A 57671-nucleotide genomic window follows, 5' to 3' on the forward strand; every position below is an offset into this window, starting at 1 on the left:
AGGTTTCCGGCAATGCCCACGCGGTCGGTCAGGAAGGCATCGGCCATTACGAAATAGCCGTTGTGGATGATCGAATCGATGAAAGTGACGGCAAAGAGCACGGCCACGAACGGCTGGCGCAGCAGCTTCAGCGCGCTGCGCCAGGCAAGGCTGTCCACCGTCTCCGATTTGCGCGGTGGCGTGTGCGGTAGGGTGAGCGAGAAGGCCGCGAGAGCGAACGAGGCGATTGCCGCCACCAGAAAGATCCAGCGCACCTGATCGGGTGTCGCATGGGCGCCCAGCAGGAAGTAGAACGGCCAGCTCACCAGAATCCAGCCGATCGTGCCGCCCGAGCGGACTTTCCCGAAATCGCGATCCGGTTCCGCAAGGTTGGCAAAGGCCAGCGCGTTGGAGACCGAGATGGTGGGAACATAAATCAGGCTATAGGCCAGATAGAAGCCGAAGAACGCGGTAAAGCTGGTGGACCATGCCACGCCCAGCAGGCACAGGCCGGACAGGGCATGATTGAATGCCAGAAACCGCTCGGCGGCAAAGTTGCGGTCCGCGAACTGGTTGGAAAAGAACAGTCCAACGAGCGCAGCGATGCCCCAGCTGCTGCCCACCAGCGCCTGCTGCCCGGCGGAAAAGCCAAGGCTGGTCATGTAAGGGAAGATCTTCGGCGCCCAGGCACCCCAGATGGCGAGCTGGAGAGCCATCATGATGAACAGCTTCAGTTTCGTATTCACGTTGGAACCTCGCCTCAATCCCAGTGCTTCGAGGTGCTGAAGCTATTGCTTTGGTCCGGCCCTCGTGCCTTCTTTCCGCGCAAAATAGCTTTGAAGCTATGTAATGTAAACCATTACATAACGTGCCTTCAGGCAAGGCTGCTTGCCGGGTGGCACCGTTCGTTCTGGCTTTTTGGCTGATTTGGGGTCAAGGAACTCTGTGTGGCGACGATTATAGACATTGCCAGACGGGCGGGCGTTTCGGTCGCGACGGTTTCGCGCACTTTCAGCCACCCCGATAAGGTCCAGGCCAAGACGCGGGAACGGGTGAACCGCGCCGTGGCGGAGCTTGGATACAGCCCCAATGCCCTTGCGCGCGGCTTGCGCCAGATGCGCAGCCGTACGGTGATCGTGATCGTGCCGTGGATACAAAACCCGTTTTTCGCCGGGATCATTCAGGGCGTGGAGAATGTCGCCCATGACAATGGCTTCAAGGTCCTGCTGGGAGAGACGCAGGAACGGCAGGAGAGGCTGGACTACTATGCAGCGATGGTCTCCAGCAGGATCGCCGATGGATTGATCCTGCTGGGCTCGCTTTTACCGGCGGAGATATCGCAGCGTCTGGAGGGCGGGGGCGGGCAGCCGATGCCGCTGGTTCTTGCCTGTGAGCGGTTTGCGGAACTGACTTGCCCGCATGTCGCGATCGACAACGAAAGGGCTGCTTGCGAAGCGGTGCATCACTTGATCGGGCAGGGCTGCCGCCGGATCGCGACGGTTTCGGGGCCGTCCGGCAACACGCTTAGCGAGGACCGGACCGCTGGCTACCGCCGCGCGCTGGCCGAAGCCGGCTTGCCATGCCCGGACGGCTATATTCTGGAAGGCGATTTTTCGGTGGAATCCGGATACCGCATGATGGAGGCCGTATTGAAACTCGATCCCCGGCCGGACGGGATTTTCTTCGCCAACGATGAAATGGCGATTGGCGGACTGCGGGCGATCGGCAAGGCTGGGTTGTCGGTCCCCGGCGATTTTGCGGTCATCGGTTTCGACGATATCCGCTTCGCCGAATATGTAACGCCGCCGCTGTCGACGATCCGGCAGCCGACAGGCGAGATTGGAGAAACCGCGATGCGCCTGATGCTGGAGCATCTGAATGCAACCCCGGCCGAGGTTTCGCAGGTCATTCTCGACCACCAGCTTGTCGTCCGGGAATCATCATTGCGCGGAGCGCTGCCCAGCCAGGCCGGACAAGCAGATAAACAATAGCCCGCACCGTTTCCGGCGCGGGCTATCGGCTTGGTCAATCCGCAGTCGGCAGAGGTTTACCCTGCTTGGACTTACCCGGCGTAGACGGGGAAGACGCTGGCATCGCCATAGTCCTTGATGCGCTCGACGTTCTTCAGCACTGCCATGTCTTCATCGGAAATTGCGAAGTCCACCGCCGCATTGGCGCGGATGTGATCGAGGTTGCCGGACTTGGGCAGCGGCAGCATGCCAAGCTGCAGGCAATAGCGGATGCAAAGCTGGGCGATCGACACGCCATACTTGGCCGCGAGCGGGGCGATGTCCGCGCTGTCGAGGATCTTGCCGTGCGCGACGGGCGAATAGGCCTCGACGAGGATGCCCTTGCTCTTGGTATAGTCGATCAGATCAAAGGGCGTGTTGCTGACGTGGGCGAGGATCTGGTTGACCATCGGGGCGACCGAGCCGTTGTCGATCAGGTTGTCGAGGTCCGGCTTTTCGAAGTTCGACACGCCGATCGAGCGCAGCTTGCCTGCGCCATAGGCTTCTTCCATTGCGCGCCAGGCTTCCAGGTTGCCTTCGAAGAAGTGCTCGCCCTTGCGGAAATCGGCCCAAGGCTGCGGGCTATGGATCAGCATCAGGTCAATGTGGTCAAGGCCCAGCGTCTGCAGCGAGCCATCGATCGCGGCTTTGGCTTCGGCAAAGCTCTTGATTCCGGCATCAAGCTTGGTCGTCACGAACAGCTCGTCACGGGCCACGCCGCTGGTGCGGACGCCTTGGCCGACGCCGTTCTCGTTGGCATAGGCCTGCGCCGTGTCGATGTGGCGATAGCCCATTTCGATCGCGCCGCGCACGACCTGGGCGACATCGCCGTCTTCGATCATCCAGGTGCCGAGGCCGAGCTTGGGAATGGCAACGCCGTTGGAGAGGGTGTAGGTTTCGCTCAGGATCATTTTTCAGCCTTTCTGTCTTCGTGGACATGCAGATCCGGCGCTTCCGGTGTCCGCAGCGAACTCAAGCGAGTCCGTGTTTCCATGCTCCCAAACTAAGCCTCAGGCACGGTGCGGACTAGATAGGGTGGATGCGATGCAGCGTTGAGTTGTGCTCATCTACGGATACATCCGTGGCAGAACGCAGGAAAATAAAGTCGCACGGGTTTCCTCTCTGAGCATGAGCTGAGCTCATCGCCGCGCGAAACAGAAGAGTGGTTATCCGCAGCCGGGCAGGGCTGTAGAAGCGCCGCTTCAACCCGGCGGTCCCATAAGCGGGCACGGCCATAAGCGCCGTCCGCCGGGACCAACCGTAAAGTGGCTTTCAGACAATGACCGAACAACACACTCCCGGAGCGCGGGGAAGCGCGCTTGCTCTTCTGGCACTGGGCCTTGGCGCCTTTGCCATCTCCACCTCCGAATTCGCCAGCATGGGGCTGATGCCGCTCTTTGCCGGGGATCTCGGGCTGAGTATCCCGGCTGCGGCCAACGGGATCACCGCCTATGCGGTCGGCGTGATGATCGGCGCGCCGGTGCTGACAATCGCGACGGCCCGGCTCAACAAGAAGCGGCTGTTGATTGCCCTGATCGTGCTGGCCTTTCTTGCCAACATATGCACCGCCTTCGCGGGGGATCTCGTCTCGCTGATCGCCGGGCGTTTCCTCAGCGGCCTGCCGCAAGGCGTCTATTTCGGCGCTGCATCGACGGTCGCCACGCGCATCGTCGGGCCGGACCGGGCAGGGCGCGCCGTGTCGCTGGTGTTCTCCGGCATATCCGTGGCGACTATTGCCGGGGCGCCGCTCGGCACTTTCATCGGGCAGCAGTTTGACTGGCGCGCGGCCTATGCCGCGATCGGGCTGCTGGCGCTGGCTGCTGCGCTTGTCCTTGCCTTCGCCGTGCCGCAACGCCGCGATCTTGCCGGAGGGCCGATCCGTCAGGAACTGGCATCGCTCCGCCGCCTCAATGTGTGGATCATGGTGCTGTTCTGCTCTTTTGCCGTGGCCAGCCTCTTTGCGATCTACACTTTCATCGGGCCGCTCGTAACCGGTGTCGCCGGAATGCCCGCATCGATGACGCCGGTTGCGCAGATGCTGATTGGTTTCGGCATAGCGCTGGGCGCGCTGTGGGGCGGCGCCATGGCGGACCGGTACCGTTTCCGGGCAATGATTCTGGCCCTGATGACCGCGATGGCCGCCATGGTGGCGATGTACTTTCTTGCTCCCGTGGCTATCGCGCTGATGGCGATGTTCTTTGTCTGCGCGTTTCTGCTGAATGCCGCCGTGCCTTCGATCACGGTCCAGATGATGCGCATGGCGCCGGAATCACCAACGATGATGGGGGCGCTCAATATGGCTGCCTTCAACATTGCCAATGCCGTGGGAGCCATTGCTGGTGCCGTCACGGTCGATGCGGGATGGGGGCTGCGCTCTCCGATTCTGGCCGGGTTCGGCCTGACCGGTCTTGCGCTGGCTGTTTTTGGCTTGGCCTGGCCATGCCTTCGATCGCATCGCGGTGCCTGAATCGCAGGTATAAGCATCTGCGCCGGGCAAGGGCAGGCGGGTGGTGTGCCTTTGCCCGGCCGGCTAATGCGGGGCAGGCCGTATGGCAGGTCATGGAGGTAACGATCGCTGCGAAGGGTGACAGGGGGGTGGCGGCCGGGCCGGTTGAGGCCGATGCGATTCCGCCGCTGGATGGCGAAGGCCCGCTGTGGCTGCAGATCCGCCGGTCGATGGCGCTGGCGATCTTCAATGGAGACTGGCCTGCCGGAACCCGGCTTCCCTCCGAACTGGTCCTGACCCATCACTATGCGGCCGCGCGCATGACGGTGAACAAGGCAATCCAGAGCCTTGCCACAGAAGGGCTCGTCGAACGCCGCCCGAAAACCGGCACGATCGTCACGGGCCGCGCGCGCGAACGCCCTGTGCTCGAAATCTGGGACCCGGCCGATGCCGTGCGCCGGGAAGGCGGCCATTATGGCTACCGGCTGATCCGCTGCGGCATGATGGCGGAAGGGGCGCCCAGCCGCACCGGGCATGGGCTTGGGGAGAATGTCCCCGTTATCCAGATCCTGTGCCTGCACCTCGCGGACGGCAAGCCGTTCCAGCTTGAAGAGCGTTTCGTCAATGTCGAGGCTGCGCCCCGCATCACTTGCCAATTGCTGGAGGATGTAAGCCCGGGCCAATGGCTGCTGGCCAATGTGCCCTGGACCGAAGCGAAGCACCGCATCGCCGCGCGGGGCGCCACGCCCATGGTGGCGGAGCAGCTGGCGATTGCCGAAGGCGAAGCGTGCCTTGTCGTCGAGCGGCGCACCTGGAATGGCGATATTCCGGTCACGTTCGGACGGTTCTGGTATCCGGGGGACGACCACAGTCTGGAAGGAGGCTTCCGGCCCTCCTGGTAGGCTGTTTCCTGATGGCTAGACGGCCAGCTTGCCAGCCACGGCGGCAAAGCGGCGCTCGATGGCATCACGCTGGCAATGGCGGCCTTGCGAAACCATCCGGCATCCATTGCGCCAGACGCTGTCGATGCGCCCGTTGCCGAATATCCAGCGGTCCAGCGCATAGTCTCCCGGCCCCACCGGATCGGGGGCAAGGGCAACGATATCGGCAGGGGCACCGGCCTCTAGCGCGGGCGTTGCCCCAAGTGCCTTGCCACCGCCTGCCAACGCGGCATCGAACAGCATGCGCCCGTTGGACCGGTCTGGTTTAGCCAGAACCGTGCGCTGCTGCCGCGAGAGGCGTTGTCCATATTCGAGCCACCGCAATTCCTCGGCGGCATCGATCCGGACATTGGAATCGCTGCCGATGCCGAAAGTGCCTCCTGCCGCCATGAACCCGGCTGCAGGGAATATCCCGTCGCCCAGATTGGCTTCGGTGACCGGGCAAAGGCCCACGACAGCACCGCTGGCGGCGATGTTCGCCAGTTCGGCCTGATCTACATGCGTCGCGTGGATCAGGCACCAGCGCGGACTGGCATCGTGATGATCGAGCAGCCACTCCACCGGTCTCTGGCCTGACCACGACAGGCACTCTTCCACTTCCTTCGCCTGTTCGGCGATGTGGATGTGGATGGGGCCCTCCGGAGCCAGTGTCAGCAGCGCGGGAAGTTCGTCCGGCGTTACGGCGCGCAGCGAATGCGGTGCCATGCCCAGCACGGCGCCGGGGAGGGGAGCGATCACCTCACGGCTCGCTTCGCGCAGCGTGGCGTAACGGTCCAGATTGCAGATGAAACGCTGCTGCCTTTTATCTGGAGCCATGCCTCCAAAGCCCGCATGGGCATAGAACACCGGCAGCAAGGTCAGCGCGATGCCCGTTTCCTGCGCGGCTGCGGCGATCGCTGCGGCCATTTCGGCGGGATTGTCATAAGGCCGCCCGTCCGGCTGATGGTGCAGGTAGTGAAACTCGCCAACGCGGGTGAAACCTGCTTCCAGCATTTCGGCATAGGCCATGGCCGCAATAGCGGCCACGTCTTCGGGCGAGATCTGTCCGGCGATCCGGTACATCAGATCGCGCCAGCTCCAGAAGTCGTCGCTTTCCGGGCCCAGCCGGGTTTCCGCCAGTCCTGCCATCAGGCGCTGAAACGCGTGGCTGTGGAGGTTGGGCAGGCCGGGAAGGCCAGTGGCAAAGCGCTCGTCACCTGCTTCAGGGACTGTATCTGTTTCCACCGTACCGATCCGGCCGCCGTTGATCCGGACGCGGACACCCGATGCCCATCCATCTGGCAGCAGCGCCTGTGCGAACCATATAGCCGTCATCCGCAGTTCCCTTTCAGGGGTGGACAGTACCCGTGACTCATGTATTTGTATATACAAATAGAGGGCGACGCGATGGCAGACCGAATTTGGCGCAATGCGCGTTTGGCGACAATGGCGGATACCGGCCTCGGCGTGATCGAGGATGGCCTTGTTGCGTGCACGGACGGCCTCATCACATATGCCGGAGCCGCGGCGGATGCTCCCCCGTCGGGGAGCGCCGATGTGACCGATTGCGAGGGGCGCTGGATCACGCCGGGCCTGATCGATTGCCACACGCACCTGATCCACGGCGGCAACCGCGCGGCCGAATTCGCCCTGCGGCTGAGCGGTGCGAGCTATGAGGAAATTGCCCGGGCAGGGGGCGGTATCGTTTCAACCATGCGGGCAACGCGCGAGGCCAGTGAAGCCGAGCTGGTGCAACTGGCCTTGCCCCGCCTCGATGCCATGCTGGCCGAGGGCGTTACTACTGTGGAAGTGAAGTCCGGCTACGGCCTCTCTCTTGCCAGCGAGATGAAAATGCTGCGCGCGGCGGCGCGTTTGGAGAAGGAGCGTGACGTGCGCGTCGTGCGGACTTTTCTGGGCGCACATGCTGTGCCGCCCGAATTCGCAGGGAATGCGGACGGCTATATCGATCTCGTCTGCGGCGAAATGATCCCCGCCATCGCGCGCGAAGGGCTGGCCGATGCGGTGGATGCCTTCTGCGAAGGGATCGGCTTCACGCCGGAGCAGACCGCGCGCGTCTTCACCGCCGCCAGGGCGCACGGCCTTCCGGTCAAACTGCATGCCGAACAACTGTCCGCGCTGGGCGGTTCGAGCCTTGCGGCGCGGAATGGAGCCCTGTCCGCCGATCATCTGGAATATGCGAGCGAGGCCGATGTGACCGCGATGGCCGCCGCGGGCACCGTGGCGGTGCTGCTGCCGGGGGCATACTATTTCATGCGCGAGACGAAGCTGCCGCCGGTCGCCGCCATGCGCAAAGCAGGCGTGGTGATCGCGCTCGGCACGGACTGCAATCCCGGCACTTCGCCGCTTACTTCCCCGCTGCTAGTGCTCAACATGGCCGCCACGCTGTTTCGCATGACCGTGGAAGAGGCGCTGCGCGGCATGACGGTGAACGCGGCCCGCGCGCTTGGCCTTTCCAGCCGGATCGGCACGCTGAAAGCGGGCAAGGCTTGCGATCTTGCCATCTGGTCGATCGATGACCCTGCCGAGCTGGTTTACCGCATCGGCTTCAATCCCCTTCACACCCGTATCAGGAACGGACGATGATCCTTACTCCCGGCGCCATCCCCTACGCAGACTGGCGCGCCATCTATGAGGGCGCCGCGCCCACGCTCGATCCCGCGTGCGCCGGGGCTATTGCCGCCAGCGCGGCCGCCGTCGAGCGGATCGTGGCCAAGGGGGCGCCGGTCTATGGCATCAACACTGGCTTCGGAAAGCTGGCGAGCGTGCGGATCGAGGCCGGGGATCTGGCCGCGCTCCAGCGCAATATCGTGTTGAGCCATGCGGCCGGGGTAGGGGAGCCGATGCCGGTGCCGGTCGCGCGGCTGATGATGGCGCTGAAGCTGGCGAGCCTGGCGCAAGGCGCATCGGGCGTCCGCCCCGCTACCACGGCGCTGCTCGAAGCGATGCTGACGAACGGTCTGACGCCCGCCGTTCCCGCGCAAGGTTCGGTGGGGGCGAGCGGCGATCTCGCACCGCTGGCGCATATGACTGCCGCGATGCTCGGTGTGGGGGATATCATCGTGGACGGCCGGCATGTGCCCGCTGCGCAGGCGCTGGCGGGGGCCGGGCTGGCACCGCTGGAACTGGGGCCAAAGGAAGGGCTGGCGCTGCTTAACGGCACCCAGTTCAGCACGGCCTACGCTCTGGCGGGACTGTTCGAGGCGGAGCGCATCTACCGCTCGGCGCTGGTAACGGGCATTCTTTCCACCGAAGCGGCCAAGGGTACCGATGCGCCGTTCGATGCACGCATTCACGCTCTGCGCGGCCATCGCGGCCAGATCGATACGGCGGATGCGCTGCGCCGGATGATGACGAACTCCGCCATCCGCGCCAGTCACCGCGAAAACGATATCCGCGTGCAGGACCCCTATTGCCTGCGCTGTCAGCCGCAAGTGATGGGCGCCGCGCTCGATTTGTTGCGCCAGGCGGCGGCGACGCTGGTGACCGAAGCCAATGGCGTCAGCGATAATCCGCTGATCTTCCCGGACACGGACGAGGCGCTGTCCGGCGGCAATTTTCATGCAGAACCCGTCGCCTTCGCCGCCGACATGATCGCCATGGCCCTGTGCGAGATGGGCAGCCTGGCCGAGCGCCGCATTGCCATGCTGGTCGATCCGGCGCTGTCTGGTCTGCCCGCGTTCCTGACGCCGAAGCCGGGGCTCAATTCGGGCTTCATGATCCCGCAGGTGACGGCGGCCGCGCTTGTCAGCGAGAACAAGCAGCGCGCCTTTCCCGCCTCGGTCGATTCCATTCCGACATCGGCCAATCAGGAAGACCATGTTTCGATGGCGGCCCACGGCGCGCGGCGGCTGCAGGCGATAGCGGGCAATGCCGATGCCGTGCTGGGCATCGAACTGCTTGCTGCGGCGCAGGGCTGCGATTTTCATGCTCCGCTGACGTCCAGTGCCACCGTGGAAGCCGTCCGCGCGGCGCTGCGCGAGAAAGTGCCCACGCTCACCGATGACCGTCACATGGCGCCGGACATAGCCGCTGCCACAGCCATGGTGACGCAGGGCACGCTGGTGAATCTAGCCGGAGAACTGCCGGGAGTGTTCGTGTGATGCCCGGCTGGCTCACGGTGAAGCGGTCCGGCAGTCCGCTGATCCTTGCCATGCCGCATGGCGGAACGGCGATTCCGGCGGACATGCTGGACCGCTTTCAATCGCCCTGGCTGGCCCGGCGCGATGCCGATTGGCATATCGCCGATCTCTACGCCGGGCTGGCCGATGCGACCGTGGTTGCCACCGGCATTTCACGCAGCGTCATCGATGTGAACCGCGATCCCTCGGGCGCTTCGCTCTATCCAGGGCAGGCAACGACCGGCCTGTGTCCTGAAACCACGTTCGATGGCGAGCCGCTCTACATCGGCGATGGTCCCGATTCGGCGGAAATCGCTCGGCGGCGGGAAACATGGTTCGATCCCTATCACGCCGCGCTGGGGCAGGAGATCGCGCGGCTGCGCAAGCTTCATTCCCGCGTGATCGTTTACGATTGCCACTCCATCCGCAGCCGCATCCCGCGTCTCTTCGATGGCGCCTTGCCGGAACTCAACATCGGCACCAACGATGGTGCTGCCTGTGCCCCGGCACTGCGCGAGGCCGTTATGGCGGCTGCCGTGGCTTCCGGCCGCAGCGCCGTGCTGGACGGGCGTTTCAAGGGGGGCTGGACCACGCGCCACTATGGCTGCCCGCAAGACGGTGTGCATGCCGTGCAGATGGAACTGGCGATCCGCGCCTACCTGCCCGAGCCCACCGGCAGCGTGACCTCTGACAACTGGCCGCCCGCTTTCGATCCTGAATACGCCGCGCCGCTGCGCACGGTGCTTTCGCACGTCCTTTCCGCCTGCCTTGAGTTTGCCCGGGAGTTTCCTGCATGAACCGTCTCGATCCGGCTCGCACTATCCGCCCCGCCACCGGCACCACGCTCCATGCCAAGAGCTGGCAGACCGAAGCGGCGATGCGGATGTTGATGAACAACCTGCATCCCGATGTGGCCGAGAACCCGCAGGAACTGGTGGTCTATGGTGGCATCGGCCGCGCCGCACGCGACTGGGCAAGCTATGACCGGATCGTAGAGACGCTGGCGCGGCTGGAGGACGATCACACGCTGCTGATTCAGTCGGGCAAGCCGGTGGGGGTGTTCCGGACCCACCGCGATGCCCCGCGCGTGCTGATCGCCAATTCCAACCTCGTGCCCAAGTGGGCGGACTGGGAGCACTTCGACGAACTCGATCGCAAGGGGCTGGCCATGTACGGCCAGATGACGGCGGGTTCGTGGATCTACATCGGCACGCAAGGCATCGTTCAGGGCACGTACGAGACGTTCGCCGAGATGGGCCGCCAGCACTATGGTGGAGACTTGTCGGGCAAGTGGCTGCTGACCGCAGGCCTCGGCGGCATGGGCGGCGCGCAGCCGCTGGCGGCAGTGATGGCGGGGGCTTCGTGCCTTGCCATCGAATGCCAGCAGAGCCGCATCGCAATGCGCCTGCGCACCGGCTATCTCGACCGGGCGGCGGACAGTCTGGACGAAGCGCTGGAGATCGTCACGAACGCAAAGGAGCCGGTCTCGGTCGGCTTGCTGGGCAATGCGTCGGAATTGCTGCCGGAGATTTACGCGCGCGGCGTGCGGCCGGATCTGCTGACCGACCAGACCAGCGCGCACGACCCGGTCAATGGTTACTTGCCAGCAGGCTGGACCGTCGAACGCTGGATCGCCACGCGCGAGCAGGACCCGGCGGCAGTCGCGGCTGCCGCCAAGGCCTCGATGGCACGTCATGTCGAAACGATGCTGGCATTCCAGGCCGATGGCGTGCCGACGGTCGATTACGGCAACAATATCCGTCAGGTGGCCAAGGATGAGGGCGTGGAGAACGCCTTTGCCTTCCCCGGTTTCGTGCCCGCCTATATCCGCCCGCTGTTCTGCCGCGGTATCGGCCCGTTCCGCTGGGCGGCACTGTCGGGCGATCCCGAGGATATCTACAAGACCGACGCCAAGGTAAAGGAACTGCTGCCTGACGATGGGCACTTGCACCGCTGGCTCGACATGGCGCGCGAGCGCATCCGGTTTCAGGGCCTGCCCGCGCGTATCTGCTGGGTGGGGCTGGGAGACCGGCACCGGCTGGGCCTTGCCTTCAATGAAATGGTGGCGCGCGGTGAACTGAAAGCCCCGGTTGTGATCGGGCGCGACCATCTCGACAGTGGCTCCGTCGCCAGCCCGAACCGCGAGACCGAGGCCATGCGCGATGGGTCCGATGCAGTGTCCGACTGGCCGCTGCTCAATGCTCTGCTCAACACCGCGAGTGGCGCGACCTGGGTTTCGCTGCACCATGGCGGCGGCGTCGGCATGGGCTATTCGCAGCACGCGGGCATGGTCATCGTTGCCGATGGCACGCCCGAGGCGGCGGAGCGGCTGGGCCGGGTGCTGTGGAACGATCCCGCAACCGGCGTCATGCGCCATGCCGACGCGGGTTACGATATCGCTCTCGATTGTGCCCGGGAGAAGGGACTGGACCTGCCCGCTATCCTCTGAATTGCGGCGCGGCGGGTGGGGTTACTCCGCCACGGGGCGGCCTCGCACGACGCAGACTTCGTGGTAAAGCGCCACGTCGGGATCCTGATCCAGCAGGCGCTGCGCGTCGTGGGCCGAAAGCCGCTTCTTGCCGTCTTCATCGGCAAAGAAGTAGCACTTGAATTCCCTTTCCAGGTCCGTCCCGTGCAAGGCGCCTTCAAGAGCCACGAAGAAGGAAATGTCCGTTCCCGCATCCTGCCGCACGATTTGCGACGCGATCTTTTCCGGCTCGAAGCCGTTGGCCCGGAACATCTCGAAAATCAGGCCGGTGCCGATGCGGGCGCCGAAATTCATGACGACCTCAGCGTGAGGCGCATGTTCGCGAATCCGGCGCAGAAGGGCCTCGTTCAATCCCATGCCCACGGCATTGAAGGGATATTCGTCGAACATCGCCCACGGATAGTAATGCGCGATATGATCGTGTGCCTGCTCATCGGCCCCTTCGGGCAGGGAGACGGACTGCTCTTCGCGGAAGGCGGAAAAACGCTCGTCGTTGGGGTCTCCCACCTGGGGCAGACAGGCAATGACGACATCCGTTTTCGCAATCTTCGCGCGGGCTTCATCCGTGTCGATCAGGCTGACCGCGCCTTTGACCGGCTGAAACTGACCGGCATGTTCGGGTGAAAGGCTGGCGAGGTTGCGTTCGGCCAATTCGATCAGGCGTGGATCCAGATCGCTGCCGTAAAAGGCGGAGGCCCCGCAAAAGCGGAGTACGAAAGCGGCGTTGATCCCCGTTCCGATGCCGACTTCGTAAACGGTTTTTCCTTGTAGCTCGGCCCGCTCCAGACCTTTTTGGAAAGTCTGCGTCCACGGGTCGCGCGGATCGAATGCATAATTGGGAGCTTCGGGTTTGGGAGCGGGATTGTCCTGGTCGGGAATTGTCTCTGTGCCAGCGACAATGGTCATCTCGTTTCCTTCTTTTTGATCGCAACACCCCTCAAATGTTGCTTCCCCGACACCGTAATTGTTGCTTCAGCAACAAATTCCGCCGGTTATGTGGCAATATGCCCGGGGTATTTCAGGCAAGGTATCACTTCAAAGCAACAACCGGGCCAGGATCGCGCAAGCGCTCCCGGCCTCAAGGCAATTGCCGTATCGCTCTCATGCCTGGCGGATCACTGCCTTGTGGCGGACATCAGGCGGACGCGGCCCGCGGCAGATCCCAGCGAACCCGTAATGCGTTCAACGTCGCAGTTTTCGCCGACCAGAACGCCGATGCGCGGTTCGCCGTCCTTGCTCCCGACCAGGGCCTGCTTGATGCGCAGGACAGCCGATGCGTTCGAAAGGCCACTACAATCCAGGTTGCGCGTAACGTGCATTCAACTTGCTCCTTGTTGGCGGGCCTGCGCAGTGACAGGGCCACAAAGCCGAGCAAAAACACCCGACGTCAAAACATAGCTCTCGCCCTGTTTCCGCAATACGGACCAGCATCAAAGGGTGGCGCAGTTTCCATTTTAGGCAGGCAAAGAGCAGTAACAGACTGCCCATGAAAATCCCGCAGACGAAATGACCGTCATATGACGGCACCAAGAGCGCTACACCGCCGCACTCTCCCAAGGGCCTGCAAGCCAGAACTTACTCGCAGACAAACTTTAGTTATATTTTCTAAAAGAAAACCAATCTTCGTTGGAATTGGCAACAGGCTATGTAGGCGGGCATGCTATGTCAAGCGCCTTGGGGGCATTGATCGGGCAGGCGGCTCCGCGCCTTCGCTAGTCGCGAAAGCCCGGGTCAAGGCGGTCGAGCAGCCGCATATGCGCATCCCATTCAAGCTGCACGTCGCCATCGTCATAGGCCATCTGGTCGATCTGCCCGGTGGCGCGGCGCATGGTGGCTTCGTCCAGTTCCTGCAGCGGCAGTCCCATGGCCAGGGCCGATTCCTGAATCTCGCAGGCCCGGCACAAGTTGAACATGTTGGAGAACATCTGCGCGGCACTCGGGCCCACAGTCAGCAGACCGTGGTTCCTGAGGACCAGTGCCGGATGCGAGCCGAGGCTGGCCACGATCCGTTCCCGCTCGCCCAGGTTCAGCGCAACGCCTTCGTAGTCGTGATAGCCCAGCCGTCCATGGAACTGCAGGGCGATCTGGTTCGTGGGCAAGAGGCCGTCCGCGAGGCAGGATACCGCAACGCCCGAGCGGGTGTGCGTGTGCATGACCCAATGCGCATCGCTGCGCCCGGTATGGACGGCGCTGTGAATGGTGAAGCCGGCGGGGTTCACGCGATAGGGGCTGGAGGCGGCCTTGTTGCCCTCCACGTCGATTTTCACGAGCGAGCTGGCGGTAATCTCTTCCCACATGAAGCCATAGGGATTGATCAGGAAATGCCCCGGCTCATCCGGAACGCGCGCGGTGATGTGCGTGTAGATGAGGTCGGTCATCTTGTAGTGGGCCGCCAGCCGGTAGCAGGCGGCGAGATCGACGCGCGCCTGATATTCCGCATCGCTGATTGCAGGCGTTTCGCAACTCGTTGCCATGATATCCTCGTTCGTCGCGGACGCGCATGCCGCGCCCTTTATGCAGGAAGCCCGGACACCCGCGTTAGGGACCCGGCGCGAGGCCCTTGGGCCTAAGGCAGAGGGGCTCCCGCTTTGTTGACCGGTGTCAAACTCGCTCCTATACGTTTGTATAATTCTGGCGGCGGCGCAAGGGCGAAGTTGCCGGACGGCACGGACGGCATATTGCCTGCGGCATGCGAAAACGATTTTCAGGAGACCTTGCAAGATGGCGAACCCGGGAACGATCCACGGCGTTCTGTTGAGTGATACGTTCGATCTGAAGTCGTTCTACAATCTCGATCTGGCGGGGCGGGCAGACGATGTGCGCCTGTTCAATCCCGATGAAGTGACCGATCCCGCGGCGATCCGTTTTGCCGTATGCTGGCTGCCCGGCGCGGAGGCGTTCGCGCCTTATCCGAATCTCGAAATGGCCATGTCTGTCGGCGCCGGTGTCGATGATCTTCTGGGCCACCCCGGGCTGGACGGCGGCGTGGCGATTTGCCGCGTCCGCGATCCCTATCAGGCCGATCTGATGGCAGGCTTTGCCGTGCACGAAGTCCTCCATGTGGAGCGGGACTTTCACACTTATCAAGGGCACCAGTCCGCAGCCCGGTGGGATCCGCTGCCGCTGCGTCCGCCCCATCACCGGAAAGTGGCCGTTCTGGGGCATGGTTCGATGGGGGCTGCAGTGACGCAGGCGCTCGCCGCGCTGGGGTTCACCGTGAGCGTAGCCTGCCGCCGCCCGCCGCGTGAGCCGGTCAAGGGCGTGGCTTATTTCACCGGAGAGGACGCGATCGCGCAGGCCGTTACCGGCGTGGATACCGTCGTCAACGTGCTGCCGCTGACCCCGCAGACGCATGGCATTTTGAACCGGAATATGTTCGGCAGACTGGCACCTGGCGCCTGGCTGGTACAGATCGGCCGGGGCGAGCACCTGCATGCGGAGGATTTCGTCGCCGCGCTCGACAGCGGGCAGCTGAGCGGCGCCAGCCTCGATGTGTTCGCGCAGGAGCCGCTGCCGCCCGGTCATGCGTTCTGGCAGGACCCGCGCTTGCGGATCACCCCGCATATCGCCAGCGACACCACGCCCCATGTCGTGTCCGAACAAGCGCTCCAATCGGCGCGCGAATTGCTGGCAGGCAAGCCGCTCAGTCTGGCCGTAGACCGGGCGCAGGGATACTGAGAGGACGGTTCCGGCCTCTTGATGTATTGTTATTCATTTGTATAACAGTGGATGCGGAGGCGGAAGTGCCGCCTCCTTTCAGGACGCCAGCACATGAGCCGGAAAGCGTTTCAGCGCCTCACTCTTGATGACCGCCGCCGCAGCTTGATGGAAGCGACGCTGGCCTGTGTCGCGCGCGATGGCCTGCATGGCGCGACGGTGCGCCGCATTACCGAGGAAGCGGGCGTCACGGTGGGCCTTGTCCGGCACTATTTCGGCAGCAAGGACGAACTGGTCAAGAATGCCTACGCCTATCTGATCGGACAGCTTACATCGCAGGCCAGCGAGAGTTCCAGGCAGTGCGAGGGCGGGCCCGAGGCGCAGCTGGGCCATTTCCTGCGCGCCAACATGACCCGGCCCAACTTGTCCGAGCGCAACGTTTCGCTCTGGGCCACTTTCATCGGCCGGGTCCGGTACGACACCTATTTCGCGGAGATCCACCGGGAAGGATACCGGGAGTTCCTCACCGTGCTCGAAACGCTGATCGAGCCGGTGCTGGCCGCCCATGGCCTGCCGCACGGCGCCGCAGTGTGCAAACGCCATGCAATCGCGCTCAATGGCCTGATCGATGGCCTCTGGATGGAAGGCTCGCTGAATTCGGGCCTCTATAACCAGGCGATGCTGCCGGACCTTGCCATTGAGTCCGGAGAGCGCCTGCTGGGTCTCCCGCCCGGCACCCTTTCGCAAGCCCCGACACTTCAGGAAGAGCAGAGACAGATATCATGCGTTACGCCGGAATAACCGATCGCCTTGCGGGCCTTGGCGGAGAGAAGTGGGCGATCCACAACGCGGGCAGAGTCAAGGCGGCGGCCGGTGAGGAGATCATCGAGCTGACGATCGGCGAACCCGATATCCCGGTCGATCCCGAACTGATCCGGGTCTGCCATGAATCGATGCTGCGCGGGCGCACGCACTATTCCAACGGCCGCGGCGAATCCGGCCTGCTCGATGCCATCGTTGACAAGTACCGGCCGCAATATCCCGGGATCACCACCGGTAACGTTCTGGCTTTTCCCGGCACGCAGACCGCGCTCTATGCCGTGATCAGCGCGCTTGTGGGCGAAGGGGAGGGCGTGCTGATCGGCGATCCTTATTACGCGACTTACGAAGGGGTGGTGCGCGCGCCGGGGGCGGTTGTCGAAGCGGTTCCGCTCAAGATCGAGAATGGCTTCGTCATGCAGCCCGATGACTTGCGCGCGGCGATCACCGAAAAGAGCCGCGTGCTGCTGCTGAATTCGCCGCACAACCCTACAGGGGCGCTGCTGGACCGCGATACGATTGCCGAACTGGGCAAGATCGCGTGCGAGCACGATCTCTGGATCGTTTCGGACGAAGTCTACGAAGATCTGATCTTCGTCGATGAGGATTTCGCCTCTCCGCTGGAAATCGAGGAACTGCGCGAGCGCACCATTGTCGTCTCGTCCATATCCAAGACGTATGCGGCAACCGGTTTCCGCAGCGGCTGGGCGGTCGGCCCCGCGGAGTTCTGCGACAAGCTGCTGCCGATTTCCGAAACGATCCTGTTCGGCAACCAGCCTTTCATCGCCGACATGACCGAAGCGGCACTGCGCGGCACGTTCGATACCGCCGAGCGCATGTGCCGCAGCTATGCGTCCCGCGTCGATCTGATAACCACGGCTCTGGCTTCAAGCCCCAGCCTTACGGCGGGCAAGGTCTCGGGCGGTATGTTCATCATGATCGATGTGGCGCGGACAGGTCTGGACGGTGAGCAGTTCGCCTGGGGGCTGCTGGAGGAGCAGGGCGTGGCGATCATGCCCGGCACGTCCTTCGGCGAGAACGCCAAGACGCTGATCCGTGTGGCTCTGACAGTGCCCGGCGACGTCCTGAGCGAGGCGATGAAGCGCATCAATGCCTTTGCCGCATCGCTTGCGGACGCCCGGCAAACGGCTGCGGCGCAGTGACGTCCCGGGGAATGCCGTTCCGTATTGCCCCGTCTGCGCTGCGGAGTTGATTTCGAGCATGACGGGCGCGGATGGAAAGCGTATAGGCCTTTGGCGATGCTGCGGCTGTTTGCCTTTCTGATTGCGTTTTGCGCGATGTCTGGTCTTCTGGGCCAGGGCGTCGCTGCGGCGCATGGCGTGCCGGCGGCCGCGGCGATGCAGGGCTGCGCCCACATGACCGCCATGAAGCACAGCCGTTCCATGCATCATGACATGGCGGAGGCCCGCTCGATGGAAGGCTGCGATGATTGCCCGATGACGGGGCATCGCGGAAAGCCTTGCCCCGATACCCATCACTGTCTGGCCATGCCAGGGACGGCGCTTGCCCTTCCGGCGGCGGAGACGGTGTCGCCGGCTCCGCGCAAGGCAGCCCAGAGGCATCTGGCTTTGCTGACGGCAGAACTGAGCGGGCTTGCCGCTCCTCCCTTTACCGAACCGCCCATCCTGTCTGCCTGAAACCGCGCCGGACGTGATCCGGCAGCAGGGATGGCATGGCCTGCGTGCGCCTTTCGAAGGCGTGCCGGGCAGGGCCGGTGCCGTTCCCGTGCTGCCGTAACGCCCGCCGCGCATGTCCCATCAGGTGCTCGCGCGGCAGCTAGCGGCTGCCCGTGAGGGAACAGGAATCTTCATGCGACTATTCATGGCCCTGCCGCTTCTGGCAGGATCGGCCTGCCCTGCGATGGCAAGCCCGCTGACGTTCGAACAGGCGCTCGAACGCGCACAGGCCAATGCACCGGCGATCACGGCCAGAACGGCCGAAGTCTCCGCGCGCGAGGCAAGCGCCATAGCCGCCGGGCAATTGCCGGACCCGCGCCTATCGCTCGGTTTCGATAACCTTCCGGTATCCGGACCGCCCGCCTTCACGCTCGACGGTTCGATGATGACGGCACAGCGCGTGGGGCTGCAGCAGGACGTTCCCAATCTTGCCAAGCGTCATGCCCGGGAGGCGGAGGCGGATGCTGCCACCGGGGTGGCGCAGGCCCGGTCTGCCGTCACCCGGCTTGATGTGAAGGTTGCCACGGCGGCGGCCTGGATCGATCTGGCCTATGCAGGCAAGCGGCTGACGGCGATCGAGGATGTGCTGGACCGTCTGGGGCCGCTGATGCCGGTGGCGGAGGCGGGCGTTGCCTCGGGCAGCGCCAGGCCGGGGCAGAGCTTGCGCATCCGCCAGGCCATTGCCGGTCTGGAGGACCGGCGCAGCACTATCCTGGCCGAACGGGAGCAGGCGCGGGCCATGCTGGAGCGATGGACCGGCGATGATGAGCCGCAGGCGCAAGGCTCGATTCCCGGCTTTGCCTTCGACCCTGCCGAACTGCGCTTGCAGATCGAGAGCAATCCCCGCGTGCGGGCGGCCGATGCCGGGATCGGAGCCGCTCAGGCGGGGGCGGACCTTGCGCGGGCGGGCAAGCGGCCGGACTGGGGCGTAAGCCTGTCTTTCGGGCATCGCGATCCTGCCTATGGCAATGTCGTATCGGTAGGGGCCAGCATGACGCTGCCGCTGTTTCCCGGGAAGCGTCAGAATCCCCGGATCGAAGCCGCCGAGGCGGACGTGTCCGCAGCCCGCGCGCGGCGCGAGGACACGCGGCGGGCGCTGGCGGCAGAATTGGAGAGGGGCCTTGCCACCCATGCCATGCAACTTGCGCAATGGCGCCGCGCGCATGACACGCTGCTGCCGCTCGCCAGGCAGGAGGCGGATCTGGAAACCGCCAGCTACGGCGCGGGCCGCGTGGGTCTGATCGACGTGGTCTCGGCCGAAACCGCACTGGCCGAAACCGAACTCGATGTGCTGGACCGCGAAGCGCGCGTCACACGGCAGGCTGCAATCCTTCTTTTGACATTCGGGGGTGACGAACGATGAACCCTGTTTCCTTCCTTTCCGTTCCGCGCGCGCGTCTCTGGGCAGGGGGCGCTGCGATCGCGCTTCTGGCAGGCGCGGCTGGTTTTGGTCTTGCCGCTTTGACCCGTGCTCCTTCCGAACAGGCGGCGCCGGAGAATGCCGGCGGCAAGGTGCTCTACTGGTACGATCCGATGGTTCCCAACCAGCATTTTGACAAACCGGGCAAGTCGCCGTTCATGGACATGCAGCTTGTTCCCAAATACGCAGGCGATGCGGGGAGCGAGGCCGGTGTGCGGATCGATCCCGCGTTGACGCAGAGCCTTGGCATGCGCACGGCAGCCGCCCACCGGGGAACGCTGGGCGGCGCGATCAGCGCGACGGGTGTCATTGCCTTCAACGAACGCGACGTTGCCATCGTCCAGCCCCGGGCGGGCGGATTCGTGCAGCGGACCTACAACCGGGCGCCGGACGATCTGATCCGGGCCGGTGCGCCGATCGCGGACCTGCTGATCCCGGACTGGGGCGGCGCGCAGCAGGAATATCTAGCGGCACTGGGCACTGGCGATGCCGGACTGGCCAGCGCGGCGCGGCAGCGGCTGCTGCTGCTGGGCATGCCGGCATCGACGGTGGCCGATGTGAAAAAGCATCGGCGGACCAGAACGGTTTATACGGTTACGGCCCCGATCGGGGGCACTATCTCCACGCTGGACGTGCGGCCGGGGATGACGGTTGCCCCGGGGCAGACGCTGGCACAGATCAACGGTCTTTCCAGCGTCTGGCTCGATGCGGCGGTTCCCGAAGCGGTGGCGGGGTCGGTCTCGCCGGGCCAGCGGGTGACGGTATCGCTGTCCGCCTTTCCCGGCGAGACGCGGCAGGGACGGGTCAAGAACATCCTGCCTCAGGCGGCGGACAAGAGCCGCACGCTGACAGTGCGCATCGAACTGCCCAATCCCGGTCTCAAACTCAGGCCCGGCATGTTTGCGCAAGTGAACTTCGCAGGCAAGGAACGGCAGGCGCTGCTGGTGCCGTCCGAGGCGGTGATCCAGACCGGCAAGCGCAGCATCGTCATGCTCGCGTCCGGAAAGGGCCGCTACCGTCCGGCGGAAGTGCGAACCGGGCAGACGGCCGGAGGGCAGACCGAGATTCTTGCCGGTCTGTCCGAAGGCGAGAAGGTGGTTACTTCGGGCCAGTTCCTGATCGATTCCGAAGCCAGTCTCGCCGGGATGGAGGTGCGCCCCGTGAGCGGCGAAGCCGGTTCGGGCCAGACGGCCAAGGCCTCTTCCTATGAAGCGCGCGGTGTCATCAAGAAGATCGGCCCGGCCGGGGTCACTCTCAAACACGAGCCGGTCCCGGCGCTTGGCTGGCCGGGCATGACCATGATGTTCCATCTCGCCAAGCCCATGCTGGCACATGGCTTCAAGGCGGGGGACCAGGTGCGCTTCACGTTCACCCAGAAAGAGGCCGGGCCGGAAATCCAGAGCATGAGCAAGGAGCCCGGCACATGATCGAACGGCTGCTCGACTGGTCGATCGCCAACCGGCTGTTCGTGGTGCTTGCCGCTATCGCGCTGTCAGCGGCGGGTATTTGGGCGGTACGCACCACGCCGATCGATGCCTTGCCCGATCTGTCCGATGTGCAGGTGGTGATCCGCACCAGCTATCCGGGGCAGGCGCCCCGGGTCGTCGAGGATCAGGTCACTTATCCGCTTGCAACGGCCATGCTCTCGGTCCCGGGCGCGAAGACGGTGCGCGGGTATTCCTTCTTCGGGGACAGCTATGTCTATTTGATCTTCAAGGATGGCACCGATCTCTACTGGGCGCGCTCACGCGTGCTGGAGTACCTCAATCAGGTGCAGGGCCAGCTGCCCGATGGCGTGAACAGCGCTCTTGGGCCCGATGCCACCGGCGTGGGCTGGATTTACGAATATGCACTGGTGGACCGCACGGGCCAGCATGATCTCAGCCAGTTGCGCAGCATTCAGGACTGGTTCCTGCGCTACGAACTCAAGACCGTCCCCGGCATTGCCGAGGTGGCCAGCATCGGCGGCATGGTGAAGCAATATCAGGTCGTGCTCGATCCGGTGAAGCTCGCCGGATATGGCGTGACCTTTCAGGACGCGGTGGCCGCGATCCGCAGGGCCAATCAGGAAACGGGCGGATCGGTCCTCGAAATGGGCGAGGCCGAATATATGGTCCGCGCCTCGGGCTATCTGCAGTCGCTCGACGACTTCCGCGCTATTCCGCTCAAGACCGTTGCGGGCGGCGTGCCGGTTTCGCTGGGCGATGTCGCAACGATCCGGACTGGCCCGGAAATGCGGCGCGGCATTGCCGATCTGAACGGGGAAGGCGAAGTGGCCGGGGGCGTCGTCATCCTGCGCCAGGGGGCGGATGCGCGCAGCGCCATCGCGGCCGTGAAGACCAGGCTTGCGGACTTGCGCAAAAGCCTGCCGCCCGGTGTGGAGATCGTCCCCACTTACGACCGCTCGCAGCTTATCGATGCCTCGGTCGAGAACCTGACCCACAAGCTGATCGAGGAATTCATCGTCGTTGCGGCCGTGTGCGCGCTGTTCTTGTGGCACGTGCGCTCGGCGCTGGTTGCGATCGTGACGCTGCCGCTGGGCGTGCTTGCTGCCTTTACCGTGATGCGGTTTCAGGGCGTCAGCGCCAACATCATGTCTCTGGGCGGTATTGCCATTGCCGTGGGGGCGATGGTCGATGCTGCGGTGGTCATGATCGAGAATGCGCACAGGCATATCGAGCAGTGGACGCACGCCCATCCCGGCGAGCCTCTGGAAGGAACAACCCGCTGGCGCGTCATTGCGGATGCCGCGCGCGAGGTGGGCCCGGCGCTGTTCTTCAGCCTGCTGATCATCACGCTTTCGTTCCTGCCGGTTTTCACGTTGCAGGCGCAGGAAGGACGGCTGTTCTCGCCGCTGGCGTTCACCAAGACCTATTCGATGGCGGCGGCCGCGATCCTGTCGATCACGCTGGTTCCGGTCCTGATGGGCTGGCTTGTTCGCGGGCGCATACCCTCGGAACAGGATAACCCGATCAATCGCTTTCTCACGCGCATCTATCGCCCCGCGCTCGATTGGGTGATGCAGCGGCCCAAGACCGTTCTTGTGGCTGCGGCGCTGGTCTTCCTCACCACGGCCTGGCCGGTGGCCAAGCTGGGGGGGGAATTCCTGCCGCCGCTGAATGAAGGGGACCTGCTCTACATGCCCTCCGCCCTTCCGGGTATTTCGGCGGCGAAAGCGGGGCAGCTGCTCCAGCAGACCGACCGCCTGATCAAGACCGTGCCCGAAGTGGATAGCGTGTTCGGCAAGGCAGGCCGTGCTGACACGGCAACCGATCCGGCCCCGCTGACGATGTTCGAGACCACTATTCGTTTCAAGCCGCGCGATCAGTGGCGGCCGGGCATGACGCCGGACAAGCTGGTCGACGAACTGGACCGGGTGGTGAAAGTGCCCGGGCTTTCCAACATCTGGGTTCCGCCGATCCGCAACCGGATCGACATGCTGGCCACCGGGATCAAGAGCCCGATCGGCATCAAGGTTTCCGGTGCGGACCTCAATGCGATCGACCGCGTCGCGCACCGGATCGAAACCGTGGCAAAGACCGTCCCCGGCGTCAGCTCTGCCCTGGCCGAACGGCTTGAGGGTGGGCGTTATGTCGATGTCGATATCGATCGGCAGGCGGCGGGGCGCTATGGCCTCAACATCGCAGACGTGCAGCAGATCGTTGCCGGAGCGGTGGGCGGGGCCAATGTCGGCCGCACGGTAGAGGGGCTGGCGCGCTATCCCATCAATGTGCGCTACCCGCGCGAGGTGCGGGGCAATGCCGATGCCTTGCGGGATCTGCCGGTGCTGACGCCGTCCGGCCAGCAAATCACGCTGGGCACGGTGGCTTCGCTGCGCATTGCCGACGGGCCGCCGATGCTCAAGAGTGAGAACGGGCGCCTTGTCAGCTATGTCTATATCGATGTGCGCGGGCGCGATCTCGCCTCGGTCGTCCATGATCTGCAGAGCGCGGTCTCGGCCAAGGTGGAACTGCCGCCGGGGATCAGCATCGCCTATGCAGGGCAGTTCGAATACCTCACCCGTGCGGTTTCGCGGCTGAAGATCGTTGTTCCGGCAACGCTTGCGATCATATTCCTGCTGCTCTTCCTGATTTTCCGCCGGTGGGATGAAGCGGCGCTGATCATGGGCACGCTGCCCTTTGCGCTGACGGGCGGCTTCTGGCTGCTCTACCTGCTCGGTTACAGCCAGTCGGTGGCAACCGGTGTCGGTTTTATTGCGCTGGCAGGCGTTGCCGCCGAATTCGGCGTGGTGATGCTGCTGTACCTCAAGCACGCGCTTGAGAGGCATGGTGACAACCCGGGGCGGGCCACTGTTGAGGCGGCGGTTCGCGAAGGCGCACTGCTGCGGGTGCGGCCCAAGGCGATGACTGTCGCAGTCATCCTTGCCGGGCTTTTGCCCATTCTCGTTAGCACCGGGGCCGGTTCGGAGATCATGAGCCGGATTGCCGCCCCCATGATCGGGGGCATGATAACGGCGCCGCTGCTCTCGATGTTCGTCATCCCCGCCGGTTACCTGCTGATGCGTTCGCCGCGGAAATCGCGCTCCGAACGCAGCCTTTCGAAAGGAGAAGTCTGATGAAGCCCTTTGTTGTTACGATGCTGTTCCCGGCGCTGCTGCTGGCGGCGTGCGGGCAGGAGACGCCCAAGGCGCCTGCAAGCCCCGCCACCATGGGTGAAATGCCCGGTCATGACATGGCCGGAATGGGCGATGCCATGGGCGGCAGCGACGCTACCATGCCGATGTCCGGCACGGAGATGCCCGGTATGGTCAGCGGCATGGGCATGATCACGGCCGTCAATCCCGCAGATGGCACGGTTACGATCAAGCATGGCCCGATTCCGGCTGCGCACTGGCCTGCGATGACCATGATGTTCCATGCCGGTCCCGGGCTGCTTAAAGGTATGAAGGCCGGAGACAAAGTGTCCTTCGATCTCAAGCTGGAAGACGATGGCGGCACAATCACGGCTATGAACAAGCAGTGATTGCGTGCCTTCCGGTGTGGATCGTTCCAGGCCCACCTTTGCACATCGATGCCGGGACAGATCCCCCGCTCGCCCGAACTTAATGTTTCTTAATGCCTTCTTGGGCTTCCCCCTTGCGAAAGCGGGGGATAGTAAAGGCGCGATGCACTGGCGTTGCGGACAGTGATGCTGCCTGCCGGAACTGGGGAAACGCAAATTGGAAGGCAGAAAGTGTCGCATCGTTTGATGGCCGCTGGCTCATTTGGTTTTGCGTGTCCGGCCCGATCGCGGCGGATTTCTGTCCGATCGCTTGTTCTTGGCGTTGCCATGGCGGGGCTGGCGGGATGTACTGCGGCTAATTCTGCGCAACCGGAGCTGCCAGGACGCACGCCCGCGCAATGGTCGGAAGTGAAGGCGCGGCCCGTTTCGCAAGACCTTTCGCAGTATTGGACGCAGCTTGACGATCCGGTGCTGACCAGACTGGTCGAACAGGCCATCGCCAACAATCTGGACATGGCGCAGGCAGCGGCGCGGCTCGATCAGGCGCGGGCCGCGCTAAAGGGCGCGCAGTCGCAGTATTTCCCGCAAGTGTCCGGCAATGCCGGTGCGCAGAAGGACGTTGGCGACCTGGCGCGCAAGGATGTGCAATATTCGCTGGGCGGCAGCGCGAGCTGGGAAATCGATCTGTTCGGGCGGATCGGCGGATCGGTGGCGGCATCGCGGGCCGATCTGGCTGCCGCCGGATATTCGCTGGCGGACATGCAGCGCCTCGTGGCCGGGCAAGTCGCGCAAAACGTGATCTCGGCGCGGGCGACGGCGGCGCAGCTGGCGATTGCCCGCTCCACGCTGGCGAACGACGCGGAGAATTTGCAGATCGCGCGCTGGCGCAACGAGGCGGGGCTCGTGTCCAGCCTCGATGTCGAGCAGGCGCGGGGGCAGCGCGCGCAGAGCGCGGCCGCGATCCCGCAGCTCGAAAGCAACCTTGCCGCAACGGCCAACGCGATCTCTACGCTCATTGGCGAACCGCCCGGCCGGGTGCTGGCGCTGCTTGAGGAACAGCAGCCCGCAACAGTGCCGGTGCCGCCCGTGCTCGCCGGGTTCGCGCCTCCGGCCGAAGTGCTGCGCCGCCGCCCGGACGTGCGCGCCGCAGAGGCCTCGCTGGTGGCGGACAGCGCGCGGGTAGGCGTGGCGAAAGCCCAGCTTTTGCCGCTGCTCCAGCTTAGCGGGCAAGTGAATACGGCGGCTCCGCGTATCGGCGATCTGTTCGATATCGTGACGGGCGGCCTGTTCGCCACGGTGTCCCAGCTGATCTTCGATGGCGGCCGGGCGCGGGCCAATGTGCGCGGGGCCCAGGCTGCCGCGCGCGGATCGCTGGCCGCCTGGCACAAGGCGATCCTGACGGCGCTGGCCGATGTGGAAACCGCCGCAACGGCCGAAGACGCAGCGCGCCGCCGCCTCGCATCCACGCGCGAGGCACTCGATGCGGCCAATAGCGCCGCGATCCTCGCGCGCAGCCAGTACCGCGCCGGATTGACCGATTTCGTCACGCTGCTCAACGTGGAAAGCCGGTTGCTTTCGGCCCGCAACGCCGTTGTCCAGACGGAGGCGGCGCGGGCCAGTGCCTTCGTTCAGCTCACGCAGGCGCTGGGCGGCGGATGGACGGCAAGCCAGTATCCGCTTCTGCCCGGCAAAGGCGCTGCAAACTACGGGAATCCTTGATGAACGATCCAGAGACAGGGCAGGCCGCCAGCCAGGATGGAACCGATCTGGCCGAGTTCCTGGGGGAACAGCCCCGGCCGCGCTGGCGCCGCTGGCTCAAGTGGGGGCTGATCGGCCTCGCGGTTCTGCTGCTGGCCTTGCTGATCGCGCGCTGCGCCGGGGGCAAGGGCGAGCCGGACTATTTCAGCGAGCCGGTCCGCAAGGCCTCGCTCAGTCTCACGGTTACGGCAACGGGCAGCATCCGCCCGACCAACATGGTGCAGGTCGGGTCCGAGATTTCGGGCAAGATCGACAAGATCATGGTCGATGTGAACGATCGTGTCACCAAGGGGCAGGTGGTGGCGGTCATAAACACCGATGTGATCGATGACCAGATCCGGCAGGCCCGCGCCAATCTCGATGCCGCAAAGGCTTCGGTCGAACAGGCCAAGGCCACGCTCGATGTCGATGCGGCGCAGCTTGCGCGGCTGCAGACGGTTTACGAGGCCTCGGCGGGCAAAGTGCCATCGAAGACCGAACTGCAGGCCGCCGAGGGTGCCGTCACGCGAGACCGGGCCACGATTGCCTCTGCACGGGCCAACGTGGTTGCCATGCAGGCCACGCTGTCGAGCGCGCAAACCACGCGGTCGCGCGCTGTAATCCGATCGCCGGTTTCCGGCGTGGTGCTGGCAAGGCAGGTCGAGCCGGGGCAGACCGTGGCCGCGTCTTTCAACACGCCGACGCTGTTCATCATCGCCGAGGATCTTTCCGCCATGCAATTGCGTGTGTCGATCGACGAGGCGGATATCGGCCAGGTTCATGCGGGGGACAAGGCGCAGTTCACGGTCGATGCCTATCCGGGGCGCAAGTTCGATGCCGTGGTGGACCGCGTGGACCTGGCCTCCACCAATACGGCCAGCACGCTCAACGCATCGAGCAACGCCGCCGCCGGGGGAAACACGGACACCGTGGTGGAATACGAGGCCCGGCTGACGGTGGACAATGCGGACGGCCTGCTGCGCCCCGGCATGACTGCGACCGCCACGATCGCGACCGCCAGCACCGGGCAGCAGCTTCTGGTTCCCAACAGCGCACTGCGCTTCAAGCCGGACCACAAGAAGAAGGAAGAGGGAGGCGTGCTCAATCCCCAGATCGGACTTCAGCAGGCCGAGCAGCAGGCGTCCATTGGCATCGGCAGCACGCAGCAGGTCTACGTGCTGGAGCCGGACGGCACGCTCAAGCCGATCAAGGTCGTGACCGGACAGAGCGATGGCCGGATGACGGTGGTCAAGGCCGAGGCGCTCAAGGCAGGCATAAAGGTTGTGACCGGGATCAAGGCCAAGGGCACATGACACCTCCCGCGCCGCCGCTGATTGAGCTGGAAGGCATCACCAAAGTCTTCGGCACAGGCGATGCCGCCTTCCAGGCGCTGCGCGGTGTGGACATGCAGATCGAAAGCGGGGATTTCGTGGCCGTGATGGGCCCGTCGGGCTCGGGCAAATCGACGACGATGAACATCCTGGGCTGCCTCGACACGCCCACGTCGGGCGTGTTCCGCTTTCGCGGAATGGAAGTGCAGGCGCTCGATCGCGATCAGCGCTCGCTGCTGCGGCGGCGCTATCTGGGCTTCGTATTTCAGGGGTTCAACCTTCTGGCGCGGACCAGCGCGCTGGAAAACGTGGAGCTGCCGCTGCTCTACCGCGGCGAAAAGAAGTCCGTGCGGCGCGCGGCGGCCATGAAGGCGCTCGATCAGGTGGGGCTTGCGCCTTGGGCAGACCATACCCCGGCCGAACTGTCCGGCGGCCAGCAGCAGCGCGTTGCCATTGCCCGCGCGCTCGTAACCGAACCGGATGTGCTGCTGGCGGATGAGCCTACCGGTAACCTCGATACCGAACGATCGGCGGAAATCATGCACCTGCTGCAGGAGCTAAACCGGGGCGGCATTACGATCCTGATGGTGACGCACGAAGCCGAGATGGCGGCCTTCGCGCACAATATCATCCACTTTCGCGACGGGCTGGTGGAACGCATCGAAACAGGAAAGGACGCCTGATGTTCCGGATGTTCGGTGCCACGCTGCTGCTGGCCATGCGCGAGATCCGGCGGCATCTGCTGCGCTCGTTTCTCACCACGCTGGGCATCGTGATCGGCGTTGCCGCCGTGGTGACGATGGTGACGCTGGGCAACGGCGTCACCGCGTCGGTGCAGAACCAGATATCCTCGCTCGGTTCCAACGTGCTGATCGTCCTGCCCACACGCGGGAGCGGCTCCCAGGTCGCGTGGCGCCCGTTCAAGGAAGCGGACGTGACGGCGGTTTCAGAGCAGATCGCGGGTGTCGAATATGTCGCGGGCAGCGTTTCGAAGAATGTGAATGCCTATCACAACGGCCAGGTCTGGCAGACCAGCGTGCGCGGCGCCGACATGGCCTTCCTCTTGGCGCAGTCGATGCAGGTCGAGCGGGGAAGGGGCTTCACCTCTGCCGAGGAAAGCGCGGGCAAGGACGTGTGCATTATCGGCCAGAAGGTTGAACAGCAGATCTTCGTTGCCGGTATCGAGCCGATGGGAGAGACCATGCGTCTGGCCAATGTGCCGTGCACGGTGGTTGGCGTGATGAAGGAACGCGGCACCAGCGGGGGCGGGCAGGACGAGGACAATCAGGTCATCATGCCGCTCAAGACGGTGCAGCGGCGCTTCACCGGCAATAACGACCTGCAGTATTTCGTGGTCAAATATGCCAGCGGCTATTCCGGCACGGCGGTCCAGGACGCGCTGGTGCAATTGCTGCGCCAGCGGCGGTTGCTACAGGCCGGAGAAGGAAACAATTTCAACATCATCGATACCGCGCAGGTCAATCAGGCCGTCTCTGCCGCGACCGGGGCGCTGACGGCCATGGTCGCCGCCATTGCGGCCATCAGCCTGGCTGTGGGCGGCATCGGGATCATGAACATCATGCTGGTGTCCGTGACCGAGCGCACGCGTGAGATCGGCATTCGCCTCGCCATCGGCGCTCTGGCGCGCGAAGTGCGGATGCAGTTCCTGACCGAGGCGGTGGTGCTGTGCTGCTTCGGCGGCCTGACCGGGCTGGTGCTGGCATTTGCGCTATCGTTCGGCCTGTCGAAAGCGATCGACGTGCCGTTCATGTTCAGCCCCATGGTCAATGTGCTGAGCTTCCTGTTCTCGGCCCTGATGGGGATAGCCTTTGGCTACTACCCCGCCCGCCGGGCATCCCGCCTCGATCCGATCGAGGCCTTGCGCCACGAGTAATGCCAAAAGTGCGATGGGCCTGCCTCATCGCACTTTTGGCTCAGGCTCAGTTTTCGTGCGGCCAGAGCACGTCGAGCCGCGAACATGCGATGCGCCAGCCTGCGCCGGTGCGCAGATATTGGTCACGGTAGAGCCCCAGCAGCAGGAACGGGTGCCTTTCTTCCGGCCGGTCGGTGACGAAATCGAGGAGGTAGCAGCTGCCTTGCGCGGTGTCCGGGCCGGTGAGGGTGATCTGGTGGTTTGCCACCGCATGGAGGAACGGGAAGCTTTCACGCCCAAGCGTATCGAAGCTGACGAAAGCCTCGGCCAGGCTCTTCCTGATTTCGGCGAGCCCCTTCATCGTACCCACCGTCACGGCCACTTCGGCATCTTCGGTGAAGACTTCGTCCATGCGGCTGGCCTGCCCGCCGTCCAGCAGCGCGCTGTAGTGAAGGCGCAGGGTGCGAATGGCTTCCTTGTCGAGGAGCGCCGCGACGCGCGGATCGAGCGACGGCGGCGTGTTTTCAGCCTCAGTCATGCGATGAGGCTCCCTCTTCATAGGCGGGAAAGTCAGTGTAGCCGTGCTCACCCGAGCCGCCGTAGAAGGCCTCGCGCGAAGCTTCGGCGAGCGGCCAGCCATGTTCCATGCGCTCGACAAGATCGGGATTGGCGATGAACGGGCGGCCGAAGGCGATGAGATCCAGTGCCCCGTCGCGCAAGGCCTGCTCCGCCGTGTCGCGGGTGAAACCGCCAGCGGCGATGAGCGTGCCGGTGTAGGTCTTGCAGAAATCGTGCGCGAAGCCATCCGATATGGCTTGCGCCCCGATTGTGAGCTGGTCACTCAGATGGACATAGGCAGGCGCGCGCGCTTCGAGTGCGGCAGCCAGTTGCAGCCAGGTTTCCGCCTCATCCTCATAGGCGGCCATGTCGTACAGCCGCCCGAAGGGGGAGAGGCGCACGCCCACATGCTCTCGGCCGATCGCCTCGCTGACCGCATCGATCGTTTCGAGCAGGAAGCGCAGGCGGTTTTCGATGGAACCGCCATAACGGTCGGTGCGATCGTTGACCGCGCCGTTCACAAACTGTTCGAACAGGTAGCCGTTGGCGCCGTGGATCTCGACACCGTCGAAGCCCGCGCGCATCGCACGCCTGGCCGCAGACACGAAATCGTCGGTGATGTGCGGGATCTCTCCGGTTTCAAGCGCGCGCGGCGTGCTGGCCGGAACCTGGCCCGGCTGTCCATCCTGCCCGTGGGCATAGACCAGCGCCCCGGCAGCAGGCCGCGTGGAGCTGGAGACCGGGGCCGCGCCGCCAGGCTGAAGGCTGGTATGGGACAAGCGGCCGACATGCCAGAGCTGCACGAAAATTCGCCCGCCCCGGGCATGGACGGCATCGGTGACGGCGCGCCAGCCCTGTTCCTGTTCGCCGGTATGGATGCCGGGCGTGTAGAGGTAGCCGGTGCCTTCCGTGGAAACGGGCGCGCCCTCGGTGATTATCAGGCCCGCACTGGCGCGCTGGGCATAGTAGAGCGCGGTCAGGGCATCGGGGATGCCGGTCTGCGCGCGCGAACGCGTCATCGGTGCCATGACGACACGATTGGCCAGCGGGATTTCGCCAAGGTCATAAGGTGTGAAGAGAAGGGACATAAGGGAGAGCCTTCGGCAACTGAGGGGGAATAAGGGCGGGACTAAGCGGTCAGTGAGGGGAAATGGGGCAGGATGTCGCGCTCGATATCGGCCAGCACGTCGTCCATCGGGCGATCGGTGAAGCGGGGATTGAGGGCGATGTGATTGACCCCGGCCTCGCGCGCTTCGGCCATGAAGCGGGCAAGCGAACGGCTGCCGGTGCGAAATCCGGCGCGCACGCGCTGGAACGGATGGTCGCGGTCTTGGCTCAGGTGCAGAAATCCGGCGATCCCGAACGGCTTGAAGACTTCGCCATCCGTACCTTCGGCCACAGCCGCGCGCCATTCCGAGACGGTCTGGTCCATGGCTGCCGCCGGAGGGCACGGTACGATCATCCCGCCCATGTTGGCCGCGATCCAGCCAGTGTCCTGCGCAGCGCGCCCGATAGCGATCGTGGGGGTGCGGCCGAACGGCGGCTTGGGCAACACGCTGTAGCCGCCGGGCGAGCGCCCGAAACGCTGGCTGGAATAGGCCGGGGCATGCTCTTCGGCCATCTTGCGGTACAGTCTGTAGACTTCGCGGAACTGTTCGGCGCGCTGCCCGAAATCGGCGCCGAACAGCGGGTATTCGAAAGGCCGGTCGCCGGAGGACAGCCCTGCCAGCATGCGCCCGCCGGACAATTGATCGAGCGCCGAAATCTGCCGCGCCAGCAGGTTGGGCTCGCGAAACGGCAGGACGATGCCCGCCGTGCCCAGAGCGATCCGCTGCGTTACCGAGGCCAGCGCCGAGATGTAGACAAGTGGCTCCAGCACTTGCCCGGCATCGCCATAAGCGGGATCGAAGAAGGGAATGTCGCGCAGCCAGAGCCCGCTGATCCCGATGGCATCGGCTTTGCGGGCCATGTCCAGGTGGCCTTCCATCGTGGGGCGGCTGGTATAGGGATAAGTCTCCAGCGGCATGATGAGCCCCAGCGTCAGCTCACCCGGGGCAAAGAGCCGGGCATGGCCTGCATGGCCACTGGGGGCCGTGCTGGTGTCCACGGCTGCCGGGGCTGGAATGGTGGTTGAGGCTGTCATCGTGATTTCCTTTCGCAGCCCATGTATTCAATCTCTCGAAAATGATAATGCCGCTGAATTCCGTTCATTCCATCCTTGGATTCCGCAATGAATGCTCAATCGCCGCCCTTCGCAGGTGTTCTCGAATATGTGGAAACGGTGCGTTCCGGCAGTTTTACGGCGGCCGGGGCGCGGCTGGGGCTCACCGGATCGGCCATTGGCAAGAGTGTGACGCGGCTGGAGGAGCGGCTGGGGGTGAAGCTCCTCCACCGCACCACGCGCAAGCTGACGCCGACGCCGGAGGGAGAGCGTTTCTTCGAAGGCTGGGTGGCCTTGCTGGACGACGTGCAGGGCCTGGAACAGGATGTCGCGGTAGACCGGGGCGCGGTCGTCGGCCGCATGCGAATTCATCTGCCCGCGGCGTTCGGGCGCAGGCACGTTATGCCGGTGCTGACGCGGCTGGCGTGCGAATATCCGGCGCTCGATCTTTCGGTCAGTTTCACCGAACGCAGGATCAACCTGATCGACGAAGGGGTGGATCTGGTGGTGCGGATCGGCACGCTGGAGGACGATGCGGATCTTGTCGCCCGCCGTCTCGGCCGCCAGCGGCTCGTGATCTGTGCGTCGCCGTCCTATCTGGAAGCTCACGGAAGCCCGGCCACACCGGCGGAACTGACCGGGCATGCCTGCATAGCCGGCAGCCAGCGCAACGGGCAGGTGGCCTGGCTGCTGCGCGATGCAGGGGGACGCACTTTCCGCCAGACGATCCGCGCACGCCATGAATTCAGCGACGGCGATGCCATGGTCGATGCCGTGGCGGCGGGATGCGGCCTGTCCCAGCTTCCCACCTGGCTGGTGCAGGACCAGCTCGATGCCGGCACGCTGGTCAGGGTGCTTCCGGCATTCGAAGGGGCGGAAATGCCCATTCACGCCGTCTGGCCCCGTTCGCGCTTCCTCCTGCCCAAGCAGCGTGCCGTTATCGATGCGCTTGTGGCGGATGCCAGTGCGTCCGGCTCGGCTTACCGTATGTAGCCTGCGCTTATGATCCTTCAGCAGGTGTCACTGGGCTTGCTCCCCAGACGGATAGGCAACCCCCAGCTGATCCAGATAGCTCGGATATTTCGCCGCATCGTAGTAATAGGGTTCCATCTGGGGGCGCAGCGTTTTCATCAACTTGCCGTTGAGGTCTATCGCGGGTTTGTCTTCCGCGGTGATGACCGGATCGTAAGTGTCCGCCTCTTGTTGGACGCCCCCGAAATAGGCCTTTGCTTCGGAGACCAGCTTCGGGGTGGTCATCAGGTCCAGCACTGTCATGGCAACGGCCTTCGCACCTGCAACGGCGCCCTTGTGGGCAATCGGCGTGGCCATGGCCATGGCCGAAGTGACGTTATGGGGGATGGAGCCGGGGATGTTGGACGGGAACATCACGGTGATCGTGGGCACTGTCCACATGACGTCGCCGATATCGTCGGAGGCGCCGAAGCCTCTGCCGCCGCGCGTTTCGGGCGTGGAAAGCGGGGTCACGGTGCTGGATAGCGGTTCCTGCTTCAATCCGTTGGCCTGCTGGACGGCCTTGGCGAAAGTCTGGTCCGCCGCCGACCATTGCGGCATGCCTACAGCCCGGATGTTCTTGTCTGCCGCCAGCGCCAGCGGTTTGTTGGCGAACGTTGGAGCGGCATAACCGAGAATGCGGTGGGTGACTGTGGTGCCCGTGGCCATCGCCGCCGCTTTGGAAATGGTGTTGCCAGTTTCATAGAGATTGCGGATGGCGGCAAAGTTCTTGTCGCGGAAATAGTACCAGACGGAAGCGTCCGACGGGACGATATTGGGCTGGTTCCCGCCATTGGTGATGACGTAGTGCGAACGCTGCGTGACCGGCAGATGCTCGCGCCGGAAGTTCCAGGCAGTGTCCATGATCTCGACCGCGTCCAGCGCCGAGCGGCCATCCCAGGGGTCGCCCGCGGCATGGGCCGTCTTGCCCTTGAACGAATATTCGACCGAGACCATGCCATTGAGGCCGAGGTCTCCATACCCGGTGCCGAAACCCGAGGACACATGGGTGAAAATGGAGGCATCGACGCCGTCGAACACGCCGGCACGCACATAGTAGGCCTTGGAGCCGAGCAGTTCTTCCGCCACACCCGGCCACAACATGATCCGGCCCTTGATGCCGTGCTTGGTCATGACGTCCTTGGCGGCCAGCGCGGCGGCGATCATCAGGGGCATGCCTGCGTTGTGCCCTTCGCCATGCCCCGGCGCGCCTTCGACAAGCGGCTTGATCTGCGGCGATCCGGGCACCTGGCTGAGACCTAGCAGGCAGTCGATGTCGCTGCCCAGTGCGATGAGCGGGCCCCCTTCGCCCCAGGTCGCGGTCCAGGCGGTGGGAATGCCTGCAACGCCGCGCGTGATCTTGAAACCGTTCTTTTCGAGGATGCCGGTGAGGTATTCGGAAGTTCTGAATTCTTGAAAGCCCGGCTCGGCATAGGAAAACACGGTATCGACCATCTGCTGCACCATTCCGGCGCGGGCATCCACATCGGCCACGGCTTCCTGCTTGAGCGGGGAAGGCGCTTCCGCCCGGACAGTGGCCGGTGCGAAGGCAAGGCAAGGGGCGGCCAGAAGGACAGCGAGCGAACGGGTATAGGGCATGTCAGCACTTTCACAATGAAGGGGGAGAGGCGTGGCCGGAAAGAAAAAAGGGGCGGATGCGGCCTAGGCGTGCATCCGCCCCAGTCCCGTCATGGTGCGGGTGGGTAAGCGATACCGAGCTGATCCAGGTACGTGTCGTACTTTGCCGGATCGTAGTAGTAGGGCTCCATCTTCGGCCGCATTTCGGCCATGGTCTTTTCGTTGAGCCAGATGGCAGGCGTGTCGTCGGCGGTGATCACCGGATCGTACTTGTCTGCCTTGAACTGGACGTTCTGCTGATAGGCTTTGGCATCCTGCACCAGCTTGGGCGTGGTCATGAAATCGAGGATGGTCATGGCCAGCGCCTTGGCGCCCTGGACGGCGCCCTTGTGGGCGACAGGGGTGGCCATGGCGATGGCCGCGAGCACGTTATGGCCGATCATGTTGGGAATGTTGGAGGGATAGCGGATCGTGATCGTGGGCACGGTCCACATGATGTCGCCGATGTCGTCCGATCCGCCGCCGAGCGAAGTGCCGCGCGTTTCCGGCGTCGACAGTTCGTCGATTTCGCTGCGCAGGGGTTCCAGCTCGCGGCCGTTGGTTTCCTGAACCATCCTGGCAAAGGCCTGATCTCCGGCGGACCACTTGGGCATGCCAACGGCCTTGATGTTCTTGTAGGCGGCTTCGGCCAGCGGCTTGTTGCCCCAGTTGGGCGCGGCATAGCCGAGGATGCGGTGCGAGACTTTCGTGCCGGTTGCCATCGCGGCGGCTTGCGCAATCTCGTTCCCGGTCTTGTAGAGGTATTTGACGCCTTCGAAGCTGTTGTCGCGGAAATAGTACCAGACGGAGGCGTCCGAGGGGACGATGTTGGGCTGGTTGCCCCCGTTGGTGATGATGTAGTGCGAACGCTGCGTTACCGGCAGGTGCTCGCGCCGGAAGTTCCAGGCGGTGTCCATGATTTCCACCGCGTCCAGCGCCGAATGGCCATCCCAGGGATCGCCCGCGGCATGGGCCGTCTTGCCCTTGAACGAATATTCGACCGAGACCATGCCGTTGTGGCCCATCCGGCCCCAGGCGGTCGAGAAACTGTTGGCCACATGGGTGAAGATGCAGGCATCGACCCCGTCGAACAGACCGTCGCGCACGTAATAGGCCTTGGTGGCGAGCAGTTCCTCGGCAATGCCGGGCCAGATCATCAGGCGGCCCTTGATGCCATGCTTGATCATGGCCTCCTTGGCGGCGAGCGCGGCGGCAATGACCAGTGGCATGCCGCTGTTGTGCCCTTCGCCATGCCCCGGAGCACCTTCGACAAGCGGCTTGATCTGCGGCGATCCGGGCACCTGGCTGAGGCCCAGCAGCCCGTCGAGATCGCTGCCCAGTGCCAGCAGTGGCCCGCCTTCGCCCCAGGTCGCCGTCCATGCGGTGGGGATACCGGCCACACCGTGCGTGATCTTGAAGCCGTTCTTTTCGAGGATGCTGGTCAGATATTCGGACGTCTTGAATTCCTGAAAGCCCGGCTCGGCAAAGGAAAACCCGGAATCGACCATTTCCTGAACCAGCTTGGCCCGGGCTTCGACACCGGCGGTAACTTCCTTCTTCAGGGCGGGGCTGGCATCGGCAAAGGCAGGCGCCGCATGCGCGGAAGCGATGGCCGCAGCCATTGCCCACACGGCGGGATGCTGGAAACCCTTCATGTGAATTCCTCTCGCTTGAAACAATGTGTCTTGATGTCCGGCGGGGCCGGATGGCCCCGCCGGATCGCTGGGATTACAGTTTGACGCGAAGGCCCAGGCGGAAGGTGCGGCCGAGCGTGTCGTAAAGCCCGCGGTTAGTCTGCGGATAGGCGGACGTGTTGTTGCCGAACGGCCCGTTGCCAACCAGCACCGGATCGGTATCGAACAGGTTCTTGATCGACAGCACCGCCTGCGCGGATGCGGAACCCACCTGGAAATCGTAGGTGAAGTTGGTGTCGATGTAGAGCGCGCCGTCGATGTGGTTGGTGTTGATCGTGCGCTGGATGCCGCTGGGATCGCTGGCCGGGCAGTTCGCAGTACAGGCGATGTAGTCGTTGTCGTAGACGCCTGAACTCAGGCCCCGGCCGACAACGCCGACGGTGAAGCCGCTGTCGAAGGCATAGCTGCCGGTGATGCGGTAGCTCCAGCTCGGGATGCCGCCATAGACGCCAACGCCTGCCGCGTCGTTAGGGGCGTCGATGCCGTTGTTGGTGATGTTGTGGATCGTGTAAGTAGCCAGACCGCGCAGGCTGAGCTTGCCCGGCCCGATAATGCGGTTGTAGCTGGCCTCGAAATCGATGCCGTTCGTCTTCTGGCTGGCAAAGTTGAAGTACTTGAGATCGATGAACTCGATGTTCGTCGAGGAGCCGGCGGTATAGCGGATATTGTCGCAGAACGATTGGATGTTCTGTTCGAAGCACAAGTTGACGGTCGTCTGCGCGCTGACCGAACTGATGGCATCGCTCAGCTTGATATCGAAGTAATCCGCGGAAAAGGCGAAGCCGGGCAGGAAGCGCGGGGTTATGATCACGCCCGCGCCATAGGTCTTGGCGACTTCCGGCTTGAGGTCGGTGCTGCCGGTGAAGTTCTGCACGAACTGGTCTGCCCTGGCGCCGCCGGGCGCCGAGGCATCGGGCACGTTGACCGAATTGGTCCGCGCTGTGCCCGGATCGAACAGTTCGCTGAGGTTGGGCGCGCGGATATCGCGCGAGACAGTGCCGCGCAGGCGGATGTCCGGAACCGGCTGGTAGGTAAGGCCCAGCTTCCAGGTCGTGGCCGTGCCCGAGGTGCTGTAATCGGTGACGCGCAGCGCCCCGTTGAAGTCCAGCCCGTCATACAGCGGAACCAGCGTTTCGACGTAGGCTTCCTTCACATTGTAGGAGCCCTTGGTGACCTTGTAGTTGCCGTAGAGCCAGCGCGTCTCGTAGTTGATCGGATCGGTATAGCCGTCGACCTTCTCCTTTCGCGCTTCCGCGCCGAAGGCGAGGCTGATAGGACCGGCCCAGCCGTTGAACAGGTTCTTGGTGGCAAAGTTCAGGCCGCCCACGTCCTGCGTAATGTACTGCTTGCGCTCGGGATAGATCGCGAACAGGTAATCGAGCGCTTCGGCTGTGACGCCGCCCACGCCGATGCGGTTGATCGGAACGCAGCCGTTACCGGGATCGGTCAGGGTCGAACGGCACACGATGTTGCCGCTGCCGTCATAGACCGCGTCCTGCATTTCGGCGAGGCGGTCGTTCTGCCAGGTGTTGACCAGATGCTCGCGCGTTTTGGTCTTGCCGTGCTGGAAATAGCCGTCCCAGGTCCAGTCGATCGCGCCGGTAGAGAACACGCCGTTGCCGCCGGCGACATAGCGCTGCACTTCGCGCTTGTTGTTCGCGCCCGCTGCCGGAATGCCTGCGTTGGACGTGCCGATGGTGATGCTGGAAAGATTGTTCGCCGCCATGGCCGCCCGGATGCTGTCGGGCAGATAGGCGTTGTCGGCCATGATCTGAACGCCGGTGCTGGGTGTTTGCTGGTAGTAGCTTTCGCCCTCGTAGCGGCTGTAGGACGCCTGCACGAAGAAGCTGAACGCATCCGAGAAATCATAGCTGGCCCGGCCGAAGAAGGACCGGCGGTCCTCGTCGTTGGCCAGTGAGTTGGAACTCACGTGGTTGGCGCTGGCCAGTTCGTAGTCCCCGCCGATCATCCAGCTTCCGGTTGTCTGGCCATAGGCGAGCTCACCGGTCGTGGCTTTGCCGGTCGCGGGATCGATCGCGCCGAAGTAGGTGCCGCGAAGCGGGCCGCTGGTGATGAGGCCGCCCGGCGTGAGATTGCCCGATCCGATGCCGGACATCACCAGCCGCTTCGGCTGGCCGTTGGTATCGGTGTAGTCGGGATTGTCGACCTGGAAGAAGCCGCTCTTGTTCCAGTCGCGCGCGATCGTATCGACGCCCTTCTGGGTGAAGTATTCACCGCTCAGCAGCACATGGCCGCGGCCGCCCGCAAAGTCCATGCCGCCGGTAAGCGAGACTTTGTGGTTGGGCACGTCGCCATACGTCGTGACGCCATATTCGTAGCTTGCCTTGAGGCCGGTGAACTTCTTGTCGAGGATGAAGTTCACAACACCGGCAACGGCATCGGAGCCGTAGACCGACGAGGCACCGCCCGTCACCACTTCCACGCGCTCGATCAGCGCCTGCGGGAAAGTGCTCAGGTCGACGATGCCTGTGGATGTCGATGCGACCGAACGCTGCCCGTCAAACAGCACCAGAGTGCGGTTCTGCCCCAGCGAGCGCAAGTTCAAGGCGCTGATGCCGGACTGGCCGTTGGAAAGGGAGCCCGAGTTGGAAACCGGTGTCTGGCTTCCGGAAACCGAAGGTAAGGTGTTGACGAAATCCGCGATATTCGCGGGCGCTTCGGCGGCCAGTTCCTTGGTGCTGATGACACTGACCGGGGTGGGGGCGTCGTAACCGTTGCTGACGATGCGCGAGCCGGTGACGATGATGTCTTCGCTTACTGGTGTCCCGGCGCCTTGATCTGCGGGCGATGCGTTTTGGGCATATGCCGGAACGGAGAACCCTATAATAAAAGTTCCGGCAGTGCAGAGTAAGTGCGACCTAATTCGCGATGCGGTGGAGTTTTTAAAAGCTGCATGCGAGTTGTACTTTATGACCATAAATCCCCCAAATCATAAATCGGGCGCCATGGACATCTTCTCCCTGTTCAGGCCAAGCCGCATCTTTGCTTGCAGGAAGCCCTCGCAAGCAATTCATGTGCACTTGGTTTTTGTTGCAGAGATTGCCGATGCGACCCCAGATAAGCTTCGGCGGAGCTCTGTTTTCCTGAACGGGAGGAGGTTATCAAAAAAATCGTTGCGGTTTCTATGAAAATACAGCAATTTTTGCATACAGATTTATCGAATCTGTCAAATTTTCAGATAATTTTGTGAGATTGCGTTCCGATGGCTCTGGATGACATCGATTTCAGAATCCTTCAGGCTCTGTCCGAAGATGGGCGGGCGTCCGATGTTTCGATCGGGGAGAAAATTCACCTGTCGAGCACGGCCGTCGCGCGCAGGCGCAAGATCATGGAGGAATGCGGTGTCATCTCCGGATACGGCGCCAAGTTCGATATGGATGCGCTGGGTTTTTCCGGGGTCGTGGTGGTGGCGTTCGAACTGGTATCGCAAGCCGAAAGCGTGCTGAACGAGTTCGAGCGCGAAGTGGTGAACTGCCCTTCGGTTTCCTATTGCGCGTTCATTTCAGGCGATACAGACTTCATCGTGATCATTCACGTCAGTTCGCTCAACGACTACGATGCCATCTACCGCAAGGAGCTGTGCATCCTGCCGCATGTTGCCAAGATCCGAAGCAGCTTCGTGATGCGGGAAGTGACAAGGCTCGCGAACCCGCCGGTACTGTTTCAACGCCGTAAGTAGAAGATTCGCTATCGATCAGATCGGATGCGCAAGATATTCAAACAAACCTGGCCTTGAGGCTGGAAATCATGAGCTACTGCCAGGAATGTTTGCGGCATTAGCACGATAACGCCGTCCGCATGGTGATAGCCTGCCCCCGATTCGTCCGCAGAGTGGTTCTTCGGGTTGCACACGGGGGCAAGGTTAGTGAAAAAACGAATGATTTCATGGCGTCCAGCCGCGGAGCTGGCTTTGGCGATGGCATTTTGCGCAACCGGGCCAGCGGCCCATGCGGGAGAGGCGCCATTGCTGCCGGTGAAGGCCAGCACGGCGGACGGCCGCATATTGCTGACCTTGCCCGCGCCGGACAAGGACGGGGTTATAGGGCGCTATCTTTACTCCGTCGTCATGCGTACAGGCCTGGGCTCGCCGATGGCCCGGCTCGACAAGGCGGCGAATGGCCCCACGCAGTTGCTGGCGTTTCGCAAGATCGGAACGAAAGTAGCCGTGACATTCGAAAATCCCCGCTTTCGGGCCACCGGCGGCACTGCGGCGGAGCAGAAATCGGTAACCGACAGCTTCGCGTTCTCGACCGTATGGATGACCGATCCTGTCTCGACCGGTCCGGACGGCAGCATGGTGATCGATATCTCGCCGTTCCTGACCAAGGACGTGAACAACATTACCGGCCGCCTCAACGCGGTGGGCAAGGGATACAGGCAGACGGCCGCACTCAGCGTTGCCGATCCGGCTTCGGTCAAGGCCTTTCCCGATAATATCGAAATGGACGCGCTGCAGACGTTTGAGAGCAGCACGCCCGGGCCGCAGGTCAGCGGCATTGCGCCCGAGCCCCGGCAAGTGAGCTTCTACGTGCACCATTCGCTGATCCGGCTGCCCGATGCAGGATACAAGCCGCGGCTGTTCGATATCCGGGCAGGCGGCTTTTCCACGCAAGTGGTCGATTTCGCCAAGCCGCTTGGTCAGAATGTCGTCTACCAGCTTGCCAACCGGTTCCGGCTGGAAAAGACAGATCCCGGGGCGGCACGCTCGACCGTCAAGAAACCGATCGTCTTCTATATCGATTCCGGCATGCCCCAGCCGATCCGCGATGCCGTGTTCAAGGGCGTTGGCTGGTGGAGCGATGCTTTCAATGCCGCAGGGCTGATCGATGCCTTTCAGGTCAAGATCCTGCCCAAGGACGCCGATCCGCTGGATGTGCGGTACAACGTGGTCAACTGGGATAACCGGCTGACGCGCGGGTGGTCGTTCGGGCAGGTGATCGCGGACCCGCGCACGGGGGAAATCGTCAAGGCATCCGTCGTTCTGGGATCGCTGCGCGTGCGGCAGGACATGGTGATCTTCGAAAGTCTGGCAGGGGCCGGGAAGACCGGAACGGGCGGCCCGGACGATCCGGTCACGGCGGCGCTGGCACGCATGAGCCAGCTTGGTGCGCACGAAGTGGGCCACGCGATCGGGTTCATGCACAATTTCGCCGCCAGCACGCAGGGACGCGGTTCGGTGATGGACTATCCGGGACCCAAGATCGGCATCAAGGACGGCACGCTGGATCTTTCCGATGCCTATGCGAGCGGGATCGGCAAGTGGGACAAATATACCGTCGATTGGCTCTACGGTACGGATTCGAATGCGGTTGCCGCGGCAAAGACGCAAAACCCGGACACGCTGGCCATGCGCTGGGTGACGGACAGTGACGGCCGTTCGCCCGATGCGCCCAATCCTTGGGGCAGCATGTGGGACAATGGGCCCGATCCCGTGGCCGAGCTGGCGCATATCATGAAGGTGCGCCGGATCGCCATCGACCGCTTCGGGCCTGCCGTTCTGCATCCGGGCGAGCCCTTGGCCGAACTGCGCCGCAAGTTCGTTCCGGTCTGGCTGTTCCACCGCTATCAGGTCGATGCCGTGGCGAAGTTCATCGGCGGTATTGATTACACCTATGCCGTGACCGGCGATGCCCATACGGAGCCGGTCCCGGTTGCTGCGGACAGGCAGATCGCCGCGATTGACGGGCTGATGGCAACGCTGTCCTCCAAGGCGCTGACGATCCCGCAATCGCTGGTGATGCGTCTTTCGTCCGGCATTCACGGTTTCGGCCGATCCAATCCGCAGTTCGATATCGAGGTGTTCCGCAACGCGGCATCGGCGGCATTCGATCCGCTGGTGGCGGCTGACGCGGCAGCACAGCAGACGCTTGGCACGCTGCTGGCCCCGGCGCGCCTGACCCGCGTGTTCGAACAGCACGCGCTCGATCCGTCGCTGCCGGGCATGGAGGTATTGCTGGACAAGCTGTTCCCGGCCACCATCGATGCCCGCACCGGCGCCGTTTCGCGGCGCGTGGCCTATCGCACTGTGATTGAACTGGCCCGCGCCGCGCATGACCCGGAAACATCGCCCGAAGTCTCCGCCATGATTGGCCAGCGCCTGTCGGGCCTCGCAGAACGGGCGGGCAAGGCGAAGGGCAGCAGCGAAGATGCCGCCTGGAATTTCCAGGTCGCCCGGCTGCTGAGCAACGACGGCCTGCTGGAGCGGGAACTGAAAGCCAAGCAGCGGGCTCCGGAAATTCCGCCCGGCATGCCGATCGGCGGCAGCACCGGCTGGATGGACCGGGATTGGTCCGATGGTCTGGTGAGCAAGTAGGGCCAACAGCGCTGGGCGGCGGCGGTTTCTATTGCCAGCCGCCGCCCAGTGCCAGGAACACGGCAATCTGCTGATTGACCAGTTCCGATTGCGCCGCGGCATAGTTGACTTGCGCCGCTGCCAGCGCCCCTTGCGCGCTCAGCAGCGAAAGGAAGTCGCTGCGCCCGAAATGGAACAGCTTGCCCGCCTGATCGGCGGATACTTGCGCACTGGCGGCCGCGCGGCGCAGCGCCTCGGCTCTCTCGCGGCCGCGTGCATAAGTTTCCAGCGCGGTTTCGGTGCCGCGCAGGGCTTCCAGCACAGCGCTGTCGAAACGGGCCACATCGGCATCGGTTTGCGCGCCCGCCGCCGCGATCCGCGCCTTGACGACGGGGCGGTTGGGAAAGCTCCAGCTCAGCAGCGGCCCCAGGCTGAAGCCGAAGCTGTGCGAAGAGCCGATGTCCGCCACCTGGCCGCTGCTGGCCAGACCGCCGCCGATGCTCACTTGCGGATAGAGATCGGCCATGGCCACACCGATGCGGGCCGTGTCCGCCGCGATCGTGCGTTCGGCCTGGCGGATGTCGGGACGGCGCCGGATCAGGGCCGCGCCGTCTCCCACCGGCATCGGCGTGGCGAGGCGGGGCAGGGTGCTGCAGCTTTCCACATCGCGCGGATATTCGGCGGGCGGGCGGCCCAGCAGGGTGGCGAGCAGGTAGAGCCCGTTTCGCCGTGCGGCCAAGAGTGCGGGCAGGTTCGCCCGGCTCGTCTCCACCGCGGTGCGGGCGCGGCTCACGTCGAACGCTGTGCCTCGCCCGCCTTTCTGCAGGCGTTGCGTGGCCTCCAGAGTTTCCTGCTGGAGCGTGATGACCTGTTCGACCGTGGCGATCTGGTAATTGGCCGCGCAGACGCTGGCATAGGCGCGGGCTGTGGCGGCGGCCACGCTGATACGCACGGCATCGCGCGCGGCTTCCACGGCGTCCCGGCCGGCTTCGCTCGCCTCGATGGCGCGGCGCAGCTTGCCGCTGAGGTCGAGCGGGTAGGACACGGTTAGCCCAAGGCCATAGGTGCCCACGCCCGGAAGGTTCGTGCCACCCGAATCCGCGGAATAGTCGCGCTCGACTGCGGCGTCCGCGCTGGCCGTGGTCGAAAGTGCGCGCTGTCCGGCGGCTTCGCGCACCACTGCATCAGCGCGGCGCAAGTTGGCATCGGCGGCTCGCAGATCGGCATTGGCGGCCAACGCCTGCCCGATCAGGGCGTCGAGCCTGGGATCGTCGTAAAGATGCCACCAGCGATCGGGCAGGGGGGCATTCGCGAAAGCGGAATCGCGTGCGGAAACGAAGGCCCCGCGCGCGGATGGCGCGTTGGCGGCGGCGGTTTCCGGCGGCGCATAGTCCGGCCCGGCCGTGGCGCAACCGGCCAGCGCCAGTGTCAGTGCCGCGCCCGGCAGGAGAGCCCCGGCGCGCATCACTTGGCCTTCTCCACTGGCTGGGCGGTATCCTGCGCTTCCGGTTCGACCGTTACTGTGGCGGTGCGGCCCAGGATGAGGCGGACGCCCTTGGGCACCTCGGTCAGTTTTACGCGGACCGGAATGCGCTGGGCAAGACGCACCCATGTGAAGGTCGCCTCGACGTTGGGCAGAAGGTTGCCGGACAAGCCGCGCGCATCTTCGCCAATGCCTGCGGCAATGCTTTCGACCCGGCCATGGAGCGGCCGGTCTTCGCCCATCAGCTTGACTGTCACCGGCGCGCCCACCCGGATCAACGGCAGCTTGGTTTCCTCGAAATAGCCTTCGACCCGCAGCGAGGCGGTATCGACAAGCGCCATCGCCTGATTTCCGGCGGCCAGATAATCGCCGGGATGCAGGTCGAGATTGGTCACGGTCCCGTCCACGGAAGCGCGAACCTGCGTGCGCCGGAGATTGAGCTGAGCCCCGTCGAGCGCGCTGCGCGCCTCGGCAAGGGCGGCTTGCGCAGTGGCGACGCGCGCCACGTTCTGTTCGTGGGTTTCGGCGGCCACCAGATCGCCCAGCGCGCGGTCCCGGTTGGCTTCGCGGCGGGCTTGCCCCAGCGTGGCCTTTGCACTTGCCACGCCGGCCTGGGCCTGTTCGACCGCCAGCGTGTAGCGCGGCTTGTCGAGCACGAAGAGCAGGTCTCCTGCCTTCACGCTCTGGTTGTCATGCACGGCCACCGAGGTGACGAGGCCGGAAATATCCGGCGTTACCCGCACGACGTCAGCCCGCACGCGGCCGTCGCGCGTCCAGGGGCTGCGTTCGTAATGGTTCCACATCCACACCGCGATGGCGGCGGCGGCAAGGACGATGACGATAGTGGCCGCGCTGCGGCCCAGGCTGGCAAGGATGTTCTTCATGGGGCGAAACCGAATAGGGGGGCAAGGAAAGTGACTGCGCCGAAAACGATGACGTAAAGGGCCAGATCGACGAGCGCGCGATAAGCGACGAAGCGGTAGAAGCCGAAACGGTCGGCCAGGCGCATCAGCGCGAGAGTGCAGACCGAGGCGATCGCTCCGAAGACGAGCAGGGTCGGCAGGAAGATGCCGTAGATGGCAAATTCTCCGTTCATGACGGGGCTCCGGGGCTGGAGGGATGGGCGGCGAACGGCGGCGCATCGGCGAAAAGGCTGCGGCGCAGTGTGACGAGGGGCAAGGCTGCCCGCCGCCGGACCGGTTCGTGCGCATCGGCGTTGAACCGGTGCAGTGCAGTATCGATGCGGGCAAGAAGCTCGCGGTCCTCGGGCGGCGGCTGGTGCGGGACAAGCCGCCGGTAGTAGTCGCCAACCCCGGCAAGGACGCGGGTCACAGTGTCTTGGGCGGCGGGATCGATCTCGCCGCGCAATATCCGCAGCTCACCAATGGCCACGCCGGTGCGCAGATCGCGCAGGATATCGTAAAGCGGTTCGCCCGGAAGCTTGCCGCTCGCCGCAAGGCGCGGATCGAGCAGGGCATGCCGGTCCAGCATCCGCGATATCCAGCCCTGCACGTCCGGCATGGCCCACCGGTTGCTGCGCTCGGCAAGGTCTTGCCAGCCTGCCCGCAGCGTGCGCGCGATGGCATGTTCGATACCCGCGGTCTGCAGGATGCGGATCATCACCCCGGCAAACAGGATCGCGGTCAGCGTGGCGATTTGGCTGTTCAGGAAAGTCGCCAGATTGACTGGAACGCCGGGGGCCAGATCGGCGCCGAACTTTTCGGAAACGATGAACGGGCCACCCACGCCGAGAAGAGCAGGAAGCGCAATGCCGATGTAGCGCGGGACGCTCATCATTGCGCCCAGCACCAGCAGCACCGGAGCCAGGGCCAGCGCCATTTCCGCAAACCCGTCAAGCGCGGGAAGAATGGCAAAGGCATAGAGTGTGCCCAGCACGACCGCGATCAGCGTGCCCTTGAAGAACCCGACCACGGGCGGCAGTGAATTGTCGAGGGCCGCGAAAAGGGCGGGAAAAACCGAAGCCAGCATGACGAACGTGCCGCCCTCGGACCAGCCGCTGCCGATCCACAAGGCGCAGGCGATGACAACGGTCAGCGAAGAGCCTGCCGCAGCGCGCAGGGCGCCCCACACGTCGCGATGCAGGGGACGGTCTCCAATCTCGGCGAGAAGCCCCGGGATTCGCGGGGAGACGGGGGTGCGGTCCGGCGTCGCCAACTGGGCCTTGAGAACCCGGCAGTTGAGGTGAGCATCGATCAGGCCGGAGAGCCGCGCAAGCAGGCTCATGTGCAGCAGAACGGGCCAGCCGCTTTCGGCCCTGATTTCGGGCTCCAGCGCGGTACACCGCGCCATGAGGGCATCGCCGGTTGCTTCCACGCGTGCCAGATCATCGTCCAGCCCGTCGACCCATTCGTGGATGTCCTGAAGCAGGTGTGCGGTGCTTTCGGGCAATTCGCCGTAAGCGCGCAGGGCGGCGATGCGATCGGCAATTGCCGCGCCTAGCGGCATCAGTTTCGCAAGCTGCCCTTCGATCGCTCTTACCACTCGCACGCGCGGCGCCGGGCCGCTGGTTTCGAAAGGCAGGTGAATGGAAAGCTGGTGCAGTTCGGTGATGTCCTGCGCCAGGCGCCGCCGCTCCGTGTCCACACCCGGATTGGGAACCGGCAGGAGTGTCTCGCGGCTCCAGACTTCGGCATCGCGCACGATCCCTTGCGTGCGGAAGCGCAGAAATCTGGCAACCGAATTGGGCAGCACCACACCGTGCACGAGCGACGAACAGATGATGCCGATGCCGATTTCCTGCGCGCGCAAAGTGGCGACAGTGAAGATCTGGCCGGGCGCATCGATCGTGGGCCACACGATCAGCCCCGTCGTGTATCCGGCCAGAACGAACATGTAGGAGGCGGGTGTCCGGTCCAGCAGCGAGAGGAACACGCACAGCCCCAGCCAGCCCGCCATCGCCGCGATCAGCAGCACCGGGCTCTGGACCAGCAGGGGGACGATCAGCACGGTAAAGGCCGCCCCCGCCAGCGTGCCGATAAGGCGGAAGAGCGCGCGCGAAACGACGGCGCCCGCCAGCGGGCCGGAAACGATATAGGCCGTCAGGAATGCCCAGTAGGGACGTTCCAGCCCGATCGAAAAGGCAATGTACATGGCCAGCATGGCCGCCGCGTAGCACTTGAGGCTGTACACGGCCGCATCGGCACCCCAGCGTTTCATCATCAGCGGGGCCGCCTTTCGGCAATGCCTGAGGAGACCCGTTCGAGGACGCCGAGCGCGGTCTGCAGGTCTTCGCTGCTTATGCCATCGAGCAGTTCGCGGCGCAGTTCGATCAGGCGCGCATCGATCAGCCGGGCCAGCCGTCTGCCTTCCCCGGTCAGGCGCAGTGTTTTCGCCCGCCCGTCATCGGGATCCGCCTCGCGCTGGACCAGCTCTATCCGTTCGAGGTGCTGGAGCGTGCGCACCAGCGAGGCTTCGGTAATGCCGATTTCCCGCGCAAGGTCGGACTGGCGCACGCCTTCGCCAAGGCGTTCGAGGTGCAGCAGCGCGTACCCGGTAGAGTTCGATATCTCCAGAGAGGCCAGCACGCGATCCGCCAGTTGCCGCCAGGAGCGGGCAAGAGACAGAATTTGCGCCGGCAGGGCGGCATAGAGAGACTCACGATTGGGCATGCATAATTAGTTAGCGTCCTAACTATATAGTGCAACCTGCTTCCGCTTGCATTTTGCAGGCCCGGGCTGCCGGAAAACGCAACGGACTGCCTCTGGACAAATGGCGGATGCAGGGTGCGGCTGCGGCCCGAACATGGGCAAGCCTTCCCGGATGAAACCGCGCCACCGGGGGGCATCGCAGTCTTTGCGCTGCCCTTTAACCGGGAGCTTCGCCTCGAAAATGTTCCCGCCGTTCAAGAGTTCATCGTGCAGCGCAGCTCATGATTCGACACTCATGGCAAGGATCTGGCTGATTTGCGTGAGGGGGCGCCAGCCACTGGTTAAACGCCTTCCCTCCGCAATAGTATTGAAGAAAAGGCGAGAGCTCCTGCCCGGACACTCCTTGACGGCAAGATGACTGTGCTACGACGAGGGCGCTCCCAAACGGTTCGCGAGCCAGTTGGGGTAGGGTGCCGCAGCATGGAGTGCTGCGGCCACGCGCCGATCTTCGTCCGCACGTTCCTTTTCGCGTGCGGCGTGGCCCATGGCGAGCTTGCGCGGTGCCATGCCTGCGGGCGTCCCGTTGCCTGCAAGCAACTGGAGCCAGGCGTCGCGTGACAAGCTCTCCTCTTCGAACACGGGCAGGCGCGAGCGGCGGGCGAATTCGCGTAAGGTGAGGATGAGTTCGGGGGAGTGCTTGAGGCGCGCGGCAGCTTGCCAGAAAGGCGCCGCGAAGGCGGGGCGGGCGGTGTAGTGTGCGGCGAGAAAGTCGCGCGTGCGGTCCGCGAGAAGGGCCCAGCGCCGGTTGAATTCGTACTGTTCCAATGTGTCGATCGGCAGGCCGGGCAGGATTTCTAACAGGAGTTCGATCGCGCGCACGGCAAGGTGCAGGTTGCACCAGCCGATCGGTTCGAATTGCGCGGCGGCGTCGCCCAGCGCGATGACATTGCCAGTGAAAGCCTTTTCCAGGCGGCCAGGGGTGATTGCGATCACTTCTCCCGGGCTCGCGCCGGTGTGGCCCAGCAGGGCATCGGCCGCTTCGGCATCGCTGGTGAGGGAGGCGTTGTAGGCAAGCCCCGTGCGGGTTCCGTCGCGCCCGGGGGATGTCCAGAGCCAGCCTTCGCGGCACGCCTCGAAGCGGTCAAGCATGGAGAGCCCGGGGCGGGCGAGATCCTTTGCGGGCAGCAGGCGGTTTACTGGAAGGTGGTCCTGCCAATCGATCCATTGCGGCTGCCCGGCCAGCGCGATCAAACCCGCGCCCGGGCCGGTGGCGTCAATGAAGAGATCGGCGGCGATCTGCGCGCCGGTATCGAGGATGACTTGCGTTATTGCTCCGGTCTCGTTGTGGCTTGCCGCGGCAGGACGGCCCTCGGCCATGGTTGTGCCCAGACGGTTTGCGATCGAACGCAGGCCTGCGCGATAGGCCCGCGGATCAAAGCGCAAGGTGTAGTCGAGACCGGCGAGCGGTGATCCGGGCTGGCCATCGGGCAGCGCAAAGCGGCCTGCACGGGCAAGTGCGGCTGCAATGCCCGGGCCGGAAGGGCTTGCCGCGCCATGGCCGATGATCCATTCGGCGCCGTCTGTCCGCCAGTTCGCATAGCGCAAGCCCAGACAATGGCTGCCGCTGGCCCGGCGCAGTATGTCGTCTTCGGCGATACCGATGCGCTCGTGCAAGCGGGCAAGCCCTGGCCATGTGGTATGGGCAAGGTCTGCGAGTGCGGTGGGGTTGCACGAACCGCCCGGCGGCGTGACCAGCGTAACGCGCGTGCGCGGCAGGGCGCGGGCCAGCGCCACGGTGGTGAGACAGGCCACAGTGCCCCCTCCGAAGACGGCGACCGATCCCGGCATGTGGCGGGACTGGGTGGCATCAGGCGGCATGGGCCGTCTCCTGTTGGCGCAAGACCTCGTCATGTGCAGGCATGGCGCGGGCCAGCCGGTCGATCTCTTTCGCAAGACCGCCCATAGCCCGTTCGAGCGAACCGGCGGCGGCAATGTCCGCGCGCGGATCATAGCCTTCGGGCACGATCCCCTGGCCCAGCAGGACTGCGATCCAGCTCGGTTCGTGGAACAGCCCCTGTGCATGCGGAGCGATGCGCGCGGTGCGCCGCCACAGTTCGAGCGCGCCGGTCAGGCTGTCCGGCACGGCCATCGCGCGCATGTCCTGCCAGAACGGGGAATCGCTGCGCCGTGTGGCATGATAGTGCAGGATCAGAAAGTCGCGGATGCGATCGTATTCGAGATCGACGAGGCGGTTGAACTCGTCCCTGTCGGCGTCTTCGATTCCATTGACCGGGAACAGGTCCGCCAGCCGGGCGATGGCGATCTGGGCAAGGTAGATACTGGTCGATTCCAGCGGTTCGAGAAAGCCGCTGGCAAGCCCGATGCCCACGACATTGCGCACCCAGCTTTTCCGGCGGCGGCCCGCACGAAAGCGCAGCACGCGCGGATCGGCGAGGGGCTTGGCCCCAGCGCTGGCGAGTATCTGCGCGCAGGCCTCGTCGTCCGTCAGGTGAGCGCTGGAATAGACGTAGCCATTGCCCACCCGGCCGCGCAGCGGGATGCGCCAGCGCCAGCCCGCGGTCATGGCGATGGCGCGGGTCTGCGGTTCGATCACTGTTCCCTGCGCTGCGCAGGGGAGGGCGGCCGCGCGGTCGCAGGCGAGCCAGCGGGACCAGTCTTCCCATTCGCTGGCCATCGTCTCTCCCAGCAGCAGCGAGCGAAAGCCCGAACAGTCGACAAAGAGGTCGCCCGATATCACCGTACCGTCTTCCAGCCGCAGCGCTGTCACGTCGCCGGTTAGGCTGTTTCGTTGGACTTCGGTGATCCTGCCTTCGGTGCGTTTGACGCCATGGCTCTCGGCAAAGGTGCGCAGGAATGGGGCGAGGCGGGCCGCATCGAAATGATAGGCATAGCCATATCCCCCTTCGAGCGTGAGCGGGTGCCCGGCAGGCGGGGCAAAGCGGCCCAGCATGGCGGCCCGCACCGGCAGCGAGAACGCATCGAGCGGCGCGGCCAGCCCTTCACGGCGGGCACGCAGGTGGAAGTGGTGGAAGCCAAGGCCGTCCAGTTCGCGCCCGAAGCTGCCGAAGGGGTGGGTGTAGCACTCGCCGATGGCGCCGAAGTCTTCGAAACGGATGCCGAGCTTATAGGTGGCGCCGGTGGCGGCCATGAACGCGCGCTCGCTGATCCCGAGCGTGCCGAGGAACTCGCGCATGTGCGGAATCGTGGCTTCGCCCACGCCGACGATGCCAATCTCGGCGGATTCGACGAGGTGCACGTCAACGAGGCTGGCGAGCTGGCTCGATAGGGCGGCAGCCGTCATCCATCCGGCAGTTCCGCCACCGGCGATGACCACGCGGACCGGCTTCATGCCGGTGGGCCCCTGGCTTGCTATCACGCTTTATGCATCCTCTCTTTCCCACAAAAACCATACAAAATCCGGGGAATCGTGCCATCCAAAAACCATTAAAGTCATCAAATTTATTTTTTATGCTTGAGATTGGCGCGGGAGTGGCGTTAAGAGGAGTGCAGATAGGGCCGGGGATGCCGGCTTGATCCGCCGACTGAGAATTCGGCCAGAAACATGGGAGGGGAACGATGGCAAAAGCCATTTCTAAGCATGCAAGTTCGATTTGTGCGCAGCTGGGCCTGGGTGTTTCGGCGGTCGCCATGCTGGCCGCGGCGCAGCCCGCACTGGCGCAGAGCAGCGGTGCAGGCGCGGATCAGTCTACAAAGGACGACAGTGCTCTTGACGACACGACCACACAGAACGTCATCATCGTCTCGGGCATTCGCGCTTCGCTGGAGACTGCGCAGGCCCTGAAGCGCAATTCCGATACCGTTGTCGATGCCATCACCGCCGAGGATATCGGCGCGCTTCCCGACCGTTCGGTCAACGAAGCGCTGCAGCGTATCCCGGGCGTTGCGATCACCCGCTATGCCTCGCCGGGCGACAGCCAGCACTTCTCGGTCGAAGGATCGGGCGTGGTTATCCGGGGCCTGAGCTACGTGAAGGGCGAGTTCAACGGGCGCGATACCTTCTCCGCCAACGGCGGGCGTGAGATCAGCTTCAACGACGTCTCGCCCGAACTGGTCGGCTCGATCGAGGTGTTCAAGAACCTCACGGCCGACCGCATTGAGGGCGGCATTTCGGGCACTGTCTCGATCAACACGCGAAAGCCGTTCGATTCCACCAAGCAGCTGATCTATCTTTCGGTTGAGAATAACTACGCCGATCTTGCCAAGCGCAGCTCGCCCAGCTTCACCGGTCTCTATTCCAACCAGTGGATCCTGGGTGACGGATCGCGTATCGGCGTGCTGGTTTCAGGCACCTATTCGCGCCTCTATTCCCGCGTCCATTCCTCCTTCGTCGCTTCGCCGGTGGAGCGTTTCAACGGCACGCGCACTTTCAATGAGGGTTCGCCTTACGAGTCCACCGTCACCGATACCTTCGATTGCGGCAATGGGCTGGAAAGCTGCTACACGCCCGTCGGCGGCGGCGTGCGCGCGCAGGATTTCGACCGCAAGCGTTACGGCATCTCTGCCGCGCTCCAGTATGCCTCGCCCGACGATCGCTTCATCGCCACCGGCCAGTTCCTGCGCACCAACGGGCGCCAGACCTGGACCGAGCACACGATCGAGCCGAACGTGTGGTATTCAGACGTCAACGCGACCTTCCCGGCGGCCGGCACGAACTATACCTTCGACGATCGCGGGGTGTTCGTCTCGGGCACGGTTACGCGCCCTGGCGACTATCATTACGGCAACATTCCGGGCAGCGGCGGCACTTACGGGCTGCTGGGCAACTTCATGCAGGGCGGGCTGTTCACGACGCAGTCCAACCGCGGCTTCCTCAATGACTACACGACCGACGACTATTCGCTGAACCTCCGGTTCGAGGCCAATGACCGCCTGCGCTTCTCCGTCGACGGGCAGATGGTCAAGAGCAAGGTCAAGAACGTCGACACCATTATCGATACCGGGACATGGTCGAACGTCACGGTCGACAGTTCGGGCAAGATTCCCGATGTCACGTTCTCGCTGGGCGATGTCCCCGATTATGGCGGTACGCCGGATGTGGGCGCGTATTTCTCCGATCCCAACAGCCTCTATTTCCGCGACGCCTTCGCCAACCGCGAGGATAACAACGGCACCGAGTGGGCTTTCCGCGGGGACATGGAATATGACCTCTCGGACGATGGTTTCCTGCGCCACCTGAAGGTGGGCGGGCGCTATTCCGATCGCGATCAGACCGTGCGCACAAACGCCTACAACAACTGGGGCGCACCGTCGGAGACCTGGACATCGGGCGGCCCGCAGACGTTCGCCTCGATCGATCCAGCCTACTACGAAACATACTCGTTCGGTAACTTCTTCCGCGGCGAGGCGAGCCAGCCGCCCAGCATTACCGCGCTCAAGGGCAACCTCGCGCTCAATTACGACGCGGCGCAGGAATTGCTGCGCCAGATCAACGCGGCAGGCGGGGGCGGCTACACGCCGATGGAGGACCGCGATTGCGCCTCCATCCGCACTTACTTCTGCCCCAGCGACATCTACAAGAACAGCGAGCGCACGCTGGCGGGCTATGTCCGCCTCGATTTCTCGACCGATCATGGCGACAGCTCGTTCTTCGATGGCAACATCGGCGTGCGTTATGTCAACACCAAGGATGTCTCGGTCGGCGCGATCACGATGCCGTCCGTAAGCGCGCTGCTGGGCAGCTATTCGACGGTGGAGGCGTTCTGCGCCAACGCCGATCCAGGCCAGACCACTCCGGCACTGTGCACGATGAGCGCGGCCGATCAGGCGGGCATCGTTGCCTTTGCCAATGGCGCGGCAATCGATCAGGGGGCGAAGAACAGTTTCAGCAACTGGCTGCCCAGCTTCAACTTGCGCTGGCATGCCAGCGACAAGCTGCAGTTCCGCTTCGCCGCCTCGCGTGCGATCAGCCGCCCCGATTTCTCGGCGCTGCGCAACTACGTCTCGATCAATCCGTCGACGACATCGGACAACACGATCTATTTCACGGCCAATGCCGGGAATCCTTTCGTGAAGCCGATCGAGGCGACACAGCTTGATCTCACCGCAGAATGGTATTTCAGCAAAGTGGGCTCGCTCACCGGCACGGTGTTCTTCAAGCGCTTGGGCAATATCATCGATCCCAACGGCCAGAGTGTGCGTACCGTTTCCAACAACGGCGCGACGCAGGACGTGGTGATCAATGGTGCGGCCAACCTGAGCGGTCACGCCAATATCAAGGGCGTGGAAGTGGCCTGGCAGCAGACCTTCGATTTCCTGCCCGGCCTGCTCAAGGGGCTGGGGGCGCAGGCGAGCTTCACCTATATCGATCCCGGCCAAATTCCGGCCGGCACCCCGACCAATGGTGAGGCAGATGGATCGCGTCCGGCAGCCCAGGTGGACGACCTCTACGCCCTGCTGCCGCTGCCGCAGCTTTCGAAGTACAACGTCAATGCCGCGGTTTTCTACGACCTTGGCAAGTTCAGCGCCCGCGCCGCCTATTCGTGGCGCTCGCGCTATCTCCTGAGCACGCGGGACTGCTGCTTCCCGTTCCTGCCGATCTATTCGGAGCCGACCGGGCAGCTCGACGCTTCGCTTTTCCTGACGGTGAACGACAAGTTCAAGATCGGGTTGCAGGGCTCGAACCTGCTCAACGAGGTTACCCGCACGAGCTTCGCGCTCTACAACAACGGCGGCACGCTGGTCAGATCCAAGCGGGCGGCTTTCATCAACGACCGGCGCTTCTCGATCTCGGCGCGCCTGTCCTTCTAGTACCCCCCCAAACTGGCGGGCTTCTCCTGGCCCGTCAGTTTTTTCCTTCCCTCGTGACAATGGAACCAAGTCCCTGCATCCGATGACCAGACCTGCCCCCCCGATCGCCGGTATCGAACTGGGCGGCACCAAATGCATCTGTACCCTGGCAAACGGACCGCAGGATATCCGGGAGCAGCACAGCGTGGCGACACAGGATCCGGCCACAACGCTGGCCGGGATCCGCGCGGTGCTGGAACGCTGGTGGCACGGGCCGGGTTTCCGGGCACTGGGCATCGCGAGCTTCGGGCCGCTCGGGCTCGATCGGGCCCGGCCGGATTTCGGGCACGTGCTGGCCACCACCAAGCCGGGCTGGGCGGGCGCAGACGTCGCAGGCACGCTCTCGCGCGGCTTTGCGGTTCCCCTTTCCTTCGATACCGACGTCAACGGCGCCGCCATGGCCGAACTGCGCTGGGGGGCAGGGCGCGGCCTTGCCGACTTTGCCTATGTCACTGTGGGGACGGGCGTGGGCGTGGGGCTGATCGTCAATGGCGCCCCGGTCCGGGGTTTCGGACACTGCGAGATGGGGCATTTGCGCGTGCCGCGCCTGCCGGGAGACACGCTGCCCAGTTCCTGCGCCTTCCACGAGGATTGCGTCGAGGGGCTGGCGTCGGGCTCGGCGCTGAAGCTTGTTCTGGGCGGTCGCTCTCCTGCCGGTCTCACGCCGCAGGACCCGCTTTGGGATCGCATTACCGATGCCGTAGCCAAGCTGTGCCACGCTATGGCGAGTACCACGGCGCCCTTGCGCATTGCCATTGGCGGCGGAGTCTTCGCCGCGCAGCCGCACCTGCTGCCGCGCATCGAACCGGCCCTGCGGGCAAGCCTCAACGGCTACCTGGCGCTGCCCGAAGGGCCTTATGTCGTTGCGCCGGAACTCGGCACGCTGGCAGGACCGTTGGGACCGATCGCGCTTGCTCTCGGCGCAGATGTCCCGGTCTGAGGGTGCGGGGCTGACCGGAGGGCTGGTTAATATGTTGAACAAATTGGGTTGTTGACCCGAGGCCTGTCCGCCGCTGAAATTCGCAGGGCAAGCCAGACCCGGAGGACGGTTCATTGAAGCAGAGACACATCGCACAGGCCTGGGGGCTCTCGTTGCTGGCGCTGGGTGCGGCTGCACCGCTCGCCGCCACGCCGCGCCTCGCGCCCATCTGGAGCGAACATGCGGTGATCCAGCGCGATGCGCCGATTACGGTCGAGGGCTCGGCTGACCCGGGTGAGGCAGTGCAGGTCACGCTCGGCACCGCGAAGGAAGCGGGAAGGGCCGATGCCGCCGGGCATTTCGCGGTGCGTTTCCCCGCGCGCCCGGCCAGTGCGCAGCCGGTCGCGCTGACGCTTTCAGACAGCAGCGGCGAGGTGGAGCGGGCCGGGGACTTGCTCGTCGGCGATGTCTGGCTCTGCTCGGGCCAGTCGAACATGGAATTCACGCAGGCTCAGGCGCTCAATGCCTGGAACGAGCAGCAATCCGCCCATGACGGCGCGCTGCGGATGGCAACGGTGCCCAAAGCGGTGGCGCTGACGCCGCAGGGTGCTTTCGGCGGCCCCGTCGCCTGGGAAAAGACCACGCCGGAGACGGTCGGGCACTTCTCCGCGGCCTGCTATTACATGGCCAAGGACCTGCGGCGAAAGCTGGGCGTTCCGGTCGGCGCGATCCATGCGAGCTGGGGCGGCTCCGAGATCCGGCCCTGGCTGAGCCCGGCAGGCGGCGCGGCGATCTATGGCAAGGCCGAAGTGGCCCTGCTCGCGCTTTACGAGCGCGATCCCGCCGCCGCGCTGGCCGCTTTCGCGCCGCAATGGCAGGCCTGGTATGCCAAGGCCTCCGGGGGCAGCGAACCCTGGGCGCATCCCGATGCGCTGGCGTGGCAGGACGTGCCGCAGGCCGGGGCGTGGAACCGCTGGAGCGGCACCGCGCTTGCGGGCAAGGAGCGCGGTACCGTCTGGTACCGCCGCACTGTGACGCTGAGCGTGGCGCAGGCAAAGGGGGCGGCGAAGCTGGCGCTGGGGGCGCTCGACGATATCGACATGACGTTCGTCAACGGCCATCCGGCCGGGAACACCTATGGCCCCGCCGCCAAGCGCACTTACACAGTGCCAGCAGGCTATCTCCATGCCGGTCGCAACGAAATCATGGTTGCTGTCACCAACTTGTGGGGCGATGGCGGGATGATGTCGCCTCCGGGCACGCTCTCGCTTGCGCCCGGACAGGGAGCGGCCGTGCCGTTGGGGTCGGGCTGGCGCTATGCCGTGGCCCCGATGGATGACGCGCCGCCGCGCACGCCGTGGGACGGCTTTGCCGGGATCGGCGTGATGCACAATGCCATGATCGCGCCGATTGGACATTTCGCGCTGAAAGGCGCGGCCTGGTATCAGGGCGAGAGCGACGTGGGGAAGCCGGGATATGCCGCTAAGCTCAAGGCGCTCTTCGCGGGCTGGCGCGCGCAGTTCGGTGCGGACATGCGCATGCTGGTGGTCCAGATCGCGGGATACGGGAAGCCGCAGATCGCGCCGCAGGATTCAGCGACGGCCCGCCTGCGCGAAGAACAGCGCGAAGGGGTTCTGGGCGATCGCAACGCTGCGCTCGTCACTGCCGTCGATATCGGCGAGCGCATCGATATCCACCCGGCCAACAAGGAAGTGCTGGGCACCCGCCTTGCCGCCGCTGCCAGCGGGGAAGCGCTGCCGCAGCCGGTTTCGGCCACTCCCGTGTCCGGCGGAGTGGTGGTGCGCTTCAGCGGCGTTGAAGGCGCCTTGCATAGCTGGGGGGGCAAGGCCGTCCTCTCTTTCGAGCTTTGCGCCAAGACGCCGGATAGCTGCCGTTTTGCCGCCGCCCGGGCTGACGGTGACAGTGTCTACCTGACCGGCGATGGCCGGCCTGCGACCCGCGTGCGTTATGGCTGGGCCGATAGCCCCAGCCTCAATCTCTA

44 protein-coding genes (2 of these 44 cut by a window edge) are annotated in these 57671 nt (G+C 64.3%); 25 read left to right on the forward strand and 19 right to left on the reverse strand.

Annotated features, from left to right (window positions below; genetic code table 11):
• On the reverse strand, positions 1-725 hold the 5' portion of the coding sequence (locus MTR66_RS12550) for an MFS transporter (protein WP_243921524.1). The gene continues 511 nt to the left of window position 1, outside the view; the window shows 725 of its 1236 coding nt (coding positions 1-725); the start codon lies at positions 723-725; its stop codon lies beyond the left edge, outside the window.
• Between the two features lie 201 nt (positions 726-926).
• Here MTR66_RS12550 and MTR66_RS12555 point away from each other — a divergent pair, with 201 nt between their 5' ends.
• On the forward strand, positions 927-1970 hold the full coding sequence (locus tag MTR66_RS12555) for a LacI family DNA-binding transcriptional regulator (RefSeq protein WP_243921526.1): 1044 nt from the start codon (positions 927-929) through the stop codon (positions 1968-1970).
• 71 nt (positions 1971-2041) lie between these two features.
• On the opposite strand, the gene MTR66_RS12560 is transcribed toward MTR66_RS12555, so the two are convergent.
• Complete coding sequence (locus tag MTR66_RS12560; protein WP_243921528.1) at positions 2042-2899, reverse strand: aldo/keto reductase; 858 nt, start codon at positions 2897-2899, stop codon at positions 2042-2044.
• A gap of 368 nt (positions 2900-3267) precedes the next feature.
• Between MTR66_RS12560 and MTR66_RS12565 the strand changes: the two genes are divergently transcribed.
• The gene (locus tag MTR66_RS12565) at positions 3268-4455 is read left to right on the forward strand and encodes an MFS transporter (protein WP_243921530.1); all 1188 of its coding nucleotides are present in this window, start codon (positions 3268-3270) and stop codon (positions 4453-4455) included.
• Positions 4456-4547: 92 nt separating this feature from the next.
• On the forward strand, positions 4548-5336 hold the full coding sequence (locus tag MTR66_RS12570; RefSeq protein WP_243921532.1) for a UTRA domain-containing protein: 789 nt from the start codon (positions 4548-4550) through the stop codon (positions 5334-5336).
• Positions 5337-5351: 15 nt separating this feature from the next.
• Here the strand turns inward: MTR66_RS12570 and MTR66_RS12575 are convergent, their stop codons facing one another.
• Complete coding sequence (locus MTR66_RS12575) at positions 5352-6689, reverse strand: formimidoylglutamate deiminase (protein WP_243921535.1); 1338 nt, start codon at positions 6687-6689, stop codon at positions 5352-5354.
• 72 nt (positions 6690-6761) lie between these two features.
• Here MTR66_RS12575 and hutI point away from each other — a divergent pair, with 72 nt between their 5' ends.
• From hutI to hutU, 4 genes are read left to right on the forward strand one after another with little or no spacing between them, the layout of a single operon-like run.
• The gene (gene hutI / locus MTR66_RS12580) at positions 6762-7958 is read left to right on the forward strand and encodes an imidazolonepropionase (RefSeq protein ID WP_243921537.1); all 1197 of its coding nucleotides are present in this window, start codon (positions 6762-6764) and stop codon (positions 7956-7958) included.
• On the forward strand, positions 7955-9475 hold the full coding sequence (gene hutH / locus MTR66_RS12585) for a histidine ammonia-lyase (protein WP_243921539.1): 1521 nt from the start codon (positions 7955-7957) through the stop codon (positions 9473-9475). Before hutI ends, hutH begins: the two co-directional genes overlap by 4 nt.
• Entirely contained in the window at positions 9475-10290 is an 816-nt protein-coding gene (hutG, locus tag MTR66_RS12590; RefSeq protein ID WP_243921541.1) for an N-formylglutamate deformylase, read from the forward strand. Before hutH ends, hutG begins: the two co-directional genes overlap by 1 nt.
• Positions 10287-11942, forward strand: coding sequence for a urocanate hydratase (gene hutU / locus MTR66_RS12595; RefSeq protein ID WP_243921543.1), 1656 nt, complete (start codon positions 10287-10289; stop codon positions 11940-11942). Before hutG ends, hutU begins: the two co-directional genes overlap by 4 nt.
• A 21-nt stretch (positions 11943-11963) precedes the next feature.
• Here hutU and MTR66_RS12600 read toward each other — a convergent pair whose 3' ends face one another.
• From MTR66_RS12600 to MTR66_RS12610, 3 genes are all read right to left on the reverse strand, one after another.
• A complete protein-coding gene (locus MTR66_RS12600) occupies positions 11964-12887 on the reverse strand; it encodes a hypothetical protein (RefSeq protein ID WP_243921545.1) in 924 nt (307 codons plus the stop codon).
• Positions 12888-13096: 209 nt separating this feature from the next.
• A complete protein-coding gene (locus tag MTR66_RS12605) occupies positions 13097-13300 on the reverse strand; it encodes a hypothetical protein (protein ID WP_243921547.1) in 204 nt (67 codons plus the stop codon).
• A gap of 393 nt (positions 13301-13693) precedes the next feature.
• Positions 13694-14455 carry a class II aldolase/adducin family protein gene (locus MTR66_RS12610; RefSeq protein ID WP_243921549.1) on the reverse strand — a complete coding sequence of 254 codons (762 nt, stop codon included), beginning with the start codon at positions 14453-14455 and terminating at the stop codon, positions 13694-13696.
• A 247-nt stretch (positions 14456-14702) separates the two neighbouring features.
• On the opposite strand from MTR66_RS12610, the gene MTR66_RS12615 reads away from it, so the two are divergent.
• From MTR66_RS12615 to MTR66_RS12670, 12 genes are all read left to right on the forward strand, one after another.
• Positions 14703-15659: an NAD(P)-dependent oxidoreductase gene (locus tag MTR66_RS12615; RefSeq protein WP_243921551.1), complete on the forward strand. Its 957-nt coding sequence runs from the start codon at positions 14703-14705 to the stop codon at positions 15657-15659.
• 93 nt (positions 15660-15752) lie between these two features.
• Entirely contained in the window at positions 15753-16439 is a 687-nt protein-coding gene (locus MTR66_RS12620; protein ID WP_243921553.1) for a TetR family transcriptional regulator C-terminal domain-containing protein, read from the forward strand.
• Positions 16421-17620 (forward strand): pyridoxal phosphate-dependent aminotransferase, encoded by a 1200-nt coding sequence (locus MTR66_RS12625; protein ID WP_243921556.1) that lies wholly within the window; start codon positions 16421-16423, stop codon positions 17618-17620. Before MTR66_RS12620 ends, MTR66_RS12625 begins: the two co-directional genes overlap by 19 nt.
• A 90-nt stretch (positions 17621-17710) precedes the next feature.
• A complete protein-coding gene (locus tag MTR66_RS12630) occupies positions 17711-18115 on the forward strand; it encodes a hypothetical protein (protein ID WP_243921558.1) in 405 nt (134 codons plus the stop codon).
• A gap of 172 nt (positions 18116-18287) precedes the next feature.
• The gene (locus tag MTR66_RS12635; RefSeq protein WP_243921560.1) at positions 18288-19517 is read left to right on the forward strand and encodes a TolC family protein; all 1230 of its coding nucleotides are present in this window, start codon (positions 18288-18290) and stop codon (positions 19515-19517) included.
• A complete protein-coding gene (locus MTR66_RS12640; protein WP_243921561.1) occupies positions 19514-21001 on the forward strand; it encodes an efflux RND transporter periplasmic adaptor subunit in 1488 nt (495 codons plus the stop codon). Before MTR66_RS12635 ends, MTR66_RS12640 begins: the two co-directional genes overlap by 4 nt.
• Positions 20998-24150, forward strand: a complete 3153-nt coding sequence (locus MTR66_RS12645) for an efflux RND transporter permease subunit (RefSeq protein WP_243921563.1) — start codon at positions 20998-21000, stop codon at positions 24148-24150. The genes MTR66_RS12640 and MTR66_RS12645 overlap by 4 nt, the downstream gene beginning before the upstream one ends.
• Positions 24150-24557, forward strand: a complete 408-nt coding sequence (locus MTR66_RS12650) for a copper-binding protein (RefSeq protein WP_243921565.1) — start codon at positions 24150-24152, stop codon at positions 24555-24557. The genes MTR66_RS12645 and MTR66_RS12650 overlap by 1 nt, the downstream gene beginning before the upstream one ends.
• Positions 24558-24863: 306 nt before the next feature.
• The gene (locus MTR66_RS12655) at positions 24864-26255 is read left to right on the forward strand and encodes an efflux transporter outer membrane subunit (RefSeq protein WP_243921568.1); all 1392 of its coding nucleotides are present in this window, start codon (positions 24864-24866) and stop codon (positions 26253-26255) included.
• Positions 26255-27586 carry an efflux RND transporter periplasmic adaptor subunit gene (locus MTR66_RS12660; RefSeq protein ID WP_243921570.1) on the forward strand — a complete coding sequence of 444 codons (1332 nt, stop codon included), beginning with the start codon at positions 26255-26257 and terminating at the stop codon, positions 27584-27586. Before MTR66_RS12655 ends, MTR66_RS12660 begins: the two co-directional genes overlap by 1 nt.
• Entirely contained in the window at positions 27583-28287 is a 705-nt protein-coding gene (locus MTR66_RS12665) for an ABC transporter ATP-binding protein (RefSeq protein WP_243921572.1), read from the forward strand. The genes MTR66_RS12660 and MTR66_RS12665 overlap by 4 nt, the downstream gene beginning before the upstream one ends.
• An 8-nt stretch (positions 28288-28295) precedes the next feature.
• The gene (locus tag MTR66_RS12670) at positions 28296-29498 is read left to right on the forward strand and encodes an ABC transporter permease (RefSeq protein WP_243921621.1); all 1203 of its coding nucleotides are present in this window, start codon (positions 28296-28298) and stop codon (positions 29496-29498) included.
• Positions 29499-29544: 46 nt separating this feature from the next.
• Here MTR66_RS12670 and MTR66_RS12675 read toward each other — a convergent pair whose 3' ends face one another.
• The 3 genes from MTR66_RS12675 to MTR66_RS12685 are packed head-to-tail and all read right to left on the reverse strand — an operon-like array spanning position 29545 to position 32178.
• Positions 29545-30015 (reverse strand): nuclear transport factor 2 family protein, encoded by a 471-nt coding sequence (locus tag MTR66_RS12675; protein ID WP_243921574.1) that lies wholly within the window; start codon positions 30013-30015, stop codon positions 29545-29547.
• A complete protein-coding gene (locus MTR66_RS12680) occupies positions 30008-31123 on the reverse strand; it encodes an alkene reductase (RefSeq protein WP_243921576.1) in 1116 nt (371 codons plus the stop codon). Before MTR66_RS12680 ends, MTR66_RS12675 begins: the two co-directional genes overlap by 8 nt.
• A 41-nt stretch (positions 31124-31164) precedes the next feature.
• A complete protein-coding gene (locus tag MTR66_RS12685; protein WP_243921578.1) occupies positions 31165-32178 on the reverse strand; it encodes a TIGR03571 family LLM class oxidoreductase in 1014 nt (337 codons plus the stop codon).
• A gap of 87 nt (positions 32179-32265) precedes the next feature.
• Here MTR66_RS12685 and MTR66_RS12690 point away from each other — a divergent pair, with 87 nt between their 5' ends.
• Positions 32266-33189 (forward strand): LysR family transcriptional regulator, encoded by a 924-nt coding sequence (locus MTR66_RS12690; RefSeq protein WP_243921580.1) that lies wholly within the window; start codon positions 32266-32268, stop codon positions 33187-33189.
• Positions 33190-33216: 27 nt separating this feature from the next.
• Here the strand turns inward: MTR66_RS12690 and MTR66_RS12695 are convergent, their stop codons facing one another.
• The 3 genes from MTR66_RS12695 to MTR66_RS12705 form a co-directional block, all read right to left on the reverse strand.
• Entirely contained in the window at positions 33217-34806 is a 1590-nt protein-coding gene (locus tag MTR66_RS12695; RefSeq protein ID WP_243921582.1) for an amidohydrolase, read from the reverse strand.
• An 89-nt stretch (positions 34807-34895) separates the two neighbouring features.
• Positions 34896-36479, reverse strand: a complete 1584-nt coding sequence (locus tag MTR66_RS12700; RefSeq protein WP_407673049.1) for an amidohydrolase — start codon at positions 36477-36479, stop codon at positions 34896-34898.
• A gap of 73 nt (positions 36480-36552) precedes the next feature.
• Positions 36553-39456 carry a TonB-dependent receptor domain-containing protein gene (locus MTR66_RS12705; RefSeq protein ID WP_243921584.1) on the reverse strand — a complete coding sequence of 968 codons (2904 nt, stop codon included), beginning with the start codon at positions 39454-39456 and terminating at the stop codon, positions 36553-36555.
• Between the two features lie 285 nt (positions 39457-39741).
• On the opposite strand from MTR66_RS12705, the gene MTR66_RS12710 reads away from it, so the two are divergent.
• Entirely contained in the window at positions 39742-40218 is a 477-nt protein-coding gene (locus MTR66_RS12710) for an Lrp/AsnC family transcriptional regulator (RefSeq protein ID WP_243921586.1), read from the forward strand.
• Positions 40219-40455: 237 nt separating this feature from the next.
• On the forward strand, positions 40456-42852 hold the full coding sequence (locus MTR66_RS12715) for a zinc-dependent metalloprotease (RefSeq protein ID WP_243921589.1): 2397 nt from the start codon (positions 40456-40458) through the stop codon (positions 42850-42852).
• A 28-nt stretch (positions 42853-42880) separates the two neighbouring features.
• Here MTR66_RS12715 and MTR66_RS12720 read toward each other — a convergent pair whose 3' ends face one another.
• The 7 genes from MTR66_RS12720 to MTR66_RS12750 form a co-directional block, all read right to left on the reverse strand.
• Complete coding sequence (locus MTR66_RS12720; RefSeq protein ID WP_243921625.1) at positions 42881-44296, reverse strand: efflux transporter outer membrane subunit; 1416 nt, start codon at positions 44294-44296, stop codon at positions 42881-42883.
• Entirely contained in the window at positions 44296-45198 is a 903-nt protein-coding gene (locus tag MTR66_RS12725) for an efflux RND transporter periplasmic adaptor subunit (protein ID WP_243921591.1), read from the reverse strand. The genes MTR66_RS12720 and MTR66_RS12725 overlap by 1 nt, the downstream gene beginning before the upstream one ends.
• Positions 45195-45410: a DUF1656 domain-containing protein gene (locus MTR66_RS12730; RefSeq protein ID WP_243921593.1), complete on the reverse strand. Its 216-nt coding sequence runs from the start codon at positions 45408-45410 to the stop codon at positions 45195-45197. Before MTR66_RS12730 ends, MTR66_RS12725 begins: the two co-directional genes overlap by 4 nt.
• A complete protein-coding gene (locus MTR66_RS12735) occupies positions 45407-47494 on the reverse strand; it encodes an FUSC family protein (protein WP_243921595.1) in 2088 nt (695 codons plus the stop codon). The genes MTR66_RS12730 and MTR66_RS12735 overlap by 4 nt, the downstream gene beginning before the upstream one ends.
• The gene (locus tag MTR66_RS12740; protein ID WP_243921597.1) at positions 47494-47943 is read right to left on the reverse strand and encodes a MarR family winged helix-turn-helix transcriptional regulator; all 450 of its coding nucleotides are present in this window, start codon (positions 47941-47943) and stop codon (positions 47494-47496) included. The genes MTR66_RS12735 and MTR66_RS12740 overlap by 1 nt, the downstream gene beginning before the upstream one ends.
• A 402-nt stretch (positions 47944-48345) precedes the next feature.
• On the reverse strand, positions 48346-49800 hold the full coding sequence (locus MTR66_RS12745) for a tryptophan 7-halogenase (RefSeq protein WP_243921599.1): 1455 nt from the start codon (positions 49798-49800) through the stop codon (positions 48346-48348).
• Positions 49790-51319: a tryptophan halogenase family protein gene (locus tag MTR66_RS12750; RefSeq protein ID WP_243921602.1), complete on the reverse strand. Its 1530-nt coding sequence runs from the start codon at positions 51317-51319 to the stop codon at positions 49790-49792. Before MTR66_RS12750 ends, MTR66_RS12745 begins: the two co-directional genes overlap by 11 nt.
• 200 nt (positions 51320-51519) lie before the next feature.
• On the opposite strand from MTR66_RS12750, the gene MTR66_RS12755 reads away from it, so the two are divergent.
• From MTR66_RS12755 to MTR66_RS12765, 3 genes are all read left to right on the forward strand, one after another.
• Positions 51520-54711, forward strand: coding sequence for a TonB-dependent receptor (locus MTR66_RS12755; RefSeq protein WP_243921604.1), 3192 nt, complete (start codon positions 51520-51522; stop codon positions 54709-54711).
• Between the two features lie 82 nt (positions 54712-54793).
• Positions 54794-55690, forward strand: a complete 897-nt coding sequence (locus MTR66_RS12760; RefSeq protein WP_243921606.1) for an ROK family protein — start codon at positions 54794-54796, stop codon at positions 55688-55690.
• Positions 55691-55803: 113 nt separating this feature from the next.
• Positions 55804-57671: the 5' portion of a sialate O-acetylesterase gene (locus tag MTR66_RS12765; protein ID WP_243921608.1), read on the forward strand. It continues 55 nt past the right edge of the window; only the first 1868 of its 1923 coding nucleotides appear in the window; the start codon lies at positions 55804-55806; the stop codon falls past the right edge of the window.

Source organism: Novosphingobium beihaiense (assembly GCF_022832375.1).
Classification (GTDB): Bacteria; Pseudomonadota; Alphaproteobacteria; order Sphingomonadales; family Sphingomonadaceae; genus Novosphingobium; species Novosphingobium beihaiensis.

Excerpts from the sequence above, each read along its gene's own strand:
- MTR66_RS12675 (WP_243921574.1), bottom strand. The coding sequence starts at position 30,015 with ATGACTGAGGCTGAAAACACGCCGCCGTCGCTCGATCCGCGCGTCGCG.
- hutG (WP_243921541.1), top strand. The coding sequence starts at position 9,475 with ATGCCCGGCTGGCTCACGGTGAAGCGGTCCGGCAGTCCGCTGATCCTT.
- MTR66_RS12760 (WP_243921606.1), top strand. The coding sequence starts at position 54,794 with ATGACCAGACCTGCCCCCCCGATCGCCGGTATCGAACTGGGCGGCACC.
- MTR66_RS12575 (WP_243921535.1), bottom strand. The coding sequence starts at position 6,689 with ATGACGGCTATATGGTTCGCACAGGCGCTGCTGCCAGATGGATGGGCA.
- MTR66_RS12740 (WP_243921597.1), bottom strand. The coding sequence starts at position 47,943 with ATGCCCAATCGTGAGTCTCTCTATGCCGCCCTGCCGGCGCAAATTCTG.
- MTR66_RS12730 (WP_243921593.1), bottom strand. The coding sequence starts at position 45,410 with ATGAACGGAGAATTTGCCATCTACGGCATCTTCCTGCCGACCCTGCTC.
- MTR66_RS12645 (WP_243921563.1), top strand. The coding sequence starts at position 20,998 with ATGATCGAACGGCTGCTCGACTGGTCGATCGCCAACCGGCTGTTCGTG.
- MTR66_RS12690 (WP_243921580.1), top strand. The coding sequence starts at position 32,266 with ATGAATGCTCAATCGCCGCCCTTCGCAGGTGTTCTCGAATATGTGGAA.
- MTR66_RS12670 (WP_243921621.1), top strand. The coding sequence starts at position 28,296 with ATGTTCGGTGCCACGCTGCTGCTGGCCATGCGCGAGATCCGGCGGCAT.
- MTR66_RS12620 (WP_243921553.1), top strand. The coding sequence starts at position 15,753 with ATGAGCCGGAAAGCGTTTCAGCGCCTCACTCTTGATGACCGCCGCCGC.
- MTR66_RS12600 (WP_243921545.1), bottom strand. The coding sequence starts at position 12,887 with ATGACCATTGTCGCTGGCACAGAGACAATTCCCGACCAGGACAATCCC.
- MTR66_RS12725 (WP_243921591.1), bottom strand. The coding sequence starts at position 45,198 with ATGAAGAACATCCTTGCCAGCCTGGGCCGCAGCGCGGCCACTATCGTC.
- MTR66_RS12570 (WP_243921532.1), top strand. The coding sequence starts at position 4,548 with ATGGAGGTAACGATCGCTGCGAAGGGTGACAGGGGGGTGGCGGCCGGG.
- MTR66_RS12650 (WP_243921565.1), top strand. The coding sequence starts at position 24,150 with ATGAAGCCCTTTGTTGTTACGATGCTGTTCCCGGCGCTGCTGCTGGCG.
- MTR66_RS12710 (WP_243921586.1), top strand. The coding sequence starts at position 39,742 with ATGGCTCTGGATGACATCGATTTCAGAATCCTTCAGGCTCTGTCCGAA.
- MTR66_RS12610 (WP_243921549.1), bottom strand. The coding sequence starts at position 14,455 with ATGGCAACGAGTTGCGAAACGCCTGCAATCAGCGATGCGGAATATCAG.
- hutU (WP_243921543.1), top strand. The coding sequence starts at position 10,287 with ATGAACCGTCTCGATCCGGCTCGCACTATCCGCCCCGCCACCGGCACC.
- MTR66_RS12700 (WP_407673049.1), bottom strand. The coding sequence starts at position 36,479 with ATGAAGGGTTTCCAGCATCCCGCCGTGTGGGCAATGGCTGCGGCCATC.
- MTR66_RS12655 (WP_243921568.1), top strand. The coding sequence starts at position 24,864 with ATGGCGGGGCTGGCGGGATGTACTGCGGCTAATTCTGCGCAACCGGAG.
- MTR66_RS12660 (WP_243921570.1), top strand. The coding sequence starts at position 26,255 with ATGAACGATCCAGAGACAGGGCAGGCCGCCAGCCAGGATGGAACCGAT.
- MTR66_RS12680 (WP_243921576.1), bottom strand. The coding sequence starts at position 31,123 with ATGTCCCTTCTCTTCACACCTTATGACCTTGGCGAAATCCCGCTGGCC.
- MTR66_RS12745 (WP_243921599.1), bottom strand. The coding sequence starts at position 49,800 with ATGCCGCCTGATGCCACCCAGTCCCGCCACATGCCGGGATCGGTCGCC.
- hutH (WP_243921539.1), top strand. The coding sequence starts at position 7,955 with ATGATCCTTACTCCCGGCGCCATCCCCTACGCAGACTGGCGCGCCATC.
- MTR66_RS12560 (WP_243921528.1), bottom strand. The coding sequence starts at position 2,899 with ATGATCCTGAGCGAAACCTACACCCTCTCCAACGGCGTTGCCATTCCC.
- MTR66_RS12625 (WP_243921556.1), top strand. The coding sequence starts at position 16,421 with ATGCGTTACGCCGGAATAACCGATCGCCTTGCGGGCCTTGGCGGAGAG.
- MTR66_RS12640 (WP_243921561.1), top strand. The coding sequence starts at position 19,514 with ATGAACCCTGTTTCCTTCCTTTCCGTTCCGCGCGCGCGTCTCTGGGCA.
- MTR66_RS12715 (WP_243921589.1), top strand. The coding sequence starts at position 40,456 with ATGGCATTTTGCGCAACCGGGCCAGCGGCCCATGCGGGAGAGGCGCCA.
- MTR66_RS12755 (WP_243921604.1), top strand. The coding sequence starts at position 51,520 with ATGGCAAAAGCCATTTCTAAGCATGCAAGTTCGATTTGTGCGCAGCTG.
- MTR66_RS12635 (WP_243921560.1), top strand. The coding sequence starts at position 18,288 with ATGCGACTATTCATGGCCCTGCCGCTTCTGGCAGGATCGGCCTGCCCT.
- MTR66_RS12665 (WP_243921572.1), top strand. The coding sequence starts at position 27,583 with ATGACACCTCCCGCGCCGCCGCTGATTGAGCTGGAAGGCATCACCAAA.
- MTR66_RS12695 (WP_243921582.1), bottom strand. The coding sequence starts at position 34,806 with ATGCCCTATACCCGTTCGCTCGCTGTCCTTCTGGCCGCCCCTTGCCTT.
- MTR66_RS12615 (WP_243921551.1), top strand. The coding sequence starts at position 14,703 with ATGGCGAACCCGGGAACGATCCACGGCGTTCTGTTGAGTGATACGTTC.
- MTR66_RS12605 (WP_243921547.1), bottom strand. The coding sequence starts at position 13,300 with ATGCACGTTACGCGCAACCTGGATTGTAGTGGCCTTTCGAACGCATCG.
- MTR66_RS12720 (WP_243921625.1), bottom strand. The coding sequence starts at position 44,296 with ATGCGCGCCGGGGCTCTCCTGCCGGGCGCGGCACTGACACTGGCGCTG.
- MTR66_RS12705 (WP_243921584.1), bottom strand. The coding sequence starts at position 39,456 with ATGGTCATAAAGTACAACTCGCATGCAGCTTTTAAAAACTCCACCGCA.
- MTR66_RS12735 (WP_243921595.1), bottom strand. The coding sequence starts at position 47,494 with ATGATGAAACGCTGGGGTGCCGATGCGGCCGTGTACAGCCTCAAGTGC.
- hutI (WP_243921537.1), top strand. The coding sequence starts at position 6,762 with ATGGCAGACCGAATTTGGCGCAATGCGCGTTTGGCGACAATGGCGGAT.
- MTR66_RS12685 (WP_243921578.1), bottom strand. The coding sequence starts at position 32,178 with ATGACAGCCTCAACCACCATTCCAGCCCCGGCAGCCGTGGACACCAGC.
- MTR66_RS12565 (WP_243921530.1), top strand. The coding sequence starts at position 3,268 with ATGACCGAACAACACACTCCCGGAGCGCGGGGAAGCGCGCTTGCTCTT.